This is a genomic window from Rhodococcus sp. YH1, from assembly GCF_009939605.1.
Lineage (GTDB): Bacteria > Actinomycetota > Actinomycetes > Mycobacteriales > Mycobacteriaceae > Rhodococcus > Rhodococcus aetherivorans.
Window position 1 is genome coordinate 1 of the sequence record NZ_WVTE01000229.1, and the last position, 45,169, is coordinate 45,169.

46 protein-coding genes and 1 pseudogene are annotated in these 45,169 nt (G+C 71.9%); 12 read left to right on the plus strand and 35 right to left on the minus strand.

Translation table 11 applies throughout. The features are described from left to right. The 12 genes from AIIKEEIJ_RS19810 to AIIKEEIJ_RS19865 form a co-directional block, all read right to left on the minus strand. A partial coding sequence (locus tag AIIKEEIJ_RS19810; RefSeq protein WP_238406486.1) for an AIR synthase related protein occupies nucleotides 1–578 on the minus strand: 578 nt, incomplete at its 3' end. 175 nt (nucleotides 579–753) lie between these two features. Next, nucleotides 754–2,340: an amidophosphoribosyltransferase gene (gene purF / locus AIIKEEIJ_RS19815; protein WP_006930220.1), complete on the minus strand. Its 1,587-nt coding sequence runs from the start codon at nucleotides 2,338–2,340 to the stop codon at nucleotides 754–756. A gap of 116 nt (nucleotides 2,341–2,456) precedes the next feature. Further along, nucleotides 2,457–2,843: a sterol carrier family protein gene (locus AIIKEEIJ_RS19820; protein WP_006930223.1), complete on the minus strand. Its 387-nt coding sequence runs from the start codon at nucleotides 2,841–2,843 to the stop codon at nucleotides 2,457–2,459. An 11-nt stretch (nucleotides 2,844–2,854) separates the two neighbouring features. Further along, nucleotides 2,855–3,541 (minus strand): CPBP family intramembrane glutamic endopeptidase, encoded by a 687-nt coding sequence (locus tag AIIKEEIJ_RS19825; RefSeq protein ID WP_043801589.1) that lies wholly within the window; start codon nucleotides 3,539–3,541, stop codon nucleotides 2,855–2,857. Then, nucleotides 3,538–5,313, minus strand: coding sequence for an alpha/beta hydrolase (locus tag AIIKEEIJ_RS19830; RefSeq protein WP_065922977.1), 1,776 nt, complete (start codon nucleotides 5,311–5,313; stop codon nucleotides 3,538–3,540). The genes AIIKEEIJ_RS19825 and AIIKEEIJ_RS19830 overlap by 4 nt, the downstream gene beginning before the upstream one ends. Before the next feature lie 3 nt (nucleotides 5,314–5,316). Then, nucleotides 5,317–7,599 carry a phosphoribosylformylglycinamidine synthase subunit PurL gene (purL, locus tag AIIKEEIJ_RS19835; RefSeq protein ID WP_006930230.1) on the minus strand — a complete coding sequence of 761 codons (2,283 nt, stop codon included), beginning with the start codon at nucleotides 7,597–7,599 and terminating at the stop codon, nucleotides 5,317–5,319. 65 nt (nucleotides 7,600–7,664) lie between these two features. Continuing rightward, the gene (locus AIIKEEIJ_RS19840) at nucleotides 7,665–8,276 is read right to left on the minus strand and encodes a Uma2 family endonuclease (RefSeq protein WP_006930232.1); all 612 of its coding nucleotides are present in this window, start codon (nucleotides 8,274–8,276) and stop codon (nucleotides 7,665–7,667) included. Between the two features lie 69 nt (nucleotides 8,277–8,345). Then, nucleotides 8,346–9,644, minus strand: coding sequence for a M18 family aminopeptidase (locus AIIKEEIJ_RS19845; protein WP_006930236.1), 1,299 nt, complete (start codon nucleotides 9,642–9,644; stop codon nucleotides 8,346–8,348). A gap of 173 nt (nucleotides 9,645–9,817) precedes the next feature. Then, complete coding sequence (locus tag AIIKEEIJ_RS19850; RefSeq protein ID WP_029541452.1) at nucleotides 9,818–10,168, minus strand: VOC family protein; 351 nt, start codon at nucleotides 10,166–10,168, stop codon at nucleotides 9,818–9,820. Nucleotides 10,169–10,228: 60 nt separating this feature from the next. Beyond that, a complete protein-coding gene (locus AIIKEEIJ_RS19855; protein WP_161996422.1) occupies nucleotides 10,229–10,594 on the minus strand; it encodes a hypothetical protein in 366 nt (121 codons plus the stop codon). A 324-nt stretch (nucleotides 10,595–10,918) separates the two neighbouring features. Continuing rightward, on the minus strand, nucleotides 10,919–12,988 hold the full coding sequence (locus AIIKEEIJ_RS19860) for a copper-translocating P-type ATPase (RefSeq protein ID WP_029541448.1): 2,070 nt from the start codon (nucleotides 12,986–12,988) through the stop codon (nucleotides 10,919–10,921). A 105-nt stretch (nucleotides 12,989–13,093) separates the two neighbouring features. Further along, entirely contained in the window at nucleotides 13,094–13,714 is a 621-nt protein-coding gene (locus tag AIIKEEIJ_RS19865; protein ID WP_051446147.1) for a DUF305 domain-containing protein, read from the minus strand. Nucleotides 13,715–13,845: 131 nt separating this feature from the next. Here AIIKEEIJ_RS19865 and AIIKEEIJ_RS19870 point away from each other — a divergent pair, with 131 nt between their 5' ends. After that, the gene (locus AIIKEEIJ_RS19870) at nucleotides 13,846–14,085 is read left to right on the plus strand and encodes a hypothetical protein (RefSeq protein ID WP_029541442.1); all 240 of its coding nucleotides are present in this window, start codon (nucleotides 13,846–13,848) and stop codon (nucleotides 14,083–14,085) included. A 182-nt stretch (nucleotides 14,086–14,267) separates the two neighbouring features. Here AIIKEEIJ_RS19870 and AIIKEEIJ_RS19875 read toward each other — a convergent pair whose 3' ends face one another. Next, nucleotides 14,268–14,627, minus strand: a complete 360-nt coding sequence (locus AIIKEEIJ_RS19875; protein WP_161996408.1) for an MmcQ/YjbR family DNA-binding protein — start codon at nucleotides 14,625–14,627, stop codon at nucleotides 14,268–14,270. A 93-nt stretch (nucleotides 14,628–14,720) separates the two neighbouring features. Between AIIKEEIJ_RS19875 and AIIKEEIJ_RS19880 the strand changes: the two genes are divergently transcribed. Together AIIKEEIJ_RS19880 and AIIKEEIJ_RS19885 are read left to right on the plus strand one after the other, a co-directional pair. Then, entirely contained in the window at nucleotides 14,721–15,416 is a 696-nt protein-coding gene (locus tag AIIKEEIJ_RS19880; RefSeq protein WP_161996409.1) for a response regulator transcription factor, read from the plus strand. Continuing rightward, nucleotides 15,413–16,534, plus strand: a complete 1,122-nt coding sequence (locus AIIKEEIJ_RS19885) for an ATP-binding protein (RefSeq protein ID WP_161996410.1) — start codon at nucleotides 15,413–15,415, stop codon at nucleotides 16,532–16,534. The genes AIIKEEIJ_RS19880 and AIIKEEIJ_RS19885 overlap by 4 nt, the downstream gene beginning before the upstream one ends. Here AIIKEEIJ_RS19885 and purQ read toward each other — a convergent pair. The 3 genes from purQ to AIIKEEIJ_RS19900 form a co-directional block, all read right to left on the minus strand. Beyond that, nucleotides 16,501–17,178, minus strand: a complete 678-nt coding sequence (purQ, locus tag AIIKEEIJ_RS19890; protein ID WP_006940330.1) for a phosphoribosylformylglycinamidine synthase subunit PurQ — start codon at nucleotides 17,176–17,178, stop codon at nucleotides 16,501–16,503. The genes AIIKEEIJ_RS19885 and purQ overlap by 34 nt on opposite strands. Continuing rightward, entirely contained in the window at nucleotides 17,175–17,420 is a 246-nt protein-coding gene (gene purS, locus AIIKEEIJ_RS19895; protein WP_006940332.1) for a phosphoribosylformylglycinamidine synthase subunit PurS, read from the minus strand. The genes purQ and purS overlap by 4 nt, the downstream gene beginning before the upstream one ends. A gap of 114 nt (nucleotides 17,421–17,534) precedes the next feature. Continuing rightward, nucleotides 17,535–19,916, minus strand: coding sequence for a PAS domain-containing hybrid sensor histidine kinase/response regulator (locus AIIKEEIJ_RS19900; RefSeq protein ID WP_161996411.1), 2,382 nt, complete (start codon nucleotides 19,914–19,916; stop codon nucleotides 17,535–17,537). A gap of 202 nt (nucleotides 19,917–20,118) precedes the next feature. Between AIIKEEIJ_RS19900 and AIIKEEIJ_RS19905 the strand changes: the two genes are divergently transcribed. From AIIKEEIJ_RS19905 to AIIKEEIJ_RS19915, 3 genes are all read left to right on the plus strand, one after another. Next, complete coding sequence (locus tag AIIKEEIJ_RS19905) at nucleotides 20,119–20,436, plus strand: heavy-metal-associated domain-containing protein (RefSeq protein ID WP_006940337.1); 318 nt, start codon at nucleotides 20,119–20,121, stop codon at nucleotides 20,434–20,436. A gap of 27 nt (nucleotides 20,437–20,463) precedes the next feature. Then, on the plus strand, nucleotides 20,464–22,704 hold the full coding sequence (locus AIIKEEIJ_RS19910; RefSeq protein ID WP_161996412.1) for a heavy metal translocating P-type ATPase: 2,241 nt from the start codon (nucleotides 20,464–20,466) through the stop codon (nucleotides 22,702–22,704). An 81-nt stretch (nucleotides 22,705–22,785) separates the two neighbouring features. After that, a complete protein-coding gene (locus tag AIIKEEIJ_RS19915; protein WP_161996413.1) occupies nucleotides 22,786–23,502 on the plus strand; it encodes a hypothetical protein in 717 nt (238 codons plus the stop codon). A 10-nt stretch (nucleotides 23,503–23,512) separates the two neighbouring features. Here the strand turns inward: AIIKEEIJ_RS19915 and AIIKEEIJ_RS19920 are convergent, their stop codons facing one another. Both AIIKEEIJ_RS19920 and AIIKEEIJ_RS19925 read right to left on the minus strand, forming a co-directional pair. Further along, nucleotides 23,513–24,007, minus strand: a complete 495-nt coding sequence (locus AIIKEEIJ_RS19920) for a hypothetical protein (RefSeq protein ID WP_312026530.1) — start codon at nucleotides 24,005–24,007, stop codon at nucleotides 23,513–23,515. 231 nt (nucleotides 24,008–24,238) lie between these two features. After that, nucleotides 24,239–25,717 (minus strand): carboxylesterase family protein, encoded by a 1,479-nt coding sequence (locus AIIKEEIJ_RS19925; protein ID WP_161996414.1) that lies wholly within the window; start codon nucleotides 25,715–25,717, stop codon nucleotides 24,239–24,241. Between the two features lie 159 nt (nucleotides 25,718–25,876). Between AIIKEEIJ_RS19925 and AIIKEEIJ_RS19930 the strand changes: the two genes are divergently transcribed. After that, nucleotides 25,877–26,419, plus strand: coding sequence for a flavodoxin family protein (locus tag AIIKEEIJ_RS19930; RefSeq protein WP_029541426.1), 543 nt, complete (start codon nucleotides 25,877–25,879; stop codon nucleotides 26,417–26,419). 128 nt (nucleotides 26,420–26,547) lie between these two features. Continuing rightward, nucleotides 26,548–27,192, plus strand: coding sequence for an MBL fold metallo-hydrolase (locus AIIKEEIJ_RS19935; RefSeq protein ID WP_161996415.1), 645 nt, complete (start codon nucleotides 26,548–26,550; stop codon nucleotides 27,190–27,192). Nucleotides 27,193–27,246: 54 nt separating this feature from the next. Here the strand turns inward: AIIKEEIJ_RS19935 and AIIKEEIJ_RS19940 are convergent. The 12 genes and pseudogenes from AIIKEEIJ_RS19940 to AIIKEEIJ_RS19995 all read right to left on the minus strand — a co-directional run bounded on the left by AIIKEEIJ_RS19940 (nucleotide 27,247) and on the right by AIIKEEIJ_RS19995 (nucleotide 37,331). Further along, a pseudogene (locus tag AIIKEEIJ_RS19940) lies at nucleotides 27,247–28,891 on the minus strand (FAD-binding dehydrogenase). Between the two features lie 48 nt (nucleotides 28,892–28,939). Beyond that, entirely contained in the window at nucleotides 28,940–29,644 is a 705-nt protein-coding gene (locus AIIKEEIJ_RS19945) for a DUF2334 domain-containing protein (protein WP_029541421.1), read from the minus strand. A 30-nt stretch (nucleotides 29,645–29,674) separates the two neighbouring features. After that, nucleotides 29,675–30,328 (minus strand): 5,6-dimethylbenzimidazole synthase, encoded by a 654-nt coding sequence (gene bluB / locus AIIKEEIJ_RS19950; RefSeq protein WP_043801563.1) that lies wholly within the window; start codon nucleotides 30,326–30,328, stop codon nucleotides 29,675–29,677. Nucleotides 30,329–30,333: 5 nt separating this feature from the next. Then, a complete protein-coding gene (locus AIIKEEIJ_RS19955) occupies nucleotides 30,334–30,828 on the minus strand; it encodes a glutathione peroxidase (protein WP_006940357.1) in 495 nt (164 codons plus the stop codon). A 69-nt stretch (nucleotides 30,829–30,897) separates the two neighbouring features. Further along, nucleotides 30,898–31,734 (minus strand): hypothetical protein, encoded by an 837-nt coding sequence (locus tag AIIKEEIJ_RS19960; RefSeq protein WP_006940359.1) that lies wholly within the window; start codon nucleotides 31,732–31,734, stop codon nucleotides 30,898–30,900. Between the two features lie 45 nt (nucleotides 31,735–31,779). Continuing rightward, nucleotides 31,780–32,106 (minus strand): cupredoxin domain-containing protein, encoded by a 327-nt coding sequence (locus AIIKEEIJ_RS19965; RefSeq protein ID WP_161996416.1) that lies wholly within the window; start codon nucleotides 32,104–32,106, stop codon nucleotides 31,780–31,782. Next, the gene (locus AIIKEEIJ_RS19970; RefSeq protein WP_161996417.1) at nucleotides 32,103–32,447 is read right to left on the minus strand and encodes a plastocyanin/azurin family copper-binding protein; all 345 of its coding nucleotides are present in this window, start codon (nucleotides 32,445–32,447) and stop codon (nucleotides 32,103–32,105) included. The genes AIIKEEIJ_RS19965 and AIIKEEIJ_RS19970 overlap by 4 nt, the downstream gene beginning before the upstream one ends. 11 nt (nucleotides 32,448–32,458) lie before the next feature. Beyond that, nucleotides 32,459–34,072, minus strand: a complete 1,614-nt coding sequence (locus tag AIIKEEIJ_RS19975) for a multicopper oxidase domain-containing protein (protein WP_161996418.1) — start codon at nucleotides 34,070–34,072, stop codon at nucleotides 32,459–32,461. Next, nucleotides 34,069–35,382 (minus strand): hypothetical protein, encoded by a 1,314-nt coding sequence (locus AIIKEEIJ_RS19980; RefSeq protein WP_161996419.1) that lies wholly within the window; start codon nucleotides 35,380–35,382, stop codon nucleotides 34,069–34,071. The genes AIIKEEIJ_RS19975 and AIIKEEIJ_RS19980 overlap by 4 nt, the downstream gene beginning before the upstream one ends. Next, the gene (locus tag AIIKEEIJ_RS19985; protein WP_029541405.1) at nucleotides 35,379–36,041 is read right to left on the minus strand and encodes a methylamine dehydrogenase light chain; all 663 of its coding nucleotides are present in this window, start codon (nucleotides 36,039–36,041) and stop codon (nucleotides 35,379–35,381) included. Before AIIKEEIJ_RS19985 ends, AIIKEEIJ_RS19980 begins: the two co-directional genes overlap by 4 nt. Nucleotides 36,042–36,085: 44 nt before the next feature. Then, the gene (locus tag AIIKEEIJ_RS19990) at nucleotides 36,086–36,700 is read right to left on the minus strand and encodes a redoxin domain-containing protein (protein ID WP_006932024.1); all 615 of its coding nucleotides are present in this window, start codon (nucleotides 36,698–36,700) and stop codon (nucleotides 36,086–36,088) included. 40 nt (nucleotides 36,701–36,740) lie between these two features. Next, the gene (locus AIIKEEIJ_RS19995; protein ID WP_235431167.1) at nucleotides 36,741–37,331 is read right to left on the minus strand and encodes a MauE/DoxX family redox-associated membrane protein; all 591 of its coding nucleotides are present in this window, start codon (nucleotides 37,329–37,331) and stop codon (nucleotides 36,741–36,743) included. Between the two features lie 438 nt (nucleotides 37,332–37,769). Here AIIKEEIJ_RS19995 and AIIKEEIJ_RS20000 point away from each other — a divergent pair, with 438 nt between their 5' ends. Next, a complete protein-coding gene (locus AIIKEEIJ_RS20000) occupies nucleotides 37,770–39,251 on the plus strand; it encodes an APC family permease (RefSeq protein ID WP_161996424.1) in 1,482 nt (493 codons plus the stop codon). Then, nucleotides 39,248–40,009, plus strand: a complete 762-nt coding sequence (locus AIIKEEIJ_RS20005) for an IclR family transcriptional regulator (RefSeq protein ID WP_006932018.1) — start codon at nucleotides 39,248–39,250, stop codon at nucleotides 40,007–40,009. The genes AIIKEEIJ_RS20000 and AIIKEEIJ_RS20005 overlap by 4 nt, the downstream gene beginning before the upstream one ends. 36 nt (nucleotides 40,010–40,045) lie before the next feature. On the opposite strand, the gene AIIKEEIJ_RS20010 is transcribed toward AIIKEEIJ_RS20005, so the two are convergent. Together AIIKEEIJ_RS20010 and AIIKEEIJ_RS20015 are read right to left on the minus strand one after the other, a co-directional pair. Then, nucleotides 40,046–41,311 carry a serine hydrolase domain-containing protein gene (locus AIIKEEIJ_RS20010; protein WP_161996420.1) on the minus strand — a complete coding sequence of 422 codons (1,266 nt, stop codon included), beginning with the start codon at nucleotides 41,309–41,311 and terminating at the stop codon, nucleotides 40,046–40,048. A gap of 34 nt (nucleotides 41,312–41,345) precedes the next feature. Further along, nucleotides 41,346–42,413 (minus strand): helix-turn-helix transcriptional regulator, encoded by a 1,068-nt coding sequence (locus AIIKEEIJ_RS20015; RefSeq protein WP_006932013.1) that lies wholly within the window; start codon nucleotides 42,411–42,413, stop codon nucleotides 41,346–41,348. An 87-nt stretch (nucleotides 42,414–42,500) separates the two neighbouring features. Here AIIKEEIJ_RS20015 and AIIKEEIJ_RS20020 point away from each other — a divergent pair, with 87 nt between their 5' ends. Together AIIKEEIJ_RS20020 and AIIKEEIJ_RS20025 are read left to right on the plus strand one after the other, a co-directional pair. Then, entirely contained in the window at nucleotides 42,501–42,962 is a 462-nt protein-coding gene (locus tag AIIKEEIJ_RS20020; RefSeq protein WP_050034629.1) for a hypothetical protein, read from the plus strand. Beyond that, nucleotides 42,959–43,363 carry a DUF1304 domain-containing protein gene (locus tag AIIKEEIJ_RS20025; protein ID WP_006932010.1) on the plus strand — a complete coding sequence of 135 codons (405 nt, stop codon included), beginning with the start codon at nucleotides 42,959–42,961 and terminating at the stop codon, nucleotides 43,361–43,363. The genes AIIKEEIJ_RS20020 and AIIKEEIJ_RS20025 overlap by 4 nt, the downstream gene beginning before the upstream one ends. A gap of 4 nt (nucleotides 43,364–43,367) precedes the next feature. Here the strand turns inward: AIIKEEIJ_RS20025 and AIIKEEIJ_RS20030 are convergent, their stop codons facing one another. The 3 genes from AIIKEEIJ_RS20030 to AIIKEEIJ_RS20040 all read right to left on the minus strand — a co-directional run. Next, on the minus strand, nucleotides 43,368–44,141 hold the full coding sequence (locus AIIKEEIJ_RS20030) for a (2Fe-2S)-binding protein (RefSeq protein WP_006932009.1): 774 nt from the start codon (nucleotides 44,139–44,141) through the stop codon (nucleotides 43,368–43,370). Further along, the gene (locus AIIKEEIJ_RS20035; protein ID WP_029541391.1) at nucleotides 44,134–44,916 is read right to left on the minus strand and encodes an ABC transporter ATP-binding protein; all 783 of its coding nucleotides are present in this window, start codon (nucleotides 44,914–44,916) and stop codon (nucleotides 44,134–44,136) included. The genes AIIKEEIJ_RS20030 and AIIKEEIJ_RS20035 overlap by 8 nt, the downstream gene beginning before the upstream one ends. Further along, on the minus strand, nucleotides 44,913–45,169 hold a 257-nt coding region (locus AIIKEEIJ_RS20040; RefSeq protein ID WP_161996421.1), incomplete at its 5' end, for an iron chelate uptake ABC transporter family permease subunit. The genes AIIKEEIJ_RS20035 and AIIKEEIJ_RS20040, both read right to left, overlap by 4 nt.

The following is a 45,169-nucleotide window of genomic DNA, read 5'->3' on the forward strand; positions in this document are numbered from 1 at the left end:
CTCACGAAGTCGGCCCGGCCGGAGGCGATGATCTGCTCCGCCGTCTCGGGTGAGCTGATCCGGCCGGCGACGCCCACCGGGATGTCGAAGTCGCGGGCATACGGTTCGGAGTAGTCCCCGTCGGCCATCACGCCGGGGTGCTCGGCGGTCTCGCCGCCGAGCAGCGCGCAACCGGCCTGGACGCAGCCGGCCGCGATGCCGCCGACGATCTCGGCCACCCGCTCGGGCACCACGCGACCGACCGCGATGTAGTCCTGCAGGAAGAGCGGTTCGGCGCCGCAGACCACGAGGTCGTCGACGACCATCGCGACGAGGTCGAGACCGACCGTGTCGTGCTTGTCGAGGGCCTGCGCGACGGCGAGCTTGGTGCCGACGCCGTCGGTGGACGCCGCGAGCAGCGGTTCCTTGTAGTCACCCTTGAGCGCGAACAGACCCGCGAATCCGCCGAGGCCGCCGAGCACCTCCGGGCGGGTCGCCTTCTTCGCGTGCGGTGCGAACAGTTCGACGGCTCGATCGCCGGCCTCGATGTCCACGCCCGCCGCTGCGTAGGAAGCTCCGGGGGTTGTGTCCTCGGTCATGGGTTGTCGGCTCCAGCCTCGAGTTGTGGTGAACAGGTGTGTCGGCATCGCTGCCGGGCGCGCGCACGCACGCCGAAGCCCGCCGATCGCGCACCTCAAGGTACCTGACCGGGTCGGACCGCCGACGCGCGACGACGCGAAACCGTGGCCGCCGCCATCGCGGCGGCGGGTGGGTCTAGGGGCGGCTCAACGCGTCCGCGTTGTCGTTGTCGAGCACCGGCGCGGTGCCCGCGGCCCCGCCGAGCATGCCTTCGAGCACGTTCTTTCCGACGGCGTGCTCCTTCGGCAGCGCGATCGGGTAGTGCCCGTCGAAGCACGCGGCGCACAGGCGCGATGCGGGCTGCTCGGTGGCGCCGATCATCCCGTCGATCGAGATGTACCCGAGGGAGTCCGCGCCGATCGAACGGCGCACCATCTCCACCATCTCGTCGAAGTCGTGCCCGGTCAGCTCGGAGGCGTCGCGGGTGCCGCCGCCGTTGGCGATCAGCTCGGCCGGGGACGCGAAGTCGATGCCGTAGAAGCAGGGCCACTTCACCGGCGGCGACGCGATCCGCACGTGGATCTCGAGCGCACCGGCCTCGCGGAGCATGCGGATCAGGGCGCGCTGAGTGTTGCCACGCACGATCGAGTCGTCGACGACGACGAGCCGCTTTCCGCGGATCACCTCGCGCAGCGGATTGAGCTTGAGCCGGATGCCGAGCTGCCGGATGGTCTGGCTCGGCTGGATGAAGGTGCGGCCCACGTAGGCGTTCTTCATCAGGCCCTGGCCGTAGGGGATGCCGGAGCCCTGGGCGTAGCCGACGGCGGCCGGGGTGCCCGACTCGGGGACCGGGATGACCAGGTCCGCGTCGACCGGGTGTTCCTTGGCCAGGCGCCGGCCGATCTCGACGCGGGTCGCGTGCACCGAGCGGCCCGCGATCGTCGAGTCCGGACGCGCGAGGTAGACGTACTCGAACACGCAGCCCTTGGGCTCGGGGTTCGCGAAGCGGGTCGAGCGGACGCCGTCGGCGTCGATGGCGAGCAGCTCGCCGGGCTCGATGTCGCGCACGAAGGACGCACCGACGATGTCGAGCGCGGCGGTCTCGCTGGCCACCACCCAGCCACGGTCCAGGCGACCCAGGCACAACGGCCGGATTCCCCACGGATCGCGGGCGGCGTAGAGCGTGTGCTCGTCCATGAAGGTGAGGCAGAAGGCACCACGCAGGGTCGGCAGCAGCTCGAGGGCCGCCTGCTCGACGGTGCTGTCGGCGGCGGCGTGCGCGAGCAGCGCGCCGACGATGTCCGAGTCGGTGGTCGCCGTGACCGCCCGCCGGTCCTCGCCGAGGCCCAGCTCGCGGGCGCGCTGGGCGAGTTCGGCGGTGTTGACCAGGTTGCCGTTGTGGCCGAGCGCGACGCCGGTGCCGGCCGCGGTGGTGCGGAAGATCGGCTGGGCGTTCTCCCAGGTGGTCGACCCGGTGGTCGAGTAGCGGCAGTGCCCGATCGCGATGTGACCGGACATGGCGGCGAGCGTCTGCTCGTCGAAGACCTGGCTCACCAGCCCGAGATCCTTGAAGACGAGGACCTGCGAGCCGTCGGCGACGGCGATGCCGGCCGCCTCCTGGCCGCGGTGCTGCAGCGCATAGAGGCCGTAGTACGTGAGCTTGGACACATCCTCGCCCGGAGCCCACACTCCGAAGACTCCGCACTCCTCGCGAGGTTCGTTCTCAGGTTCCTCGGCTGCGAGGAGATTACGTGTGTGGACCGACAGATCGGCACTGGTCACCGGGGTGCTCCCTGGGGGCTGGACAGAAGAGAGGCAACACCATTCTACGGGTCGCGCGACGGTGCCCCGCCCCGACGGGCCGCCGGGGCCCCATCCGGCGTCCCGTAGTCCCCCACTCACAACCGCAGCAGCGGCATCCAGTGCGCGATTTCCCCCGCCCGGCTGCCGGACGCGTCCAGCGACCCCTCGGCGGCCGCGTCGGCGAAGCCGACGAGACCGGTGGCCAGCCGCAGCCACGTCCGCGGGTCGGTCTCGACCACGTTGGGCGGGGTGCCCCGGGTGTGGCGGGGTCCCTCGATGCACTGCACCGCCACGAACGGCGGCACCCGGACCTCGACGCTGGATCCGGGCGCCACCTGTTCGAGGGCACGGGCGCTCAGGCGCACGGCCGTCGCGAGGTCGGTGCGGGCGGGCGCGTCGTCGGTCTCCGCCCGCAGCCACGGACCGACCCGGAGCAGGGCGGCGCGGAGTTCGGCGGGGTCGACGGGTCTGCGCGGTGCCACGGCGAGCCAGCCTAACGCCGCCGCGGCGCGGCGGCGTCCTCCTCGGGCGGCAGGCCGGCCAGGCGGACGGCCACGGCGCCGCCGGCGTTGAGGGCCAGGTGCAGCAGTGCCGGCGCGAGGACGCTGCCGCTGCGCCGGCGCAGCCCGTCGAAGACCACCGCCGAGAGTCCGGTGACCAGCACGGTTCCGAGCACGTGGTGACCGGCGTCCCTCGCGGGTCGCACGTGCCACAGCCCGAAGGCCGCCGCGTGCAGGCCGGACCCCGCCCCGCCCGGACCGAGCAGCGCCGCGAGCACGCTGCGGAACAGGAGTTCCTCGGCGGCGACGGTGCCGAAGGGAATGTGCAGGCCCACCCATTCGTAGAAGTCCTCACGTTCGGCGCGGGCCTCGTCGACGAGCCGGGCACGCAGCGACGGGACGGCCAGCATCACCCCGTAGGCGGCGAGCGGGACGGTCGCGGCGGCCGCACCCCAGCGGGCGCCGGACACCAGGTGCACCGGGTCCAGTCCCAGCGTCGCCCGTTCCAGGCCCGAGGCCCGCGCCGCACCCACCGCCGCGGCGCCGACCGCTGCGGACAGCACGGCCCGCCCCCGCGGCCCGAGGCGCGTGGCCGGCAGCACCGCACCCCAGCCGACGACCGCCGCGGCGACGACCGGACCGAGCCACGGCCGGCGGCGAGCCCGTCCCGGCCGGCTCACTTCTCCGGTCCCTGCAGGTCGTCGATGACGCTCAGCGCGAACCGCACCCGCTCGGTGTCGGTCTCCGCCCAGCCTTCGGGCCGGGCGATCGCGAGCCACCCGTCGAGCACCGTGGTGCCGTAGTTGTGGCCGTGACCGTCGGGTACCCCCGCGGCGTTGGTCAGATCCGCCGAGACCTGCCAGAACGTCACGAACGGGAACCACCGCATCTGCGGCAGCCGATCGGGTCCGGGCGGTTCGGACAGCCAGTCCGGCCGGCTGAAGATCAGGTCCGGGGACCACCACACCACCGGATCGGAGGCGTGCTGCAGGTACAGGATCCGGGGGAACAACCATTGAGTGTCGGGTTCGCCGATCGACGCGCGGTTGTCGGCGAAGCGCACTACCAGGCCGTCCGCGTACACCGGCTCGACCTCGGTGGTGCCCGGGTCGCGCCGGGTGACGAGCTGACGCCACAGGCGGTTCGAGTTGGGCGGACCGACCCACAGGACACCGTCGACGGTGTCGCGGATCTCGGCGAGCGTGTCGAAAGCGCCCTCCCCCGACTGGGTTCCGAGGCTCTCCCCGTACAGGTACAGCTTCGGGCGATGCTCGGCGGCCTGGGCGAGCCACCGGTTGTGCACCCGGTCGATCAGCATGTCGCCGGCGGCGGCGGCCTTCTCGCGGTCGGCGAGGAACGAGATCCAGCTCGGCATGTACGAGTACTGCCACGCGACGAGGGCGACGTCGCCGTTGTGGACCAGTTCCATCATCATCGCCGCGGTCGGATTGACCCATCCGGTGCCGGTGGTCGGGATGACGACGAGCACCTCGCGGTCGAACGCGTCGGTGCGTTCGAGCTCGTCGATCACCAGGTCGGCACGCGCCTCGGGGGTGTCGGCGGTCTCGAGCCCGGCGTAGACCCGGATCGGTTCCCTCGCCGGGGCGCCGTTGATCGCGGTCAGCTCCGCGGCGCTCAGTCCCCGGCCGACGAAGTCGCGGCCCTGGTAGCCGAGCGTGTCCCACGCCGCGAACGACTCCGGGCTCCCGGACTTCTCGGGCACGAGCGGCTGGGTGATCCCGGGGCGGGTCTCGCTGTTCTGGAGACCGAACACCACGTTGAGTCCCGCGTACGCACCCCGGGCCAGCACACCGTCGATCAGCATGAAGACCACCAGCACCACCAGCAGCGCACCGAGCGAGCGAGCCGCACCCGGCGGCATGCGCAGGCGCCGCACGAGTTGCCACGCGACGATCCCCGCGAGTTCGCGCAGCCCCCGCCAGGTCGCGATCAGGGTGATCGCGACGGCGGCGGCAAGCACCAGGGTCCGCAGATACCCGCTGGTGGTGGTGCCCTCGGCATTCATCAGCGCGGCGAGCTGACGCTGCTGCCGCGAGGCGAACACCAGGGCCACCAGCGACGCGAGCACGGCCGCGACGGGGACCGCGACCTTGATCGCCCGCAGCACGGGCAGCGGCGGCGGCCACCACGGTCGGTTCGCCAGCAGCAGCCGGTACCCGGCCCAGCCGACGGCACACCCCACGCCGTAGCCGATGGCGACGTTGATGCCGCCGATGATGCCCTGGAACAACCAGTCGCGGGGCAGCAGCGACGGGGTCAGCGACCAGCAGAAGAACAGGGCCGCGAAGGCGATGCCGGTGAAATCCAGGCTCAGCAGTCCCCACGCCTGGGCGGTGTGGGGATGACGGTCACCGAATTCGGTGACCGCGTCGATGATCCGGCCCTGCCGGGCCTCGATCAACGCCAGCCGATCGACCTGGGATCCGACCATCGCTCACCCGAACAATGCCGGCAGTGTGCCCTCGTAGACCTCTCGCAGTTCGGCCATCGAGACCGAGAACCGGCCCTGCACCTCGACGGAGTCGGAGCCCTCGTCGACGACCCCGATCCGCACCCACGGCATGTTGCGCGCCGTGCACATGCCGGTGAAGCGGGTCTCCTCGGTGCGCGGCACCGCCACCAGCACCCGGCCGGCGGACTCGGAGAACAGGGTCACGAACGGATCCGCGTCCTCCGGCAACAGGATCCGGCAGCCGGTCTCGCCGGCCAGCGCGGCCTCCACGACCGCCTGTGCGAGGCCGCCCTCGGACAGGTCGTGGGCGGCGGAGATCAGGCCGTCGCGCGAACCGGCGGTGAGGATCTCGGCGAGCAGCCGCTCCCGCTCGAGGTCGACCTTCGGCGGCACGCCGCCGAGGTGGTCGTGCTCGACCTGCGCCCAGATCGAGCCGTCGAACTCGTCGCGGGTCTCCCCCAGCAGGATCAGGGTCTCGCCCGGCTCGAGGCCGAGGCCGGTGGGGATGCGCCGGTGCACGTCGTCGATCACGCCGAGCACGGCGACGACCGGGGTCGGCAGGATCGGGGTGGCCCCGGTCTGGTTGTAGAAGCTGACGTTGCCGCCGGTGACGGGGATGCCGAGCTGCGCGCATCCGTCGGCGAGACCACGCACGGCCTGCTGGAACTGCCACATCACGCCCGGATCCTCGGGCGAGCCGAAGTTGAGGCAGTTGGACACGGCCTTGGGGGTGGCACCGGTGACGGCGACGTTGCGGTAGGCCTCCGCGAGGGCGAGCTGCGCGCCGGCGTACGGGTCCAGCTGGGTGTAGCGGCCCGACGCGTCGGTGGCCAGCGCGATGCCGCGGCCGGTCTTCTCGTCCACGCGGACCACGCCCGCGTCGGCGTTCTCGGCGAGCACCGTGTTGCCGCGGACGTAACGGTCGTACTGCTCGGTGATCCACTTGCGGCTGCACAGCTGCGGCGAGCCGATCATCTTCAGCAGGGTCGCCTTCAGCTCCTCGGGAGTCTGCGGGCGCTGCAGTCCGGCGGTGGTGTCCGCGACGAGCGCGTCCTGGGACTCCGGGCGCTGCACCGGACGGTGGTACACCGGGCCCTCGTGCGCGACGGTGCGCGGCGGCACGTCGACGACGGTCTCACCGTGCCAGGTGATGACGAGCCGGTCGCCGTCGGTGACCTCGCCGATCACGGTGGCGAGCACGTCCCACTTCTTGCACACGGCCATGAAGGCGTCGACGTTCTCCGGGGTCACGACGGCGCACATGCGCTCCTGGGACTCGCTCGAGAGCACCTCGGCGGGCGTCATTCCCTTCGCGCGCATCGGGACCCGCTCCAGTGCGACGTGCATGCCGCCGTCACCGGCGGCGGCCAGCTCGGAGGTCGCGCAGGCGAGGCCGGCGCCGCCGAGGTCCTGGATGCCGACGACGAGCTTCTCGCGGTAGAGGTCGAGGCAGCACTCGATGAGCACCTTCTCGGTGAACGGGTCCCCCACCTGCACGGCCGGCAGCTTCTTCCGGCCGGAAGAAGATTCGTCGCCCTCGAAGGTCTCCGACGCCAGGACGGACACGCCGCCGATGCCGTCCAGACCGGTGCGCGCACCGAACAGGATGACCTTGTTGCCCGTGCCCGACGCGAACGCCAGGTGCAGGTCCTCCTTGCGCATCGCGCCGGCGCACAGCGCGTTGACGAGCGGGTTGCCGGCGTAGGAGGCGTCGAAGACGGTCTCGCCGCCGACATTGGGCAGGCCGAGGGAGTTGCCGTAGCCGCCGATACCGCGGACCACGCCGTCGACGACGCGACGGGTGTCGGGCGCGTCGGCGGCGCCGAAGCGCAGCTGGTCCATGACCGCGATCGGGCGGGCGCCCATCGCCATGATGTCGCGGACGATGCCGCCGACACCGGTCGCGGCGCCCTGGTACGGCTCGACGTAGGACGGATGGTTGTGGGATTCGACCTTGAAGGTGACCGCCCAGCCGTCGCCGATGTCGACGACGCCGGCGTTCTCACCGATACCCGCGAGCATCGACGCCCGCATCTCGTCGGTGGTGGTCTCCCCGAAGTACCGCAGGTGCACCTTGGAGGACTTGTAGGAGCAGTGCTCGGACCACATCACCGAGTACATGGCCAGCTCGGCGTCCGTGGGACGACGGCCCAGGATCTCGCGGATGCGGGCGTACTCGTCGTCCTTCAGCCCCAGCTCGCGGGAGGGCTGGGCGACATCGGGGGTTTCGGCGGCGTGGGTGACGGTATCCACCTGCGGTGACACTGGGCGTCGGGTCCCTTCACTCTGGGATCGAAACGGCAGGCCGGGCGCGCGCTGCCGCGGCCAGTCTATCCGGGTGCACGCCCGGCGCCGTCCACCGGTGCGACGCCCCGCGGCGGCCGCACCGCCGTCAACGCGTCGAGATCCACGCTCACCCGGTGACCCGCGGCCGGAAGCAGCACCTTGCCCGTGTACTCCCCCTCGTAGCGGTACCACCCGTCGTCGAGCACGAACACCCCCAGCGTCGCGGGTTCGACGAGGTCGATCATCCAGTAGGCGGGGATGCGCGCCTCGGCGTACTCGGAGAACTTCGTGACGCGATCGGTGCGGACGCTGCCCTCGGCCATGACCTCCACCACCAGCCGCACGTCGCCGGCCGTCGCGCGGTCGGGGTCGGCGTCCACCAGCGCCCGGTCGACGACGATGCCGTCCGGGCAGCGCACCGTCAGCGGGGACTCGGTGAGCAGCACCTCCACGTCGCCGAGCACGGCCAGTTCCTTCGGCAGCTGATCGGCGAGCTGAGCGACGAGCCCGAACGCGACGTGCTGGTGCAGGTATCCGGGCCGCGGCGACGCCGACAGCACCCCTTCGCAGACCTCGACGTGGAACTGCTCGTATTCGGGCAGTTCCGTCCATTCGGCGAGCGTGAGCAGATGGTCGGGGAACGACGGGCCGGTCACAGGATCACCACCGTTCGCGGTCGGGCGAATTGTCCCCTCAGTCTGGCACCGGATGCCGGGCCGTGCCGGTCAGTTCGCCGGAGTGAGAAACGCCCCGAGAGCGCGGGCGTACGCGGTGACGTCCTTCGCTCCCATGAGCTCGCGCGCCGAGTGCATCGCGAGCTGCGGAGCCCCGACGTCGACGGTCGTCAGCCCGGTCCGGGAGGCGGTGATGGGGCCGATCGTCGAGCCGCACGGCAGGTCGGCGCGATGCACGTAGCGCTGCAGCGGCACCCCGGCCTGATCGCAGGCGAGCGCGAACGCGGCGGCGCCGGCGGCGTCTGTGGCATAGCGCAGGTTCTGGTTGACCTTGAGCACGGGGCCGCCGTTCACCGCGATGCGGTGGGCGGGCTCGTGGCGGTCCGGGTAGTTCGGGTGGGTGGCGTGAGCCATGTCGCCGGAGGCCACCACCGAGCCGGCCATGGTCCGCAGAAAGTCCTCGCGGCTCCCGCCGCGGGCCAGCACGACCCGTTCGAGCACGGTGTTCAGCAGGTCGGAGAACGCGCCGCGGTCGGACATGCTGCCGACCTCCTCGTGGTCGAACAGGGCGAGCAGCGGCACCGGGCCGCCGTGCTCGGCGACGTGGCCGACGGCGGCGAGCAGCGCCGCGGTCCCGGCGTAGCAGGTGCCCTGGTTGTCCAGCCGTGGCGCGCTGACGAGGTCCGCGTCCGCCCCGACCAGGGTGGACGGGGCCAGGTCGTGGGTCATCAGCTCCCAGCCCAGGATCGCGTCGGCCTCGACCTCGACCGCCTCGGCGAGGAAGGCGAGGAAGGACCGCGGCGCGGTGCCCACCCCCCACACGGCGTTGACGTGGCGCTGCGGATCCAGTTGCACGCCCTTGCGGTCCTCCGAGAGGTGGATGGCGAGCTGGGGGACACGCAGGATCGGCCGGTCGACGCGCACGAGCACGTCCTCGGCACCGTTGCCGGCCCGTACCGTGAGCCGGCCGGAGACGCCGAGATCGCGGTCCAGCCACGAGTTCAGCCATGCTCCCCCGTACGGTTCGAGACCGACCAGTTGCCAGCCTGCCGAGGCGAGGTCGGGGTGCTGCTTGACCCGCAGGTTGGGGCTGTCGGTGTGGCCGCCGACGATCCGGAACGGGCGGGCGGGGTCGCCGTCGGCGCCTTCGGTGCTCCACGCGATCAACGAGCCGCCCCGCAGCAGGTAGTAGCGGCCGGGCTCGCTCGGCCACACCTGGGCCTCGGTGAGCTGCGTGAAGCCGGCGTCGGTGAGGGTGGCCGCGACGGTCGCGCACACGTGGAACGGCGACGGCGACAGATCGACGAAGTTGCACAGGCCCTGTGCGTCGGCGGGCGTGGTCGTAGGCATGGCTGCATCCTCGCACCGCACCCGCCTCGACACACCCCGGCCGCGCCACCCCGCACCCCGGCACGTCCGTGATGCACGACCGGGAGTGTCTCCGCGAGCGCACCGCGTCGCCGGCGACCGCGCCGACGGGGCGGGATCGAATCCCGCCCCCGGGGCCGCGCTGCCGCCGTCGCTCAGTGCCCTCCCGCCACGCAGAACTGGTTGCCGTCCGGGTCGGTGAGCGTCACCCACCGGAACCCGCCCATGTCCTGGCGGTGCACCTCACCCGCGCCCGCCTCGACGAGCCGGCGCACCTCGGCGTCGAGATCGGGCGCCACCAGGTCGAGGTGGACCCGGTTCTTGCCCGGGGTCGGATCCGGAACCTTCTGGAAACCGAGTTTCTGTGCGGTGCCGGGCATTCCGACGATGTAGAACCAGCCGTCGTTGTCCTGCTCGATCCGGCCGCCGATCTGCTCGGCCCACCACGTGGCAAGCGGGCCGGGGTCGGCGCTGTCGAAGGTGATCATGCCGATGTTCAGTGCCATGGCCGGGACGGTAGCGGACGGGACCGACACGAGTGTGCCGCCACGGCACCGGGTTCGCCGTCAGCAGGCGGCGCGGACGAGCTGGGTGATGCGGTCCACCTGCTGATCGGTGGGGGTGACCGCCCCGTTGGCGGACAGCTCCGCGACCCGGCTGTTGATCTCCTCGTCGCTCGCCCCGTCGTCGATCAGGGGACAGGTTTCGGTGACGATCGCCTCGATGGAGGCGTCGTCCCGACCGTCGGCCAGGTTCGGGTAGCCCGTCCGGAAGGTTGCGACGAAGGTCCCCAACTTCGCTGCGTCGACGGCACGTTGGACGACGCTGGAGGCGACGCTGCCGGCCGGGCGGGTCGTGCCCTCGGGCGCGGACGTCTCGTCGTCGGATCCGCAGGCGGTGAGCAGGAAGAGGGCGGCGACCGCCGCCACCACAGCAGTCTTGGTCTTCATTGTTCGAGCGTGACACGCCGGGACGCGCCCGCGCCGGTGAAAGGCGGAATTCACGGTGAGCCGTCGCGCTCACGCGCTTCCCGGCCCGGAAGGAGACGGCCGAACGGCCCCGGCAAAGATGCGTAATGCTACTCGAGACAACGGCGACGACGTGCGGCATAGTGGTGCCCGGCACGGCCGATCGGGGGATTCGGCGGTGCCCGCCGGAGCCGGTTGGGGGCCGCGCTCCGGACCGCAGGAGAAGGGGCCCCGCCGCCGATCGGGACGGCGGCGGGGCCCCTTTCGTCGCGTCGGGCGACGGTCGTCTCAGCTCCGGGCTGCGACCTTCGCCGGATCCAGCTCCAGCCGGCGCAGCAACTGCGCGTTCAGTGCCACGACGATCGTGGAGACCGACATGAGCACGGCAGCGACCGCAGGCGGCAGGACCACCCCGGCGAAGGCCAGCGCACCGGCCGCGAGGGGCACCGCGACGACGTTGTACCCGGTGGCCCAGGCCAGGTTCTGCCACATCTTGCGGTAGCTCGCCCGCGACAGCGCGATCACCGACAGCACGGCGCGCGGATCGTCTGCGGCCAGGACCACGCCGGCCGACTCGACGGCGACGTCGGTGCCCGCGCCGATCGCGATGCCGACGTCGGCCCGCGCCAGCGCCGGCGCGTCGTTGACCCCGTCACCGACCATCGCGACGCGGTGCCCGCGGGCCTGCAGCTCGGCGACCTTCGCGTCCTTGTGTTCGGGCAGCACGTTCGCGAACACCTCGTCGATACCGAGGTCGGCGGCGACGGCGTCGGCCACCTGCCGCGCGTCCCCGGTGATCATGGCGACCTTCACCCCGCGCGCGTGCAGGGCGTCGATCGCCTGCCGCGACTCCTCGCGCACCGCGTCCTCGAGCGCGACGGCTCCCAGCACCGTGCCGTCGCGCACGACGTGCAGCACCGACGCCCCGCGGGCGACCCAGCGGTCGGTCGCGGCCGCGACGTCGGCGGGCACGTGCGCCCGCAGGTCCGCGAGCACGGCCGGACCGCCGACGAACACGGTCGCCCCGTCCACCACGGCCCGCACCCCGCGGCCGGGCAGGGAGCGGAAATCCTTCGTCGGCAACATGACTCGCCCTCCCGCGGCGGCGACGACGGCGCGGGCGACGGGGTGCTCGCTGTCGGATTCGACCGCGGCGGCCAGGGTCAACAGGTCGTCCTCGGTGGTGCCGGCGGTGGCGACGACGTCGGTGACGACGTGCCGCCCCTGGGTCAGGGTCCCGGTCTTGTCGAAAAGGACGACGTCCACGCCGCGCATCCGTTCCAGCGACAGCCGGTCCTTGACGAGCACGCCGGCGCGGGCGGCGCGCTCGGTCGAGATGGCGATGACGAGTGGGATGGCCAGGCCCAGCGCGTGCGGGCACGCGATGACCAGGACCGTGACGGTACGGACGACGGCCTCGTCGACGTTGCCGAGCAGCGTCCACACGGCGAAGGTGAGGACGCCGGCGACGGTGGCGAAGTAGAAGAGGAAGGCGGCGGCCCGGTCCGCGAGCGCCTGGGCTCGCGAGGACGAGGCCTGCGCGTCGGCGACCATGCGCTGGATGCCGGCGAGCGCGGTGTCCTCCCCCACCGCGGAGATGCGGACGCGCAGTGCACTGTCGGTGGCGACCGTGCCGGCGACGACGGTGTCGCCCACGGCGCGGGGCACGGCGCGGGACTCGCCGGTGATCATCGACTCGTCCACGTCGGCGCGCCCGTCGACGACCGTGCCGTCGGCCGGGACGCGCGCACCGGCGCGCACCAGCGCGACGTCGCCGACGGCCAGGTCGGCGAGGGCGACCTGCACGACGCCGTCCGCGGTCACCTTCTCGGCGGTGTCGGGCAGCATCGCGGCCAGGGCGTCGAGCGCGCGCGACGCCGAGCCCAGCGCCCGCATCTCGAGCCAGTGCCCGAGCAGCATGATCACGATCAGCAGCGCCAGTTCCCACCAGAAATCGAGGTCGAACCCGCCCAGCCCGAGCGTGGTCACCCAGGACGCCGCGAACGCGACGCTGATGGCCATGGCGATGAGCAGCATCATTCCGGGCCGGCGGTCCCGCAGCTCGTTCCACCCGCCGACGAGGAAGGGGCTGCCGCCGTAGGCGAACACGACCGTGCCGAGGACGGGCGAGACCCATCCGGCCCACGCGGCGTCGGGCAGCGCGTAGCCGAGCAGGTCGGCGAACATGGCGCTGAACGCCACGATCGGAACCGCGAGGACCAGGCTCACCCAGAATCTGCGACGGAAGATCTCACCGTGCGGCCCGTGCCCGGCATGCCGGTCCCGGGCGCGGTGGGCGTCGCGCGCTCCGGGCGGCGCGGTGTGGGCAGCGTGTCCGTGGTGTGCGAGCTCTGTCATGGCTCCCGCCTCGATCCGTTTCCGTTTCCGTGGACCCCTCCATTGATACCCCCTGGGGGTATGAATGGAAGGGGTGGGACGGTCACGATCCGATCACGGCCCCGACTACCGCTCGAGCATGGCGCGCATCTCGTCGATCTCCGCCTGCTGCGTCGCGATGATCGACTCGGCGAGTTGCCGCGCCTCCGGGTTCACGCCCTCGGCCAGCTCGGTCTGCGACATCTCGATCGCGCCCTCGTGGTGGACGATCATCATGGTCAGCCACATGCGGTCGAAGTCCATGCCGCGGGCCCCCATCATGGAGTCCCACTCGTCGTCGGACATCATTCCCGGCATCCCGCCGGGCATGCCCATGCCGCCGTGACCCATCCCGTCCTCGTCCGGCGCCTCCTGCCCCCAGCTGTCGAGCAGCGACACCATCTGCTCCATCTCGGGTTCCTGCGCGGCCTCGATGCGGGCGGCGAGGTCGATGAGCTGCGGATCCTCGCTGCGTTCGGGCACGGCCTGGGCCATCTGCACGGCCTGCGCGTGATGGGGATACATCTCCTGCAGGAACTCGACGTCCGCGTCGACGAACTGCGCCTGCCCGGCCGGCGCCGAGGTCTGGGACGTGCCCGGAGTCGCCGTCCCCGCCTGCTGCTGCGGCTCGTCGCTGCCACACGCCACGATCACCAGGGCGAGCGGAACCGCCGCCGCTGCCGCTACTACTCTCTTGTTCCACAACATGATTCGACGGTACCCGCCGTATCGGCCGAGTCCGGGGCCGCAGCCCCGCCCCGGCCGGTCCTTCATCGAAACTTCATCGGCCGCAACGCCCGCCCACACGCGGCGCGCACACTCGTCGTAGGAGGTGCGCGATGATGGGTTGGTACGGCGGCGCAGGCTGGGCCGCCGCCCTCGCAATGGGTGTGTTCTGGCTGTTGCTCGCCGGGGTGGTGGTGTGGGCGGTGGTCCGGGCGGCGGCGCCACCGGATCCCGGCGACGACGCCCGCCGGATCCTGGACCGGCGGCTCGCCTCCGGCGAGATCGACGTCGCAACCTACCGGACTCTGCGCGACGAACTGGACGCGCGGCCCCGACGACGGACGCGTCGATAGATCCGCCTGCTCGATACGCGATGCAGCACGTTCACGGGGTCACCGCGATCCGATCCGTCGTCGACGGGTCGCCGAACAATTCTCTGCCGCAACCCGAGTGGCGGGCAGCCGGGGGCGCCCGGCCCTCGTCCCCCGCGGCATGGTCACCCGCGGCATGGTCGGCACCCTGCGGCACTCGCTCGTCAGCGATGTTCCCGGCGGGCATCGAACGCCGCGACGACCCGCTTCGGCGCGGTCAGCCGCCACGCATCCTCGATCAGTTCCGCCAACTCGACCGTGTCGACCGCGGCGAAGACCACGTCGATCCAGCCGTAGCGCCCGAAGAACGGGGCCGCGCGGAACACGTCCGAATCCTCGTGGAGCAGGGCCGCCTGGGTGTCCACGGTGGCTTTGAGGCAGACCGTGGCCGCACCGTAACCCAGGAGGCCGAACATCTTGTTCCGCACCCGGTACGTGGGTTGGTCACCCCAGCTGTCCACCACCACTTCACGTGCCTCGGGCAGCGCCAGCATCATCGCGCGCACACTGTCCGCGCTGGGCATGGGATCTCCTCGGTCGGCGGACAGGGCCACCCAGTTGTACACCCGACCCGCGACAGGGAACGGACGGCCGCGAGTGCTGGGTACCCTGGCCGCGTGCACACCCCCGGCCCCCGCATCCTCGTAGTCGACGACGAAGCCGCCCTGGCGAAGGTGGTGGCCAGCTATCTCGAACGGGAGGGCTTCGAGGTCGCGCTCGCCTACGACGGACCGACGGCCGTCGCGCTGGCTCGGCAGACGGACCCGGTGCTCGTGGTGCTCGACCTGATGCTGCCGGGATTCGACGGCATCGAGGTGTGCCGGCAGCTGCGGACCTTCTCGGACGCGTACGTGCTCATGCTCACCGCCCGTGGCGACGAGGTGGACAAGGTGATCGGCTTGTCGGTGGGCGCCGACGACTACGTCGTGAAGCCTTTCGGGCCACGGGAGCTCGTCGCCCGGGTGCGTGCCATGCTGCGCCGGCCCCGCAGTGGCACCGCGGCGGAGGCACCGCGCCGGATCGGCGGGCTCGTCGTCGATCCGGTGTCGCGCACCGTCTCGGTCGACGACACGCCGGTGGAGCTGACACGCACGGAATTCGATGTGCTGCTGGCACTTTCGGATCGACCGTCGGCGGCGCTCTCACGCCGGCAGATCATCGACGAGGTGTGGGGGCCGAACTGGTTCGGCGACGAGCACATCGTCGACGTCCACATCCGCGCCCTGCGCCGCAAGCTCGGCGACGATGCCGCCGCCCCGCGCTTCGTCCGGACCGTGCGCGGGGTCGGGTATGCGATGGAGGCCGCGCGGTGAACCGGCTGGGACTGCGCGGGCGGCTGCTGATCGCGCAACTGCTCGTGCTGTTCGTCGGGGCCGCGACGCTCACCGTCGTCGCGACGCTGGTGGCCGCCCCGCTGTTCCATTACCACCTCGCCCACGCGGGCGTGGAGGACACGCAGGTCCGCCTTCACACCGAGGAGGCATTCGCGCAGGCCGGGGCGGTCGCGCTCGCCGCCGGGGCAGCCGTCGCGCTCGGTGCCGCGGCGATCACGTCCGTGGTCCTGGTGCGCCGCATCACCGCGCCGGTGGGCCGGCTGGTGGACGCCGCGGGCCACGTCGCCCGCGGCCGCTACGACGTGCCGATCACCCGGTCCGGCGACGCGGACTTCGCCCGGCTCGAGAACGCCTTCGCCGACATGGCGGGCCGCCTGCACAGCACGGAGCTCTCACGACGCCGGCTGCTCGACGATCTCGCCCACGAACTGCGCACACCCGTGGCCACGCTCGAGGCCTACCTCGAGGGCATCGAGGACGACGTACTGCCCGCCGACGCCACCTCGTGGCAGGTGATGCACCACCAGCTCGACCGGCTGCGGCGTCTCGTGTCGGACCTGTCCGACCTCTCCGCCGCGGACGAGCACGCGCTCGCCCTGCACCCCGAGGAGGGCGACCTCGCCGCGGCGGTGACGGCATCGGTCTCGGCCGCGGCACCGCGGTTCGCCGACAAGCAGGTCGGGCTCGGGACGGAGCTGCCCGAGGCGCTGCCGCCGGTCCGGTTCGATTCGCAGCGAGTGGCGCAGATCCTGGCGAACCTGCTCGAGAACGCCCTGCGTCACACGCCGGCCGGGGGCCGGGTGGTCGTCACGTGCGAGCGCGCGGACCGGGCGGCCGTGCGGGTGCGGGTCCGCGACACGGGCGACGGCATCCCCGCGGATCAGCTCGACGCGGTGTTCGAGCGGTTCCACCGGATCGATCCGGCCCGCAGCCCCGGCGGCAGCGGCCTGGGCCTGACCATCGCGCGCAGTCTCGCCCGCGCCCACGGCGGCAATCTCACGGCCGCGAGCGACGGGCCGGGGCGCGGTGCCCGCTTCGACCTGACCCTACCCACGAACGGGAATCAGGCGGAGACGACCGCGTCGAGAACGCTGTAGAACATGCCGAGCCCGTCGTCGCTGGGACCGGTGAGCGCTTCGGTGGCGTGCTCGGGGTGCGGCATCAGGCCGACGACGCGGCCGTTCGCCGACGAGATGCCCGCGATGCCGCGCTGGGAGCCGTTCGGGTTGTCGCCGGCGTAGCGGAACACCACGCGGCCCTCACCCTCGAGTTCGTCCAGCACCTTCTCCGAGGCCTGGAACCGGCCCTCACCCGACTTGAGGGGCACCAGGATCTCGGCCCCGGCCTCGTAGCGGGTGGTCCACGCGGTGGTGTTCGACTCCACCTTCAGCCACTGGTCGCGGCAGATGAAGTGCAGGCCCTCGTTGCGGGTGAGGGCCCCCGGCAGCAGACCCGCCTCGCACAGCACCTGGAAGCCGTTGCAGATGCCGAGCACCGGCATCCCGCCCCGAGCGGCCTCGACGACCTTGCCCATGACCGGGGCGAACCGCGCGATGGCGCCGCAGCGCAGGTAGTCGCCGTAGGAGAAGCCACCCGGCACGATGACCGCGTCGACTCCCCTCAGGTCGGCGTCGCCGTGCCAGAGGCTGACGGCCTCACCGCCGGCGAGTTCGACGGCGCGGGCCGCATCGATGTCGTCGAGCGTGCCCGGGAAGGTGATGACTCCGACGCGGGCACTCATGCGTCACCGTCGATCCGCCGCACGGTCCAGTCCTCGATGACCGTGTTGGCGAGCAGAGCCTCGGCGATCTTCTCGACCTCGGCGTCGTCGACGCTGCCGTCGACCTCGAGCTCGAAGCGCTTTCCCTGACGGACGTCGGACACGCCCGCGAAGCCCAGTCGCGACAGCGCCCCGACAATGGCCTGGCCCTGAGGATCGAGAATCTCGGCCTTGGGCATGACTTCGACGACGACACGAGCCACGTGCTGCTCCTCGGTAGTAGTGCTGGCGCCCGGGGACGGACACCGGACAGCCCGCAGTTTACCGGCCGACCCGAGCCGGTCCGGAATCGGCAGGGCCCGACGCCGGCGGCCCCGTCACGGCTGTGGCGGCCCCGGCTCGGCGAGCGAGGCCGTGAAGTTCTCGACGATCTCGGCCGCGAGGGTGCGGACCTTGACGTTCGTCGCCTGCGACATCGCCGACAGCTGCGCGAACGCGGTGTCCGCGTCGACCCGGTGCGCTGCCATGAGCAGGCCCACGGCCCGGCTCGTGACACTCCGTGTGTCCAAGGCGGTCCGGAGCGAGGCGGCCTCGCGCTCGCCGGCGGCGAGCAACGCCTCCCGCAGCCGCGACATCTCCAGGTGCACGCGGACCCGGGCGATCAGCTCGCTGGGATGGAACGGCTTGACGACGTAGTCGTCGGCACCGGCCCGCAGCCCCTCGACGGCGGACTCCGATCCGGCCCGGGCCGTGAGCAGGATCACCGGCAGCCGCGCCAGCCGTTCGTCGCCCCGCACGTCCTGCAGCAGCGACAACCCGCTACGTCCGGGCAGCATGACGTCGCTGAGGAGCAGGTCGGGAACCTCCGTCCGGATCCGCTCGAGCGCGGACTCGGCGTCGGCGGTGACGTCGACGTGCCAACCCTGCGCGGCGAGCAGGTCGACGAGATGGTCACGCATGTCCGCGTTGTCCTCGACGAGGAGCAGGCGCGGTTGCCCCTCGCGCGGTCCGGCGCCGGGGGTCGCGACGGGCCGCCACGCCTCGGCCTCCCCCAGGTACGCCGCACCGGCGGACGCCACGACGTCGTCCGCGGCGCGTGGTGCCGGCTGCGCGCTCGGCACCGCGGGCACCGTCACCGTGAACACCGAGCCGTGCGGGGCGACGGCGTCGACGGACACCGAACCACCCAGGGCGGCAACGAATTGCGCGACAAGAGACAGCCCGATGCCCGAGCCCTCGCGGCTGCGGCCGGACCGGTCGCCGATCTGGTAGAAGCGGTCGAAGATCTTGCCCCGCTCGGCCTCCGCGATGCCTGTGCCGGTGTCGGCGACACGCAGCACCAGGTTCGCCCCGTCACCCCGCAGGGACACGGCGACCGATCCCTCCGGCGTGAACTTCATCGCGTTGGACAGCAGGTTCAGCACGATGTGCGTCCACATCGCCCGGTCGGTCGCCACGTACCGGGTCGGCACATTGTCGACGTCGACGAGGAGCGCGAGCCCCGCGCGGTCCGCGGCGTCGCGGAACAGTTCGGCGGCCTCGCGCGTCACCGCGACGATGTCGGTGGGCTCGGTGTGGGCGTCGAGCCGGCCGGCGTCCCCACGCGCAACGTCGAGCAGCATGTCGACGAGCCGCTGCAGGCGCAGGGCGGCCCGCCGCGCCGCCGCGACGGCGTCGACCTGGGCGGGTGGCAGCGCGGCGGCGTGCTCGTCGAGCAGGGTCTGCAGCGGCCCGAGGAGCAGCGTCAGCGGGGTGCGGAACTCGTGGCTGACGTTCTCGAAGAACCGGCTCTTGGCGGCGTCGAGCTCGGCGAGTTCGGCCGCCCGCCGGCGTTCGGCCTCGTAGGCCTGCGCATCGGACAGGGCCGTGGACACGCGGACCGCGACCATATCGAGGAACACCCGGTACTGCTCGTTCAGCTCGCGGAACCGGCTGATGCCGAGCACGAGGGAGCCGGCCGGGCCACCAGCGGATACCGGGAGCGGCAGGACCACCGCGGTGTCGCCGTCGCGGCCGAGGTCCGCGACGGTCTCGGCCTTGCCGGACTCGGCGACCCGGGCGATCACCTCCGGCAGGTCCGACGCGGCGCCGGGAGCGGTGCCGAACTCGGCGACCGTCACCGTCACCTCGTCGCGGCACAGGTGGGCACTGCCGAACGGCAGATCGTCCTCGTGGCCGGCGAGCAGGCCGAGCGCAGCCCGGCAGGCATCGTCGGCGGTGTCGGTCTCCGTCATCGAGAGCTGGCCGAGTTCCCGCAGGACGGCGGCCCGGCGCTCGGCGAGCACCTGCTCGGTGACGTCCGTGGTGGCGACGAAGATGCCCGCGACGGTGCCGTCGGCGGCCCGGACGGGGCTGTAGGAGAACGTCCAGTACGTCTCTTCCGTGTAGCCGAATCGGTGCATGAACAACTGCATGCGCTCCGACAGGGTGGGCTCCCCGCGTTGCGCCTGGGCGAAGAGGGCGCCGACGAAGTCCCAGATCTCGCCCCAGCACTCGGAGGCCCGCTGGGCGACCGCCGCCGGAAACTTCTCGCCGAGGAGGGGCCGGAAGGCGTCGTTGAAGATCTGCACCAGTTCGGGGCCCCAGCACAGCAGCATGGGCACCCGCGACGGAACGACGGTCCGCACGGCCGCCGTCAGTTCGGGAGGCCAGGTGTCGATCGGCCCCAGCGCGGTCGACGCCCAGTCGGCGGCGCGGTGGGCGGTCGCGGTGGGATCCGATTCCGGGAACAGGGCGCGGGCCGAAGTCTCGTCGTTCACCTCGGTGTCGCCTCACATCCTTGCCGTCGGTCCTGTCGGAGGTTCTCAGGATAAAGCGGGCCGGCCCGCCGCTTTCCGGGCCTTGTCCCGCCCCGACGGCACGCGGCATTCCTGAAGATTCGATGAAGAGCACGTCCCGCCCTGGCGGTTCAATACCCCTAGGGGGTATAAATGGGGTGCACCCACGCAGAGGAGAATCGCGATGACCCGGCTCCTGCCCCTGACCGACACGGCCAGCGGCTGCCGCTGCGGCAGCCACCCCACCGAACCGACCGGACCGAGCAGTGAGGACCCCCGAATGAACACCCAGGCCTTCCCCGTCGTCGGCATGACCTGCGGCCACTGCGCCGGCGCCGTCACCGAGGAACTGCGCGCCCTGCCCGGCGTCGAGGACGTACACGTCGAACTGGTCGCGGGCGGCGTCTCCACCGTCACGGTGACCAGCGTCGACGGAATCGACGACGAGGCCGTCGCCACCGCGCTCGACGAGGCCGGCGACTACCGCCTCGCCCCGCAGTGACCCGCCGACCCGAGAAGGGACCCGCCCATGACCACGGGTGAGATGGTGCACGAGGTAGAACTCTCGATCGGCGGCATGACCTGCGCCTCCTGCGCGGCGCGCATCGAGAAGAAGCTCAACCGGATGGACGGCGTGACCGCCACCGTCAACTACGCGACGGAGAAGGCGAAGGTCACCTATGCGCACGGGGTCGCCCCCGACGACCTCGTCGCGACGGTCGAGGCGACCGGCTACACCGCCGCGCTCCCGGCCCCGCCCCGGGCCGAGGAGGCCACCGAGGCCGCCCCCGAACCGGACGAGGCCGCCGCCTGGCGTCAGCGCCTGACCGTCTCCGCGGTCCTCACCGTGCCGGTGGTACTGCTGTCGATGATCCCGGCGCTGCAGTTCGACAACTGGCAGTGGCTGACCCTGACCCTCGCCTCCCCCGTCGTGGTGTGGGGGGCACTGCCGTTCCACCGCGCCGCCTGGACCAACGCCCGCCACGGCGCCGCCACGATGGACACCCTCATCTCCGTCGGCGTCACGGCCGCGTACCTCTGGTCGCTGTGGGCGTTGTTCTTCACCCACGCCGGCATGACCGGGATGCGGATGACGTTCGACCTGCTCCCCACCGGAAGCTCCGAGCCGCACATCTATCTCGAGGTCGCCGCCGCCGTCACCACCTTCATTCTCGCGGGGCGCTATTTCGAGGCCCGCGCCAAGCGGCAGTCGGGCGCGGCCCTGCGGGCACTGCTCGACATGGGCGCCAAGGACGTCGCCGTGCTGGGCGACGGTGACACCGAAATCCGGATCCCGATCGGCCGGCTCGCCGTCGGCGACCGGTTCGTCGTGCGTCCCGGCGAGAAGATCGCCACCGACGGCGTCGTCGTCTCCGGCACCTCCGCCGTCGACGCGTCGATGCTCACCGGCGAACCCGTGCCCGTCGAGGTCGGGCCCGCGGACCCCGTCGTCGGCGCGACCGTCAACGCCGGCGGCCGGCTCGTGGTCCGCGCGACCCGCGTCGGCGCCGACACCCAGCTCGCTCAGATGGCGCGGCTGGTGACGGAGGCGCAGAACGGCAAGGCCGAGGTGCAGCGGCTCGCCGACCGGGTGTCGGCGGTGTTCGTCCCGATCGTCATCGGGCTGTCGCTGCTCACCCTCGCCGGCTGGCTCCTCACGGGCAACTCGGTGACCGCGGCGTTCACCGCTGCCGTCGCAGTACTGATCATCGCCTGCCCCTGCGCGCTGGGCCTCGCGACCCCGACCGCACTGCTCGTCGGCACCGGCCGCGGCGCCCAGCTCGGCATCCTGATCAAGGGACCGCAGATCCTCGAATCCACCCGCCGCGTCGACACCGTCGTGCTCGACAAGACGGGCACCGTCACCACCGGCCGCATGGCCGTGGCCGCGGTGCACGCGGCGGACGGCGGCTCCGAGGACGAGGCGCTGCACCTGGCGGGGTCGCTCGAGCACGCCTCCGAGCACCCCATCGGGCGCGCCGTCGCCGACCGGGCCGCGGCCACCGGGGCTCTCTCGCCGGTGGAAAGCTTCGAAAACCACGGTGGACGAGGGGTTTCCGGTGTCGTCGACGGACACGCCGTGCTCGCGGGCCGGCTGTCCTGGCTGCGCGACGAGTGGTCGCTGACCGCGCCCGAATCGCTGCGACGGAGCGCCGGGGCCGCCGAGGCCGAGGGCCGCACACCGGTGTGGATCGCCTGGGACGGGCGCATCCGGGCGATCGTCGTCGTCTCCGACACCATCAAGGACACCTCCGCGTCGGCGATCGCCGATTTGCGCGAACTCGGCCTGCGGCCGGTGCTGCTCACCGGCGACAACCGCAGCGCCGCCGAGACCGTCGCGAAGCAGGTCGGCATCGACGAGGTCATCGCCGAGGTCCTGCCCGCCGACAAGGTCGACGTGGTCAAGAGGCTGCAGGAAGAGGGCCGGGTCGTCGCCATGATCGGCGACGGCGTCAACGACGCGGCCGCCCTCGCCCAGGCAGACCTCGGACTGGCGATGGGCACCGGCACCGACGTCGCGATCGAGGCCTCCGACCTGACGCTCGTGCGCGGCGACCTGCGGGCCGCTCCCGACGCGATCCGGCTCGCCCGCGCCACCCTGCGCACCATCAAGGGCAACCTGTTCTGGGCGTTCGCCTACAACGTCGCGGCCCTGCCGCTCGCGGCGCTCGGGTTGCTCAACCCGCTGATCGCCGGCGCGGCGATGGCGTTCAGCTCGGTGTTCGTGGTCAGCAACAGCCTGCGGCTGCGGCGGTTCAGCCCCCGCTGAGGCCCGCACCCACGACGCGCTGCCGGCGGAAGGTCTCCGATTCGCCGGCAGCGCGTCGTCGTGCTGTGTCACGCTCGTGCCATGGAGGCGGAGCGGGACCAGCTGCTGCTCACGGTGCGTAACCTCGCCCGGTTCCACCGCGAGCACGAGAAGTTCTATTCCGAATCGCCGTTCCACGACGTGATCCGGCTGCACCGCAGCTCACGTGCCCTGAAGGCGCTCGCCGAGCGGTGGTCGGTCGTCGCACCACTCGAACGGACGTCGCCGAGCCCGTTCGCCGGCGCGCCCGACCTCAACGACGATCGGGCCACCGAGACGCTCGGCATCCTGTTCATGGAGAGCGGCGACGAACCCGCCGAGATCACCAGACTGAAGGCCGACCTCGGGGCGCTCGCCGAGGCGAACCGGACGACCGGGCAGTGGCTCGCCGACGCCATGGCGACCGCCTGGGACGTGCTCGAGGCGCTGCTGGCCTACCCGGGCCTGGCGGACCTGCTCGCCGAACGGCACCGCATCGTCACCAACGACTGGCAGTGCGCGACGACGGCCCAACTCGTCGCCCGCAACCTCGACCGGGCGGTCGCGATCCTGGGACGCATCGACTTCACCGCAGCCGCCCTGCGCGCGGACCTCGCCGGGGACCGCATCGCGCCACGTTACGTCTTCTCGGCCGCGGAAATGATCGACCACGCCGCCGATCTCGCGGCGCAGAGCGCGGTGCTCACGCACGAGAACGAGCGGCGCTGGCGGATCTTCCACGATCGGGTCGAGCAGATCGTCGCCGGCCCCGAGTCGTAGCACCGGCCGCTCAGCACCCCTGCGTGTCGAGGAGGACACAGTCCCACGTGACGGTCCGCTCCGCCGGGATGCGGCCACCGCCCTCCCACAGCGTCGGCGGCCCGGACGGGTGCACCGAATACCAGCCCGGATACCGGGCCGGCGTGCGATTCGCGAGCTGGGTGATCCAGCCCCGGCGCACGATCCGGCCCCGCGCGGTCGGCACCGTGTGGTGGAACACACCGAGGTAGCGGTCGTAGAGCAGGCAGCCGGAGACCGTGTCCTGCCCGTCCTCCGGGTATCCGGGCGGGAGCAGCGCCGACACCCCGTCCCCGAGGTGCGCGACCCGGTCGAACCCACCCGGCGTGCGCGCCGGGACCCGCTCGACGCGAGCGGGCAGGTTCCGGCTGATCAGTTCCGGCGGCAGCATGTGCGGCAGGCACCACTCGGTCGTGCCCTCGATCGTGTCCCCGACGTGCAGCCGTTCGTAGCCGGGTTCGAGGTCGACGAGCATCCAGATCCTCACGCCCGCCACCCTCGCCGACCGGCCGGCACCCGAGCGAGCGGACCCGAGGGCGCAGCACTGTTCCCGTCGTTACCGACCCGGGCACCGATCGGAGCCGGCTCGGTGAAACGATGCGTCATCACAGCCCGGTGCACTCGACGAAGGCCCGGAGGGCGACGCCTCCGGGCACCGGGATACCGTGCGGCCGCCCTCCCCGCCGCGGGCGCTGCCGTCACGGATTCCGCTGCGACGTCACCCGATCCAGCACGCCAACTCGTCGGCGCGCGGATCGGCCACCACCCGCTCACCCTCACCGCCGAACACCCGGACCGGCCGCGAGGCACCGATCGGCGCCCATCCCGGACCTCCCGTGGTCGCGAACTGCACCCAGGCGCGGTGCATCTCGTCGGCGAGGGCCTGCGGGGGCCGATCGCCGGTGAGCCGGTGGGAGACGTCGAGGCGGTCGAAGACGAACGCGATCTCGAGGGCATGGCACGCCCGCAGATCCTGCACCGGGCTCGGCCAGGCGAACTCGTACAACCACGCCGTGCCACCGCGGCGGGCGACCGCGTCGGCCAGGGTGACCGTGCCCGACCGGAAGGCGTAATCGGTGAGGACGGCGGCGAGCACGTCGCCGGGAGTCGCGCCCGGCCGGTGGGCCGCGTACAGGTCGGCGAGCGCGGGATCGATCCCGTACCGCTGCAGGACGAACGGCAGGTTGTCGTCGGTGATCGCCGCGGCGATACCGGTCGGCACCAGGAAGAAGCGGAACTCGTCCGTGGTCGTGCCGGCCAGCACCGGCACACCCGTGCCCGCTCCGGCGGCGATCGCGTCGATCGGCAACGACGGCAGAATCTCCCCGTCGATCGTCGGGAACATGCTCATCACGCCCAAGCCGCGCTGCACCACCGACCCGCCCCACCGGGCCGGGTCCGGATTCTGGGCGAGGTCGAGCCCGAGAGCGTCCTGGGCCGCCTGCAGGACGTCCGGGGCAAGGGCCCCGAACGCCTCGGCCGTGGCCGGCACACCCAGGCGGTCGGCGAGGACAGCCCCCACCCGGCGCGCGTCCTCGAGGTCCGAGGCGGCCGTGGCGTTGCCGCTCTGCACGACGGCGCGGTGGAACAGTCCGCTCGCGGCGGGCGAGGCCAGCAACGTGGCCACGCTCATCCCGCCCGCCGACTCGCCGAACACCGTCACGTTGTCCGGGTTGCCGCCGAAGGCCCGGATGTTGTCCTGCACCCAGCGCAGCGCGGCGAGCTGATCCAGCAGGCCACGATTGTCCGGCGCGCCGTCGAGCGACAGGAACCCGGTGACGCCGAGCCGGTAGTTGATGCCGACCAGCACCACACCGTCGCGCGCGAAGGCGCGTCCGTCGTAACTGTCGATCCGGTTCGAGCCGCGGGTGAACGCGCCACCGTGGATCCACACCATCACCGGCAACCCGGAGGCGCCCGGATTGGGTGTCCACACGGACAGATTCAGGCACTCGTCGCCGGGTTCGATGACGTTGCCGAGCAATGCGGCCGCCGGAGCGGCGTACGGCGCCTGAGGGCAGGTGGGGCCGGGCGCGGTGGCGTCGCGGACACCGTCCCAACTCGGCGCCGGGCCCGGGGCCGCGAACCGCGCCGCCCCCACCGGGGCGGCCGCGTACGGAATGCCCAGAAAGGCCCACACTCCGTCGGTCGGCGTGCCCCGAACCGTTCCCCCGGTCGTCTGCACCGTATCCGTCATGCCCCGATCCTCTCCTCGCAGCTCCTCACAACGCCACCCACCCGAGCGAATGTATCGCTGATCTCCGTAGGCCGACGGAAAGTCACATTCGCTCGGTCCGACGGCTCCTATGCTGAGTTGGACGGTCGTCGACTTTCCGCTCAGCCGAGGAGGCGCGGCATGCGAGCACTGGTGGTGTACGAATCGATGTTCGGGAACACCCGTCACGTGGCGGAAGCCGTCGCGCGCGGGCTGGGACCGGCGGACGCGGTGCGCACGGTCCCCGTGACGCAGGCGCATGAGGAGAACCTGTCCGAATACGACCTGGTGGTCGTCGGCGGCCCGACGCATGCGCACGGCATGAGCCGGGAGTCGACGCGCCACGGCGCGGTCGAGCAGGCCGAGAAACCCGACAGCGGGCTGACGCTCGAGCCGGACGCCGAGAGCGAGGGCGTCCGCGAGTGGCTCGATTCGCTGCCGGCCGGCGGCGGGAAGGCCGCATCGTTCGACACGCGCATCGACATGGCGGCCGTCCTGACCGGGCGCGCCGGCAAGGGCATCGCCAAGAAGCTGCGCAAGCACGGGTTCGAACTCGTCGCCGATCCGGAGAGCTTCCTCGTCGACAAGCAGTCGAAGCTCGAGCCCGGCGAGGAGGATCGGGCCGAGCAGTGGGGCCGCTCGCTCGCCCAGCAGGCAGCGAGCGGGTCCGAGGAGCTGCGCTGACCCGCCCGCGGGCCGAGCGAATGTATCGCTCATCTCCGTAGGCCGACGGAACGATACATTCGCTCGGCGCAACCCGGACGCGAGATTGCTCGGCGCGCCGCCGCACGCGACGGTCCATACTCGGGTGCATGCGACTGACCCACTTCGGACATTCCTGCCTGCTCGTGGAGCACCTGGGCGCGACGATCCTGTTCGACCCGGGGAATTTCTCGCACGGCTTCGAGGGCATCACGGGGCTCGACGCGATCCTGGTCACCCATCAGCACCCGGACCACGCCGACCCGGCGCGACTGCCGGCGCTGGTGGAGGCCAACCCGGGGGCCGCCCTGTACGCGGACCCGCAGACCGCCGCTCAGCTGGGCGGCGGCTGGAAGGCCGTGCTCCCGGGCGACGCATTCACCGTCGGCGACGTGCGCGTGCGCGGCACCGGAGGCCGGCACGCCGTCATCCACCCGGAACTGCCGGTCATCGACAACACCGCCTATCTGCTCGGCGACGCCGAGAACCCGGCGCGGCTGCTGCATCCGGGCGCTTCGCTGTACATCCCGAACGAAGAGGTCGACGTGCTCGCGCTGCCCGCCGCGGCACCGTGGCTGAAGATCTGGGAGTCGGTGGACTATCTGCGCGCGGTCAATCCGCGGGTGGCCGTGCCGATCCACCAGGGCATCGTCGCGGAGCAGGCCACCGGCATCTTCTACGGCCGTTACTCCGAGATGGCGCCGGAGGGCACCGAGTTCCGGGTGCTGCCCGCCGAGGATTCGGTCGAGGCGTAACCGCCGGTGCGTCCTTTGGGCTGCAGTAGCCGCCCAAAGGACGCACCGGCCGCGTCAGCGGCCTGCGGTCCTCCCGGCGGCGCGGCCGGAGAAGATGCAGCCGCCGAGGAACGTGCCCTCGAGCGAGCGGTAGCCGTGTACCCCGCCGCCGCCGAATCCGGCGACCTCACCGGCGGCGAACAGGCCCTCGAACACCGAGCCGTCGGCCTTCAGCACCCGGCCCGACAGGTCGGTCTCGAGCCCGCCCAACGTCTTGCGCGTCAGCAGGTGCAGCTTGACCGCGATCAGCGGTCCGGCCTTGGGATCGAGCAGCCGGTGGGGGGCGGCGATGCGGGTGATCCGGTCCGGCAGGTAGGCGCGGGCCGCGCGCATCGCCGCGACCTGCAGATCCTTGGTGTACTTGTTCGCGATCTCGCGATCGCGGGACTCGACGACCTGCTTGACCGTCGCGTAATCCAGCGGCGCATCCGGGGTGATCTCGTTCATTCCTGCCACCAGTTCGGCGAGGGTGTCGCGGACGACGAAGTCGACGCCGCGGCGCTTGAACGCCTCCACCGGTCCGGGTGCGCCGGGCTTGACCCGCTGCAGCACCTTGCGGATGTCGCGTCCGGTCAGGTCCGGGTTTTTGTTCCTGGCCGGAGAGCGCGAACTCCTTCTCGATGATCTTCTGGTCGAGCACGAACCAGGTGTGGTCGTGGCCGCTGCGCACGATGTGCTCGAGGGTGCCGAGGGTGTCGAAGCCCGGGAACAGCGGCACCGGCAGTCGCTTGCCGGTGGCGTCGAGCCACAGCGACGACGGGCCGGGCAGGATGCGGATGCCGTGGTTGGGCCAGACGGGGTCGTAGTTGGTGATGCCCTCGGTGTAGTGCCACATCCGGTCGCGGTTGACGACGCGCCCGCCGGCGCGTTCGGTGATCTCGAGCATCCGCCCGTCGACGTGCGCCGGCACGCCGGTGAGCATGTGCTTCGGCGGGTCTCCCAGCCGCTTCGGCCAGTTCTTCTTCACCAGGTCGTAGTTGCCGCCGATGCCGCCCGACGTGACGATCACCGCGCCGGCCGAGAGTTCGAACTCGCCGGTCGCCACGCGCGACGACGCCACGCCCCGCGCCGCCGACGACGGCTCGAGCACGGTTCCGCGCACCCCGGTGACGGCGTTGCCGGTGACGACGAGGTCGTCGACGCGGTGCCGGTTCCGCAGGATCACCCGGCCGCGCTCGACGCCGTCGAGCACCCTGCGGGCGAAGATCTCGACGAGGGCCGGTCCGGTGCCCCACGTGATGTGGAAGCGCGGCACGGAGTTGCCGTGACCGCCGGCGTCGTAGCCGCCGCGTTCGGCCCAGCCGACCATGGGGAACAGCTTCAGCCCGCGTTCCTTCAGCCACGCGTGCTTTTCTCCGGCCGCGAACTCGACGTAGGCCTGCGCCCAGCGGCGCGGCCAATAGTCCTCGTCCTCCCGGTCGAAGGCGGCGCTGCCCATCCAGTCCTGCAGGGCCAGGTCGTACGAGTCGCGGATGCCGAGCCGGCGCTGCTCGGGGGAATCCACGAAGAACAGCCCGCCGAACGACCAGAAGGCTTGTCCCCCGAGGTTGTGCGAGTTCTCCTGGTCGACGAGCACCACGGTGCGCCCGGCGTCGATGAGTTCGGCCGTGGCGACGAGCCCGGCCAGGCCGGCGCCCACCACGATCACGTCTGCGTCCATGCCCGCCAACCTACTGCAGGGTAGGTTCGTGTGGGCGGATCTTCGGGCTCAGGCCGCGCCGAGTGTGCGCAGGCGCGGCGGCCAGCGGTAGACGGAGGGCTGCGCCTCGAGGTGCAGGGCGAGGTCGATCGCGTCGAGCATCGCCTGCCGCGGCCCCGGCCGGTCGAGTTGCTTGCCGGAGATCGACAGCCGCAGCAGCCCGCCGCGCCGTGCGACCCGGGCGGCGCCGATGACCATCGCCCGGCACCACCACGGTTCGGCCTTGGCGCCCTCGCCGATGCCGAACACCCGTGCATGGGTGACGGTATCGCGGTCGAGGTCGTGGATTCCGGCGGCGCCGGCCAGGAGCCGGAAACCGGTGGCGGGCAGCGCCGCGACGGCCCCGGGCGAGGCGAGCCAGCGCGGCGGCGCGAACAGCCGGGTCCGCAGCCCCGTCTCCTCGAGCACCCGGTCGGCGGCGAGCAACCGCAGCCGCGCCTCGTGTTCGGGCAGGACCGCGAACTCGGCGCGCCGCCGCTTGGTCGCGGCCTGATCGTAGCCGTGGAGCACGATGGCGTCGCCGCCCTCGCGACGCTCGAGCAGCCACTCCTGGGTGTGCGGGTCGCGCGCCAGCCGGTAGTGATCCTTCAGTCGCGGCGCGACGAGCAGCGACAGCGGCACGCCGCGGGCGTCCATCTCCCGGGCGAAGTCGTCCACCGCCGGGCGGGTTTCGTCCCTGATGCCCGACACCGACACGATCAGCTGGCCGCTCATGGGCTCCACGGTGCCAGGGCCGGGTGAACGTCAGGCGTCGCGGACCTGAAGGGTTTCGGCATGCACGGCGTCGGCGAGGGGCCGGCCGGTCCGCCACCCGAACCGTTCGAGGTCCGGCACCTCCTGCAACCGCGTCACGAGGCCGACGCACAGCCACGCGATCGGCCGCACCGGGGTCCGCGCCCCGACGAAGTCGGCGAGGAACGCCTCGTCGTAGAACGAGACCCAGCCGACACCGAGTCCTTCGACGGTCGCCGCGAGCCACAGGTTCTGGATCGACAGCACCGCCGAGAACACGCCCACGTCGTCGATCGTGTGCCGGCCGAGGATGTGCTGCCCGCCCCGCGACGGGTCGTAGGTGACCACGATCCCGGTGCCGGACTCGGCGATGCCCTCGACCTTGATGGGGTCGAAGGTGCGCCGCCGCTCCTCCGGCAACGAGTCCGCGAACGCGCGACGGCATCCGGCGACGTGGTCGGCGAACTCGGCGAGCCGCTGCGGGTCGCGGACCACCACGAAGTCCCACGGCTGGGTGTTGCCGACGCTGGGCGCGGCGTGCGCCGCACCCAGCACCCGCCACAGGACCTGCTCGTCGACGCGCTCGCCGGTGAACTCCGCGCGGACGTCGCGGCGCGCACGGATCACGTCGTACAGGGCCGCCCGCGCATCGATGGTGTCGGTCATCGCGGTCAGCGGGGCAGCGCGGCTTCGATGGCCGCGATCACCTCGGGGGCGTCGGGCTCGGTGCGCGGCCGGAACCGGGCGACGACGTTCCCGTCCGGCGCGACGAGGAACTTCTCGAAGTTCCACTGCACGTCGCCGGCCTCCCCGTTCGCGTCGGGGTGCTGGGTGAGCTCGGTGTAGAGGGGGTGCCGGCTCTCGCCATTGACGTCGATCTTCTCCATCAGCGGGAACGTGACGCCGTAGTTGGTGGAGCAGAAGGTCCGGATCTCCTCGGCGGTGCCCGGCTCCTGGCCCATGAACTGGTTGCACGGCACACCGACCACGGTCAGGCCCCGGTCCGCGTACTCGACGGCGAGCTTCTCGAGCGCCGTGTACTGCGGGGTCAGGCCGCACTTGGAGGCGACGTTGACCACGAGGACCGCGCGGCCGTCGAACTCGGCGAGGGAGGTGGGCACCCCGCCGAGGGTGTTGATGCCGATGTTCTGCAGAGAAGTCGTCATGCCGCCCGACGTTAGTCGCGGCGGTCCCGGGTGCGGTAGTGCGCCCGGAAACCGCCGCGAACCGGCACGTCAGAGTGCGGCGACGACCGCGAACGCACCGAGGGCGACGAGCACGGCGCCGGTCAGCGTCTGCACGCGGCGGTCGACCACGCACATCGCCGACAGGAAGCCCGGCATCGACCCGCCGCCGCGGGTGTGCAGGATCGCCAGCAGGCTCGGCAGGCACCGGCCGAGCGAGACGAGCGTGAACAGGGCGGCGCCGAGCGCCGGGGAGCCGACCACGGCGACGCCGAGCACCAGCAGGTAGTACGCGCTCGACCGGATGAAGATCACGAAGCCGGGTCCGATCATGGCGCCGAAGAGCAGCGAGACCTTCCACGGGGCCATCGACCGGCGCAGGTGCCGCGGCAGCTGCCGGCGGCGCATCGGCGTCGGCAGCGTCACCAGACCCAGCTCGTGCAGACCGTAGGCGAACGCGACGACGCCCCACGCGACGAGCGCCCACGTCACCGGGACGGATCCGGCGACGAGCGCACCGAGCGCGCCGACGAGCGCACCGGTGGGGGCGCCGGTCGCGACCGACCCGAGCGCGTGCCAGCCGAGCCGGCGCACCGGCGTCGACGAGCCCGCGCGGTCGGGCTGCTTCGGAGCCGCGACGACGCCGGCGACCGACATGCCGCACGTCGACCAGTTCGCGGCCAGGGCGGTGACGGCGCCGGCACCCACGACCGCGGCGGTCGTCGCGGCGGGTCCCGACGGCGTGAGGAGCGCCGCCGCCCCGGCACCGGCGACGCCGGCGGCGGCGATCAGCGCCGCCCGGGTGCGCGACGGCACGGCCTTCTGCAGGGTGGGACGGATGTCCGGCACGTCCGTCGTCAGCGGCTCGTGCGTGAGTACTGCTGTCATGACTTCCTCCAAGGGGTCGGTGTTCTCCGGATTCGGACGACTGGTTCAGGATTCGGTGACGGTGACGGTGCCGGTCATGTACCGGTGGACCGAGCAGGTGTACTCGTAGGTTCCCGGTTCGTCGAAGGTGTGGGAGTACGTGCCTCCCCCGGTGATCCCGCTGTCGAACCGCCCCTCCGACGTGACCTGGTGCAGCACCCCGCCGTCCTCGAACCGCCATTCGACGGTGCCGCCGGCCGGCACGGTCACGTCGGGCGGAGCGAAGTGGACGTTGCTGACGACCACCACCGCGTCCGGGGGCCGATCGGACGGGCCGCAGGCCGTGACGAGCGGAAGCAGCAGGGCCGCAGCCCACCCCGGCCGCCGGGTCATTCCCGGACGATCACGGTGCCGACCATCATCGGGTGCGGCGTGCAGTGATAGGTGAACGTGCCGGCGTCGTCGAAGGTGTAGGAATACGTTCCCTCGGTGAGGAGTTCACTCTTCAGCTCCCCCTCGAGGGGGCCCTCGCCCACGACGTCGTGCGGCAGTCCGCCGTCGTCGAATCGCCATTCGACGGTCTGCCCCTTCTCGATCGTCACCGACTCCGGGTTGTAGGCCATGTTCCTCACCTCCACGACGACGGCCGGTTCGGCCGAACCTCCGGCGCTGCCGCACGCGGACAGGCTCGCCGCGGTCAGCAGGCCGGCGAGCAGGGTGACGGACCTTCTCATGGCGATTCCTCTCATCGGATGTACCGCAGGTTCGCGGTCATGCCGGCTTCGAAGTGGTAGGCGTTGTGGCAGTGGAACATCCATTCGCCCGGATTGTCGGCATCGAATTCGATCGCAAGTTCGGTGCCGGGCAGCACGTTGACCGTGTCGCGGCGCAACCCGCCGTACGCGCCGATCGCGAAGGTGTGTCCGTGCGTGTGCATGGGGTGCCACATGGTGGACGAGTTCTTCATCGTGATCCGCACGCGTTCACCCTGTTTCATGACGAGGCGGCCGGCGTCGGCGCCGGCCATGCCCCACACGTAGCGGTCCCCTGCCTGGATCAGCTCGATCCGGTAGTCCCGGTCGGGTTCGCGCGGGTCGAGCCGCACGGTGTCGGCAGGCCGCAACGCGCTCTCCGCGACGAGCCGGCCGCCGAGTTCGGGGATCGCATCGCCCACGTCGGCGTCGGCCATCGGCACCGCATCCGGGGTGCGCAGCACCGTCGAGGCATACCCTTGCCGCCCTTCGACCTTCGCGACGATCGGCCACACGCCCGACTTCACGGTGACGAGGACGTCGTAGCGTTGCGCCATTCCGACGACGATCGTGTCGGCGACGGTGGGCTGCACGTCGAAGCCGTCCGCCGCGACGATCGTGAGTTCGTGCCCGGCCACCGCGAACCGGTACGGGGTCTCCGCCGCCGCGTTGACGATCCGCAGCCGCAACCGCTGCCCCGCCGCGGCGACGACCGGGGCGGGATCATTCGGAGGACGACCGTTGATCAGGTGCAACGGATACGCGATGTGCTGGGTCATCCCGCCGAGGGGCGCGGAGTCGCCGTGCCCGGCGCTCACCAGCCGCCGGGCGACGTCCATGTCGCCGGCCGGGTGCGCGCCGGGTGCCGCACCCCCGCCGTGGCCGCCGTGACCGCCGGAGATCGCGGGGTTGAGCGCCGTGAGCACGGCGTCGGGCGTGGTGCCCAGGCCGTCGACCCAGTCGTCGAGGACCAGGACGGCGTCGGCGTCGGCGCCGGTGCGGTCGTCGGGGTCCTCCACGATCAGGGCGCCGAACAGGCCGCGGTCGGCCTGCAGGCCGCTGTGCGAGTGGTACCAGTGGGTGCCGGGGTCCGGGACGACGAAGCTGTAGTCGAACGTCGTGCCCGGTGCGATCGCCGCCTGGGTGACGGGCGCTGCGCCGTCCATGTCGTTGCGGATCCGGATGCCGTGCCAGTGGAGCGTGGTGTCGGCGTCCAGGTCGTTGCGCACCGCGGCGTCGAGCCGGTCGCCCTTGCGTACCCGCAGTTCCGGGGCGACGGCGTGCCCGCCGTAGGTCCAGGTGTCGACCAGGCGTCCGCCCAGGTCGACGGTGGAAAATCCGGCGGCGAGCGCGAACGACGCCACGGTGCCGTTCCACCCGCGGGCGGCCTCGGCGGCGGCGATCTCCGGATCGGCCGGGGAAATGTAGTCGAGATCGGACGCCGCCGATCGTGTGTCCGAGCCGGTGGCCGCCGGCTGCGTACCGGACGATGCGGTAGCGCAGCCGGCGGCACCGAACCCGAGCGCGCTCATTCCCAGCACCCCGGCTCCGAGGGAGCCCAGGGCGAGGAATCGGCGCCGGCCCAACCCGTTGTCGGGTTGTCTCATCCGATCACCTCGGGGGTGAGCAGGTCGGTGAAATCCTCGACGTTGCCGCTGATCTCCGCCGAGGAGACCTGTTGCCCGGTCGCGGCGTCGAACCCGACGATGCGCTGTGCCGCCTCGCCCTGACCCTCCGGATTGCCACCGAGGACGTAGAACGTCGCGCCGTCGAGGGAGAACGCCATGCTCGCGATGTCGGTCAGCCCCAGGTCCTGCAGGCTCAGCGACCGGATCGGTGCGAGGTTCGCGGCGTCGGACAGCACGATGCGGGCCAGGTCGCCGCCGCGCGCGGAACTGGGATGGATCGGTGAGTCGGTGTAGGCGATCGCGATCCGGGTGCCGGTGTTGTCGATGACGTCGCTCGCGAACCGCCCATCGGGCTGACCGGCGTTGCCGATCGGCGTCACCGCGCCCTGCGGCAGGCCGTTCGAGAAGTCGAAGACGTACACGTCGCCGTTCTCCCCGACCAGCAGGGCCTTGCGCGCCTCGGCGGCCCACCCGACCTTCCGGGCGCTGACGAAGTCCTCCGGCAGCACCTTCGCCCGGGCGGTCTCGGCCGGCACGCCGTCGTCGCCGACGGAGATCCGGATCAGCTCGCCGGTCTCCTCGCACACGCTGTAGATCTCGTGGTCCACGGTCCAGGTGAACGGTCCGCAGCCGACGATCTGCACGGCCCCGCTCTGCTGCTTCGTCTCGAGGTCCACGACGCGGACGCCGTAGAGCCCGTCGTCCCACGTGACGAAGTACCGCCCGTCGGAGGTGACCGCGTTGGAACCGGGCCGCGAGTGCACGCGCGCGACGTCGGGCAGCAGCGCCTCGGCCGGCTCGAGCAGATTCCCGGAGTAGGTGCTGACGGTGAAGTCCGCGGCCCCCCGCGAGCCGCGGGGGCGCCACACCTCGGCGGCGAGAACGGCCGGATCGGACGGGGTCTCGCCGACGAAGCCGTGGATCACGGGGTCCCAGATGCCGGGGCCGACGACGATGCGGCTGCCGGCGACGCCCGTCTTCGGGTCGAGGACGTTGACGCCGAGCTCGAGCTTGCCGAATCCGCCTGCCACGGCGACGAGCTGGTCACGTCGGATGGGGTCGATCTCGGCGACGTGCAGCGGTTCGGGGATGGTGTCGCCGATCTCCTGGTCGTCGTGGCCGAGCGAGATGCCCTCGCCGGGGGTGCTGAATTCGACGGTGGGATAGGTGACGTCGCCGGCGGTGTTCGCGTCGTCGCCGGACGAGCCGCAACCGGCGAGGGTGACGAGCAGCGCGAGCGGAACGACGGCCGCGGCGGGACGCACGAGGCGGCGGGAACGCGATGTCATGATCCGGCACCGACCTTCGGGCGGTCGGCGGGACGGGCCTGGCAGTCCTCGCCGATGATGGGGGCCATGGTGCAGGTGTACGACTGGGATTCGTCGGACACGCACCAGATGATCTCCTGGTCGTAGCTGCCCGAGACCGGGTTGTACATGACGGCCTGCATGTCGGGCTCGCCGCAGAAGGCGTTGGAGCACGACGGGGCGCCGCAGCAGTCGTAGTAGGCGATCAGGTAGGTCTTGCCGGTGTCGGGGTTGGTGCAGCAGCCCACCCAGAATTCGGCGCCCGGCTTGCTGCCCGGCGCGCACGTGGTCACTCCGCCTCCGTTGCAGGCAGCGCAGGAGGTGCCGTCCATGTTGCACCAGCGCCAGTACTCGCACTCGGCGGGATCCTTGCCGTCGTACACGGGCACGAGCGGTTCCGGGCCGGGCTCGGGGGCGGGTTCCTGCGCGAACGCGGTGCGGGTCACCGGAAGCGAACTGATGAGCGCCACCCCCGACACGCCCATCGTCCAGCGGCCGAGGCGGCTGATCATCGAGCGGCGCGACACCTGTTCCGACATCCGGCGTCCGGTCCGGCTCATGAACGAGCCGCCCTTGCCGGCCATCCAGGCGGCTTGTTCCTTGACGGTCTCCTCGTCGACCGGATACCGGTTCTCGTACATCTCTTCCAACGCATCTCTCCGTTCGTCCAGGGGGAAGGCGGGATTCAGGCGCTCGCGGCGGCGCGGGCCTTGGCCTGTTCGTGCAGGTGCTGCAGCGACGGGGTGCCGGTCTCGAGGGCGTTGAGCAGGCTCTCGACCTGGGCCATGTGGTTGCACAGCCCCTTGGCGCGGATCCTGCCGTGCTCGTCGAGGATCACCCCGTAGGGGGTGGTGCCGACCTGGTAGGCGATGCCGACGTCGCGGCCGTCGACGTAGCTCAGTTCGGTGCCGATGTTGCTGCCGGCGAGGAACTGCCGGTGTTCCTCCGGTGTGCCGTCGGAGACGATCACGACGTCGAGGTCCTTCTCCGCCTTGGCCATCGCCCGGATGCCGGGCAGCAGGCTCTTGCAGGTGGAACAGGTGGGCGCCGTGAACAGCAGCAGCTGCGGCCTGTCGCGGTGGCCGCCGACGCCGACGGTGCGGCCCACGTGGTCGGTGAGGCCCCGGAAGGACGGGCCGGCCTGCTCGATCTTCGGACCGGTGTCCATCATGCGGGCCCCGAGGGGGCCGAGCCGGACCTGCACCCGGCCGATCTCGCGGGCCAGCGCGAGCACCATCAGGAACAACACGGCGACCGCCACCACCAGCACGATGATCGCAACGAGAAATATGGTGTCCATCTGTCGTCCTGTCTCGGAAAGTGTTGTGGAAGAAATGGTTTCAGGCCCCGTAGCGCGACACGGCAGAGACCGCGCGCAGTTCGATGGACGCGCCGGTCAGGTGCTCGTCGACGGGCCGGCGCCCGACGTGGACCACGGAGCGCAACTGGGCCACCGCGAGCCCGGCGGCGAGCGCGAGCGCCGCGAGCGCGATTGCCGCCACCTGCTGGAGCGCGGCGATCGTCGCGGGTCCGGTGAGGGCCAGCACGATCGACGCGGCGGCGAACGCACCGGCCCGCACGGAGTGGAACCAGCCGATGCGCGGTGCCTCGCCGTGGCCGCCGAACGCGAAGCAGCCGCAGTCGAGCTCGCGCCGGCCCCGCGCGAGGTTCACGGTGAGACCGACGAAGAAGCCGAGGAACAGCACCGCCGCGACAGCCGCGGCGGCACTGCCGGCGACGCCGAGCACCAGCAGGGCACCCACGGCGATCTCCGCGGCGGGCAACACCCGCGCGACCGCCCGTTCCAACACGGGCGGCAGCAGCCGATAGCCGCGGACGACGCGCAGCAGCCCCTCGTGATCGCCGGCCTTCGGCACCCCGGCGAGCAACAACGTCCCGCCGACGAGCGCCGCAACCACCGCCCAGATCATGGTCGTCCCCTTCGCAGTCGAGTGATCGTGCCGGTCAATCGTGCGCACCGGATGCGTCGCGAACGGGTCGTCGGGGAAACGTCCGGGGGCACCGCGAGTGGAACCGGCCGTGGCGGCGCGCCCCATGCGGACACTGCAGGTGGGACACGGTCTCCGGCGCTCGGGGGACCGTGTCCGCACGGGGCACGGGGCCGTGCGGTGGCGCGGGCCACAGCGCCGCGTCGGGCGGATTCCCACTTGCCGTCCACATGTCGTTCGCGGAGGTAACCGTCGCGTAACACCGCGGCGCTACGTTGTCCCTCGCCCTGAGGCGTTTCACCGCCCGAGGTGCCGGCACCGCCGGCTGCACGGACGCACAGACGGGATACGACGATCGTGACAACCGCACTCCGGGCCGCGATTGCCCGCTCACGGGACGCCGAAACCCATCGGGATCCGGTGTATTCGCCGCTGCGCGCCCTCGGCCGCCGTCAGCTCACCCCGATCGATCTGCTCGGCCAGTCCCTGTCGACGATCGCGCCGGCCACCGGGATGGTGTTCATCGCGCTGTGGATGGTGACCCACCGGCCGGGCGTCGGCGGTCTGCTGGCGATCGCGGGGACCACCGCCGTGGTGGTGCTGGTGGCGCTGTGCATCACGCAGTTCACGCGGCGCCTCGCCGCGGCCGGGTCGCTCTACAGCTTCGTGTTCCAGGGCCTGAGTGCCCGCGCGACCCTCACCACGGGCGCGGCGCTGCTGCTGGGCTATCTCGGCATCTCGATCTCGGTGATGTCGCAGGCCGCACAGAGCCTGCTCCGCATCGCAGACCTGCTCGGCATGCACGTGCCCGGCGCCGCGCCGTGGTCGGTCACGATCGGTCTCGTCGCGGTTGCCGTCGCGGTGGTCACGGTGCGCGGCGTGCGGTTCGCGACGCGCGCCATCCTGCTCGTCGAGGCGTGCTCGCTCGTGCTCATCGTGGCGCTCATGCTCGGCACCCCGGCCGGTGCGGGCACGGCCACCACCGAACTGCCGGACGCACCCCTGAGCCTCATGCCGTTCCTCGCGATGCTCACCGTGCTGTCGATGGCGGGCTTCGAGAGCGCCGCGTTCTTCGGCCCGGAGGCCAAGCGGCCGTTGGTGACCGTCACTCGCACCGTGCTGATCTCCCCCGTCGTCGTCGGTGTCCTGTTCGTGTTCGCGGCGTGGGCCGCGTTGTCCGGCCACGGCGCCGTCGTCGTCGGCGCGTACTTCGACGGCACGGCGTCCGGCGCGAGCGTCGGTGTGGTGCTCGCGGTGCAGGCGGGCATGACGTGCTCGTGGCTCGCGTCGACCCTGGGGTGCGCGCAGGCGGGTTCCCGGCTGCTGTACTCGATGGGTGTCGAGCGGGTGCTGCCGAGCGCCCTCGCCCGTGTCCACGACCGGTTCCGCACCCCGCACGTGGGCGTGCTCTCCTTCACCGCCGCGGGTTTCGCCGGCGCGTGCCTGTACGCGTCCCTCGCGGGGGCGGATTCGGGGGCGTTCGACGGCGTCGTGGAGATCGGCCTCGTCGTGGCCTACACGCTGGTGGCCGTCGCGTCGCTGCGATTCCTGCACCGCATCGGCGAGCACACCGTCGTGACGCGGGCGGCCGCGCTGTTCGTCTCGGTCCTGGGGATGGGCCTGCTCGGCTACATCGCCGTCGACGGCACCGCGCACGGCGTATGGGTCGTGCCCGCGACACTCTCGGCGGTCGCGGCGTCCGGCACGGTGTGGCAGTACGTGCTGCGCCGGGTCCGGCCCGGCAGCCTGACGACCATCGGTGCGTTCGACTCGGTCGAGACCGGGGACATCCTCCCCGGGGCGGGGACCCTCGTGATCGGCGCGGACGGGCGGCGGCGCATCCTCCCGGACGTCCCGCACCCCGGCGACGACGCCCGTCCCCGCGACGGGAACCCGGGTTGACCGCGCACGTGTCCGTGCACGCGGACGATTCGCACTTCAGCGGACAGCAGCCGCGCGCGGTGCAGAAGGCGCTGGGGATGCTCGAGGCCGTCGCGCAGCTCGGCCCCGGCACATCCGCGAAGGAGATCGCCAGGTTCGCCGGGGTGCCGCCGACCACCGCGTACCGCATGCTCAACCTGCTCGTGGCCGACGGATTCCTCGTCCGCGTGCCGGACCTGTCCGGCTTCGCGCTGGGTCGTCGCACCGCGGAGCTCGCGCAGGCGGCCGCGGAGACGAGCCCGTCGCCGACGCTGCACGACGTCGTCGAGGAGCTGCGCACCCACACCCGATTCGGGGTGCACGTCGCCTCGTTCGCGGCCGGGCGGCTGCGGTTCGTCGACAAGGACCCCGACCACGAGATCATCGCCATCGGCGTGCTCGCGAAGAACCTGCACGCCAACGCCCTCGGCAAACTCATGTTGGCGCACCATCCGCACGTGCGTCCCGATCCGGAACTGCGGCGCCTGACCGACCACACGATCTGCGACCACGACGTCCTCGCCGAGGAACTGCGCGCCGTCGCCGCCGCGGGCTACGCGTACGAGGGCGAGGAGTGCCGGACCGGGCGGGCCGCGCTGGCGGTGCCGATCCGGGACCGTTCGGCGTTCGTCGTCGGCGGCCTCTACCTGCAGGGGTCGGCGTCGCGGGTCACCCCGGACGACGCGGTGCTCGTGCGGTTCCTCTTCGACGGCTCGGCACGCCTGTCGGGGCTGCTGTGACGGCGTGAGTCACCGGGTGGGCCGCGGCGGGGTTCGTCACCGGGTGGGCCGCGGCGGGGGTGCGTCGTCCGGGGCGAGGTGCGCACCGATCCGACGGAACAGCGTGTCGGCCTCGTTCCGGTACGCACCGGTGTCGTCGAACGCCGCCGGGTCGAAGGTGACGGCGACGGCGACGGCGATCTTCCGCGACGGCAGGTATGCCTCGACCGCGGCGTACCCACCGAACAACGGGTTCTGCATCAGCCAGTTGCCGGTGACCACCACACCGAGGCCATAGGTGTAGCCCTCGGACTGCGGGAAGCACGTGGGGCAGCCGGGCAGCGCGGTGGTCCGGCCGCGCAGGTCCGTCGACACCATCGCCCGGTACGACTCCGGGGAGAGCAGCGTGCCGGTGCCGACGGCGACCGCGGTGTCGTGCAGGTCGTGGATGTCGGTGGTCTGGACGGCGCCGCGGGTGATGGTCCAGGACGGGTCCCAGAACGTGGATTCCTCGTAGAAGGGTGTCGCGGCGGGGATCCCGAGCGCCTGCCGGCGTTCCGAGCTGAACGCATGCAGCACCGGCTCCGGGATCGCCGGCGTCTGCGACGGCGTCGTGCCGTCCAGCCCGAGCGGGTCGAGTACCTTCTCCTGCAGCAGTTCCGCCACCGGCCGGCCGGTGATCTTCTCGAGGGCCAGGCCGAGGATCACGTAGTTGGTGTGCGCGTAGTTCCAGTTGGTGCCGGGCTCGTAGAAGAGGGGCTGGGACGTGCCGTAGGCGATGAGCTCGTCGGGCGTCCAGTTCCGGAACGGGTCCCGGTAGATCGCATCCGACAGTTCGGGATTCTGCACGTAGTCGGCATAGCCGGAGGTCATCTGGGCGAGCTGCCCGAGGGTGACCCGGTCCGAATTCGGAATGTCGGGCAGCCACGTCGAGACCTTGTCGTCGAGGCGGACCTTCCCCTCGTCGACGAGTTGCAGCAGCAGCGTGGCGACGTAGGAGATGGCCACCGCGCCGTTGCGGAAGTGCATGTCGGTCGTCGCCGGCACGCCGGTGGTGGATTCGCCGTAGGCGCGGGTGAGGATCTCCCTGCCGTCGACGGTGACGCGCACGACCGCCGCCTTCAGGTGCGTCTCCGCCATGGTGTCGCGCACGATCCGGTCCACGGCCTCGGCCTGTGCGGGGTCGGCCGACGAGGCGGTCCCCGATGCGGCCGCGGTGTCGGCGGATCCGGACGGGCCGGGCGCGGCATCGTCCGTCGACGTGCAGGCGGTCAGGAGGCCGAGTGCGCACAGTACGGACAGGATCCGCCGGTTCAGGGGCATGCCTGATCTTGGCAGATGCGCTCGGCCGGTGCGATCACTCCGGCCCGGCGGCTGTGGTTCGGCGCAGGTCCCGATCGGACCGCAGGCGGGCGGTGAGTTCGGCCCTGCTGCGGACTCCGGTCTTCGTGTAGATCGCCTTGAGGTGATCGTGGACGGTGTTCGGAGTGATACCGCGACGGTCGGCGATCTCGGCGGTCGAGTATCCGGCCATCACCTCGAGGCACACGTCCCGTTCGCGGGCGGTGAGCGCGTACGCGGCGAGCAGCAACTCGGCGAGTTCGAGGCCGGTCGCATGCTCGATGGTGACCACGGTCTGCGGTTCGGCACCGCCCAGCAGCGCGGTGGCCCGCATCAGGATCCACCCGCCGGTGGCGTCGCGGATCCGCGTTCGGAACACACCCGAACCGCTCGCACGCGCCCCGAACGCGGCGGCGCGCACCATGACGGCCAGCCGTCCGGGCGCGATCTCGTCGAATCGGTCCTGCCAGTCGCGGGCGGCCGCTGTGAGCGCGAGCGGCTCACCCGCGGCCCCGGTGAGTACGACCGCCGGACCCGGGTCGCCCAGGCGGGAGGCGGCGGTGGCGCACACGGCGGCGCGGGTCGCCGACGCCACCGCCGGCGCCACCCGCGTGAGGAACTCGACCTCCGAGTCGGTGAAGTCCGCCCCGGACCGAACGAATCCGGCCGCACCCCAGCACAGTCCGCCGATGCGGAAGATCACGCGCAGTTCGTGGTCCAACCCGAGCGGACGCCACACCCCGGCGTGGCGAAGACTGTGGGCCACCTCGTCCGGGGGCAGCTCGGATCCCCGGGCCGCACTGCGGCCGTTGCGGAACAGCTCGGCGAAAGTGCCGGGATCCCGCCCGCGGTACTCGCTCTCGGCGAGCAGCGGCTCGTATTCCGGCGGAACCCGGTCGGGTCCGCTCGTCATGGAACCGATCGTCAGGGACCGGGGATCGATCATCGCCCAGCACGTCAGGTCGCTGCGCACCGTCCGGCCGACGAGTTCGATGGCGCGCCCGTGCACCTGCGTCACATCGGCGCCCGCGGCCGCGAGCGCCACCACCTCGCGGCCCACCTTCTCCGCCCGGATCTCGAGCATGAACCCAGTATGCGCTGGTGGCGGACCTGTACCCATCCCCGTTTTCGGGGATGGGCCATCGGCCGGGCGGTTCCTAACGTGACAGACATGTCCGACAACATCGAACTCTGCAGGATGGGCGAGGGCCGTCGCCTCACCCTGCCCGACGCAACCGTCACGGTCCTGTCCACCGGTGCACACGCCGGCGGAGCCTACGAGCTCTTCCTCGTCGAGGCCCCGCGCACCGAGCCGGCGCCGCTGCACGCCGAACCGTGGGCCAAGTCGTATCACGTGCTGAGCGGCCGGATCCTGGTCCGTGCCGCAGCGACCGGTCACGAGCTCGCGGCCGGGGACACGATCACCCTCGCGCCGGGAACGGTGAACTCCTTCACCGTCCTGACCGACGCCGCGACCTTCCTGCTGATCGCCGCCGGGACCTCGATGGGCGGATTCTTCGGCGCGGTCGACGCCCTCGGGCACGAGCGTCCACCGGACGAGACGGGTCGGGCTCTCCGAGAGGTCGCCGACCGGTACGGGGTCACGCTCGCAGCGGAGGCAGGTGCGTCGTGATCGTTCTCGCGCAGGTCGCCGCGCTGGTCGGCGCGGCCGTGCATCTGCTCGCCTTCGTGTGGGAGACGCTGCTGTTCCGGCGGCCGTCGATACACGAAGACCTGTTCCGCATCCCCACCGGCGACGTCGCAGCGGTGCGGATGTGGGCGTTCAACGTCGGCTTCTACAACCTGTTCCTCGGCACCGGCGCGCTGATGGGGGTGGCCCTGTGGCGGGCCGGCGAGGACACGGTCGGACGCGCGCTCGTGCTCTACACGTGTTCGTTCATGCTGCTCGCCGGGATCGCCCTGTTCGTCTCGGACCGCATGGCCATGAGCCGGCCCCGCGGCGCCGGGCTCGGGGGTGCCGCGGCGCAGTGCACGCCACCGGCGATCGCGCTGATCGCGCTCGCGGCAGCCTGATCCGCTACTCCTGCGCGGCGACGTACCGCCCCAGCGCCGCGGCGCGGTCGGCCGGTGACCGGCGCGGGCAGCTCGTGCACTTGCCGCTGTCGGTCGCCCGGTAGATCAGGCAGCAGGAGCTGCGTCGCACGAAGCGTCGCCCGTCCGCCGGTTCCGGCGATCCGGGAGCTGCCGCCGTGACGCTGCCGGTGGGATCGACGTCGACGAAACGCGGTGGCAGCAGCGGCGGCCGCGACAGCGCGGCGGCGAGGGTGCACCCGTCGTCGACGCGGTGGGCGGCACGCCCGGCGTCGAGGGCACGGTTGGCGATCGAGTCGGACGCGACGGCCCACAACGCCCGCTCCGGCGCACCCGACACCCGCGCGAGCGGCGCGATGATCGCCGACAGCGCCGGCACGAGAGCGCGCGCAAAGGCATCGCGCCCGGGCAGCAGGCGCGAGGAACGCACCGCGCCGAGGTAGCCGTCCTCCCGCAGCACGCAGCGCAACCGGGCCGGGTCGGGATCGGGAGCGTGGCCGGTGGCCAGGAGCATCGCGACGGGTCCGGCCACCAGGGTCGAACTGGCCGAGTACCACCAGAGCGTGCCGTTGACCCGAGGGTCGCTGCAGTCCCACCTGCGGCCGGTGTCGGATACCCGTCCGGCCAGCCACTGCGGATCGGTCGTCACCGTGCCCGGAAGGACGGCGGTCCCGAGGTCGACGGTGTGCGCGAAGTCGCCGAGCAGGGTTCGGGCCGCGGCGTAGGCACGCGCCGCGGCGTCGGCGTGCCCGTCAGGCATCGGCGAGCCCCCAGACCTCGAGCGTGCGTCGTCCGTCGCCGTCCACAGCCACCCGGCCACGAACTCCGAAGACCCCCGCCAGCACGGCGGGATGCAGGACGTCTTCCGGGGTTCCCGCAGCGACCACCGATCCGTGGTCCAGTACCGCCATGCGATCGCAGTACGCGGCCGCCAGCCGCAGGTCGTGCAGCGTCACCAGCACGGCGAGCCCGTCCGCGGCGAGGCTGCGCAGCAACTCCAGCACGGTCAGCTGGTGGCGCAGGTCGAGATGATTCGTCGGCTCGTCGAGCAGGAGCACGCGGGGTTGCTGGGCCAGGGCCCGGGCTATGGACACACGCTGGCGTTCCCCACCGGACAGGGCGAGCACGTCGCGATCGGCGAGGTGCAGCAGCCCGAGCCGGCCGAGCACATCCTCGACGACCACCCGGTCGTCGTCACCGAACGGTTCGAGCCATCCCCGCCGGGCGGTGCGTCCCAGCTGCACCGATTCGCGCACGGTCGTCCCACCGAGCGAGACCGGCTCCTGGACGCCGACCCCGACGAGGCGCGCGAGCGTGCGGCGCTTCAGGTCCGTGACGTCCTCGTCGCCGACGGTGATCGCGCCGGCCCCGACCCGCACCGCGCGGTAACAGGCGCGCAGCAGGGTCGTCTTGCCGCTGCCGTTGGGCCCGACGAGGGCGAGCACCCGGCCCGGGGCCACGTCGAGGTCCACCCCGTCGAGTACGGTGCGTTCGCCCAGCCGCGCGCGGACCCCGGTGGCGCGCAGGCGGGTCATCGTGCCCGCCCGTAGCTGCGCCACAGCATGACGAGGAAGGCGGGCGCACCGAGCAGACCGGTGACGACCCCCACCGGCAGCTCGGTCGAGCCGCTGACCGAACGGGCGACCATGTCGGCCAGGACCAGCGCGAGCGCCCCGGCCACCGCCGCCACGGGTATCAGCCGGACGGTGTTGCGGCCGACGAGATGGCCGGCGATGTGCGGGATCAGCAGTCCGATGAATCCGACGGTCCCCGAGACGGCCACCGCCG

Excerpts from the sequence above, each read along its gene's own strand:
- AIIKEEIJ_RS19985 (WP_029541405.1), bottom strand. The coding sequence starts at position 36,041 with ATGTACGAGAACCGGTATCCGGTCGACGAGGAGACCGTCAAGGAACAA.
- AIIKEEIJ_RS19970 (WP_161996417.1), bottom strand. The coding sequence starts at position 32,447 with ATGAGAAGGTCCGTCACCCTGCTCGCCGGCCTGCTGACCGCGGCGAGC.
- AIIKEEIJ_RS19910 (WP_161996412.1), top strand. The coding sequence starts at position 20,464 with ATGACCACGGGTGAGATGGTGCACGAGGTAGAACTCTCGATCGGCGGC.
- AIIKEEIJ_RS19990 (WP_006932024.1), bottom strand. The coding sequence starts at position 36,700 with ATGGACACCATATTTCTCGTTGCGATCATCGTGCTGGTGGTGGCGGTC.
- AIIKEEIJ_RS19945 (WP_029541421.1), bottom strand. The coding sequence starts at position 29,644 with ATGAGCGGCCAGCTGATCGTGTCGGTGTCGGGCATCAGGGACGAAACC.
- AIIKEEIJ_RS19870 (WP_029541442.1), top strand. The coding sequence starts at position 13,846 with ATGATGGGTTGGTACGGCGGCGCAGGCTGGGCCGCCGCCCTCGCAATG.
- AIIKEEIJ_RS20020 (WP_050034629.1), top strand. The coding sequence starts at position 42,501 with ATGTCCGACAACATCGAACTCTGCAGGATGGGCGAGGGCCGTCGCCTC.
- AIIKEEIJ_RS19925 (WP_161996414.1), bottom strand. The coding sequence starts at position 25,717 with ATGACGGATACGGTGCAGACGACCGGGGGAACGGTTCGGGGCACGCCG.
- AIIKEEIJ_RS19975 (WP_161996418.1), bottom strand. The coding sequence starts at position 34,072 with ATGAGACAACCCGACAACGGGTTGGGCCGGCGCCGATTCCTCGCCCTG.
- AIIKEEIJ_RS19845 (WP_006930236.1), bottom strand. The coding sequence starts at position 9,644 with ATGCCTACGACCACGCCCGCCGACGCACAGGGCCTGTGCAACTTCGTC.
- AIIKEEIJ_RS19960 (WP_006940359.1), bottom strand. The coding sequence starts at position 31,734 with ATGACAGCAGTACTCACGCACGAGCCGCTGACGACGGACGTGCCGGAC.
- AIIKEEIJ_RS19935 (WP_161996415.1), top strand. The coding sequence starts at position 26,548 with ATGCGACTGACCCACTTCGGACATTCCTGCCTGCTCGTGGAGCACCTG.
- AIIKEEIJ_RS20010 (WP_161996420.1), bottom strand. The coding sequence starts at position 41,311 with ATGCCCCTGAACCGGCGGATCCTGTCCGTACTGTGCGCACTCGGCCTC.
- purQ (WP_006940330.1), bottom strand. The coding sequence starts at position 17,178 with ATGAGTGCCCGCGTCGGAGTCATCACCTTCCCGGGCACGCTCGACGAC.
- AIIKEEIJ_RS20030 (WP_006932009.1), bottom strand. The coding sequence starts at position 44,141 with ATGCCTGACGGGCACGCCGACGCCGCGGCGCGTGCCTACGCCGCGGCC.
- AIIKEEIJ_RS20035 (WP_029541391.1), bottom strand. The coding sequence starts at position 44,916 with ATGACCCGCCTGCGCGCCACCGGGGTCCGCGCGCGGCTGGGCGAACGC.
- AIIKEEIJ_RS19995 (WP_235431167.1), bottom strand. The coding sequence starts at position 37,331 with ATGATCTGGGCGGTGGTTGCGGCGCTCGTCGGCGGGACGTTGTTGCTC.
- AIIKEEIJ_RS19980 (WP_161996419.1), bottom strand. The coding sequence starts at position 35,382 with ATGACATCGCGTTCCCGCCGCCTCGTGCGTCCCGCCGCGGCCGTCGTT.
- AIIKEEIJ_RS19865 (WP_051446147.1), bottom strand. The coding sequence starts at position 13,714 with ATGTTGTGGAACAAGAGAGTAGTAGCGGCAGCGGCGGCGGTTCCGCTC.
- AIIKEEIJ_RS19930 (WP_029541426.1), top strand. The coding sequence starts at position 25,877 with ATGCGAGCACTGGTGGTGTACGAATCGATGTTCGGGAACACCCGTCAC.
- AIIKEEIJ_RS20015 (WP_006932013.1), bottom strand. The coding sequence starts at position 42,413 with ATGCTCGAGATCCGGGCGGAGAAGGTGGGCCGCGAGGTGGTGGCGCTC.
- AIIKEEIJ_RS19915 (WP_161996413.1), top strand. The coding sequence starts at position 22,786 with ATGGAGGCGGAGCGGGACCAGCTGCTGCTCACGGTGCGTAACCTCGCC.
- AIIKEEIJ_RS19830 (WP_065922977.1), bottom strand. The coding sequence starts at position 5,313 with ATGGTCGGATCCCAGGTCGATCGGCTGGCGTTGATCGAGGCCCGGCAG.
- bluB (WP_043801563.1), bottom strand. The coding sequence starts at position 30,328 with ATGACCGACACCATCGATGCGCGGGCGGCCCTGTACGACGTGATCCGT.
- AIIKEEIJ_RS19860 (WP_029541448.1), bottom strand. The coding sequence starts at position 12,988 with ATGACAGAGCTCGCACACCACGGACACGCTGCCCACACCGCGCCGCCC.
- AIIKEEIJ_RS19965 (WP_161996416.1), bottom strand. The coding sequence starts at position 32,106 with ATGACCCGGCGGCCGGGGTGGGCTGCGGCCCTGCTGCTTCCGCTCGTC.
- AIIKEEIJ_RS19850 (WP_029541452.1), bottom strand. The coding sequence starts at position 10,168 with ATGGCACTGAACATCGGCATGATCACCTTCGACAGCGCCGACCCCGGC.
- AIIKEEIJ_RS19905 (WP_006940337.1), top strand. The coding sequence starts at position 20,119 with ATGACCCGGCTCCTGCCCCTGACCGACACGGCCAGCGGCTGCCGCTGC.
- AIIKEEIJ_RS19875 (WP_161996408.1), bottom strand. The coding sequence starts at position 14,627 with ATGCCCAGCGCGGACAGTGTGCGCGCGATGATGCTGGCGCTGCCCGAG.
- AIIKEEIJ_RS19955 (WP_006940357.1), bottom strand. The coding sequence starts at position 30,828 with ATGACGACTTCTCTGCAGAACATCGGCATCAACACCCTCGGCGGGGTG.